This window comes from Nostoc sp. S13 (assembly GCF_029379315.1).
Lineage (GTDB): Bacteria > Cyanobacteriota > Cyanobacteriia > Cyanobacteriales > Nostocaceae > Nostoc.
In genome coordinates this window covers 1-57,671 of sequence record NZ_JAQYWQ010000029.1, presented here as the reverse complement: position 1 = coordinate 57,671, position 57,671 = coordinate 1, and the positions used below count along the sequence as shown (strand labels likewise).

The following is a 57,671-nucleotide window of genomic DNA, read 5'->3' as shown; positions in this document are numbered from 1 at the left end:
GCAATTTTTTACTCCCTACGGGTTAAATGACTTATTTGCTGGCATTATTCGACCTACGCCAGCACATACTTATAACCTAGATGCCGACAATAAGGCATCTGAGTTTTTACAAAAGTGTCCTTATCTGCGGTTGGCGTAAGTTAGCGTCTAAATATTTCTCGTTGGTTGGCGTCTTACAGCCTTTGATTTACGATAAAATTCTGTATTAAGCGTTAGGAAACCTGTAAAATCATCCTTGATTCTGTTTCATGTATGAGTAGAGAAGTTCGCGATCGCTCTGGGGATTTACAATTAAGCATGGACTATTACCGCCACTTCTATTACTTACAAGAACAACAGTAATGCCCATCCGTGGACAAACTCCTAAACAACTGGTGCTTACCACCCGAAATTCACCCCATAATCCCTCAAATTTCAGACGAGATTTCAACCAATTCTCTAAGTCTTGGGAAGCCGTTGAGCCTGATTGCTCGTTTCCACATTGGGAACACACAAGCAGCAAACCAGACTCCCATCGTAGAGAAACACTGGGAATAGATGTGTCTAATGGGCGAGAACTCAGGGGTGAACATTGGGGTGATGTTTGCTGAGAATTGGCTGAAAACCTCTTGAGGATACGTCGGAGCAATACTTTAATCCGCCGGATTAGTTTCTTCATGGACGCTCCTACCTATTTTTCTGACAGAATAATATAAGTTTCCCCTTTAGTCTGTTCTATTTGATCATCTAGTTCCAATAAGAATTAGCGCTGAAGGGAGCGGCTCGTCCCAGAATCCAGACGATGATTTCTACCTTTGATATTCACCGGAAATATCAATTGAAAAAGTCTCGTAGAGAAGTATTGGCGATCGCAGCAGGTACAACTACAATTAATAGACATCTCCAACAAAGAATGTAGAGACGCGAAATTTCGCGTCTCTACAAGGGTTCTAGATAACGCATATTTAATTTCACCAGATGTCTAATATGCCTGATATAGCGTTTACTAAGAAACTGAGGTATATGCAAATCTTGTTTACCAAAGTTAGTAGCTTTAAAAACGTACCTCACTAGGTCGTGAACCGCTATAAGTAAGTTGGCAATTTCAGTTAGACTCCTCAAGCGCTCATTCGCATTTCTAATTATCTTTGTCATTCCCTTGAAAATTTAACAACTGATCATCATTGACCCAAATTGCTTGTTGAGGCACAGAAATAGAAATTCCGGCTTTGTCTAGGGCAACTTTCAGGCGGCGGCGAAATTCCCGTGCTACATCCCATTGTTTCAGGGGCTGGGTTTTAATCCAGACCCGAATAATCAAACCGCGATCGCCAAATTGATCTATTCCCAAAACTTGCGGCGGTTCCAAAATTTGAGGCTGCCATTGCATTTCTTGGTTCATCTCCAAACCAACAGTTTCAATCAACTTCAAAGCCTGTTCTGTATCGGCTTGGTACGCGATCGGGATTGTTAAATCGGCTCGTGACCAACGACTAGAAAGATTGGCAACAACTTTAATTTCACTATTAGGAATCGTGATCAAGCGGCCTTCGGAATCTCGCAGTTGGGTCATCCGCAGATTCAGATTTTCTACTAAGCCTCCCACGTCTCCCACACTAATCACATCGCCTAAAGCGTACTGGTCTTCTAGAATGATTAAAAAACCGTTAATCGCATCTTTAATTAAGTTTTGCGAGGCTAGAGACACTGCAACACCAACTAGACTGACACCCGCTAGCAAGGGAACGATATCTATCCCCAATGACACCAGCGCGAGCAAGAAGCCTACTCCTATCCAGATACCAGTAGCAATGCTTTTAGTCACGCCAGAAAATGTGGAAACTCGCAGTTGCAGCCGTTCAGAACTTTCTGGAGTCAATAAAGCACCACTGCTGATCAGAGTACTGGTGAAGCGGTCAATCAGGGCGTAGGTAAAACGGATCGCTACATAGGTTCCCAAGAACACGACACCTAATCGCAAAGGAAATTGGGCAGCTGTGAGAATCCCTAACTGAAATAGTCGTGTATAGGGAAATAGACCCAAAATAAAGAAACTTCCACCTCCCCAAATTCCGGCTTGAGTTAGCTCAAACAATCGTCTTTTGACTTCTTGGAGATGCTGCTTTTGCCGTTGATTCAGTTGTGTTGTAATTGGTTGAGCTGCTGCTACTGCTGGTGAAATTGGGGAGTTTAGGGGCGCTCTGGAGGGTTGGGAGGCAATGGGGTGTAATAAATCCTTTTTGGAACGCCTTTGCCAGCTATATACCCCCCAACTCATCACAATCATTGCCAGTCCAATGCCGGCAGCAATTTTACCTTGATTGATTAAAAATTGAGTTTGTCTTTCTTGCTTTGCTTTTTCCAAGTCTTCTTGTAACGAATCCTTTATTTGCTCTGCCGATGTCCGTATATCTACTTCTCGCAATCCAGCATCCTCAGAAGTAATCGTCATCAGATATTGGTCGTTGACATAAATTACTGGTAAGTCGTTTACTGTGCGAATTTTTACGTTTAGTTCTGTTTTTGCTGGTGAATAAAAGTAATTTTGACCAATTTTATCCAACTTCTTTTGAATATCTTCTGAACGCTCAGGAAAGTTGGCTTTTGATGCCGCTATCTGAAATAACCGCCGACCATCTAAATAAATCCAGCCTGTAACAACTCTATTATTTGAATCATTAATCACACTGCTGGGAGCTTGCAGCTGCGGTAAAAAAGGAATCTGGGCTGTGGCTTTGGGCATAGATACAACGGCTATGGCCATTGAACTAGCGATCGCCAAAAATTGAAAGCGCACTCAAACACCTCCTTGAGTAAAATCTACTAGTGACTACTTCTATAACTATCCTCCGTAATTACTTTGGGTAGATGTACCTATCTAAAGTTGAGGTTTTCCCTTTAGATGATAAAATTTTGATGTTTTTTTGAGTTTATTCTATCTTTAGACAGATGACAAGCTACTTACAATCAGCAATTAAGTCAGAGAAGAGTCTTGTCAACAAAGATAAAACAAAAAGGAAGAAGCTGGAGATGAAGTTGACATTCTGCTGATCAAACGTCAAGCTAGTTTTGAGGACTATTGACCGTGCCAATTTTAGATTTTGGATTTTTGTATTTTGGATTAAAAATGGGTTCAAGCCCCACCCCTTGTAGGTGCAGTCAATCCAAAATTGTAAATCTAAAATCCAAAATTATTTGACTAGTAGTTTGCTAATTACCAGCAAAATTGCCAGTAGTAGAATAACCTAGTAGAGTGCGTAAATTTTACGTACCTTTTTTAATTTTTTGAGGAAACTTTTGATGACCGCAACTTCTCCCCGATTAAAGCACGAGGTTAAAGACCTCGGCCTAGCTGCCTTGGGAAGACAGCGTATTGAATGGGCAGGACGCGAAATGCCAGTTTTGCGGCAAATCCGCGATCGCTTTGCCCAAGAAAAGCCCTTTGCTGGTTTACGCCTTGTAGCTTGTGCCCACATTACAACAGAAACAGCACATTTAGCGATCGCTTTGAAAGCCGGTGGTGCAGACGCGCTTCTAATTGCTAGCAATCCCTTATCAACGCAAGATGACGTCGCCGCTAGCCTCGTCGTCGATCATGAAATTCCCGTCTTTGCTCAAAAAGGCGAAGATAACGCAACTTATAGCCGCCACGTCCAAATCGCCCTAGATCACCGCCCCAACGTCATTATTGATGACGGTAGCGATGTGGTTGCCACATTAATTCAAGAGCGCCAACACCAAATCGCTGATTTGATTGGCACCACTGAAGAAACCACAACCGGAATTGTGCGCCTCCGCGCCATGTTCAAAGATGGCGTTCTCACCTTCCCCGCAGTGAACGTCAACGATGCTGATACCAAGCACTTCTTTGATAACCGCTATGGTACTGGACAATCAACCCTAGACGGCATTATCCGCGCCACAAATATCCTGCTGGCTGGTAAAAACATTGTCGTTGTTGGTTATGGCTGGTGTGGCAAAGGTACAGCCCTCCGCGCCCGTGGTATGGGTGGTAATGTGATTGTTACCGAAATTGACCCCATCAAGGCAATTGAAGCCGTAATGGATGGTTTCCGCGTCTTACCAATGGCAGAAGCTGCTAAAGTTGGTGATTTGTTTGTCACAGTTACCGGTAACAAGCACGTAATTCGCGCTGAACATTTTGATGTGATGAAAGACGGTGCGATCGTTTGTAACTCAGGTCACTTTGATATTGAACTTGACTTGAAATACTTGGCTTCTCAAGCTAAGGAAATCAAGGAAGTGCGTCCTTTCACTGAAGAGTATAAGTTGACAACTGGTAAATCAGTTATCGTTCTTGGACAAGGACGTTTGATTAACCTGGCTGCGGCTGAAGGACATCCCAGCGCGGTTATGGATATGAGTTTTGCCAACCAAGCTTTAGCTGTTGAATACCTAGTGAAGAATAAAGGTAAGTTAGAACCTGGCTTGCACTCAATTCCCATTGATGTGGATAAAGAAATTGCTCGTTTGAAGTTAGAAGCTATTGGAATTAAGATTGATAGCCTAACACCAGATCAAATTGAGTACATCAATTCTTGGACTACTGGAACTTGATATTAGTTGATTAATTGATTTTTTTGGGGATAGGCTTTTAGGCTTATCCCTTTTTTTGTGTTTCGCGCAAAGATGCAAAGGGAGAAATACATTACTGAAAAAATTAGGTATGATAGGATATAAAATATTATTTTGTCCATGTCAGCGAAAGATATCTTTCACAATGTAGTTTGTTTAGCTTGAGAAAAAGATAGTTGGAATATCACTCATGATCCTTTGTCTATTACAATTGACGGTATCGAATTTTATATTGATTTGAGAGCATAAAGACTTTTAGCAGCAGAAAAAGAGGGGCAAAAGATAGCAGTCGAGGTCAAATTTTTTCTAGGTAAATCATAAATAAGTGAATTTCAAACAGCGTTAGGACAAACACTTAATTACCGTTCTGTTTTAAGAAAAAAAGAACCTGAGCGCATTTTATATTTAGCAATTGGTTCTGAAATATATAGGACTTACGCAAAATATCTCTCAAACTCTGATTTATCCGTGCCCTCTGCGCCTCTGCCGTTCGTTATTGAAAGCGGCGGGAAACTCCATCCCAAGAGTGGGTGGAGAGGGATAGTCGCCCCAACCCTTGGGGCATAGGGCATGGGCCAAACAGGTAACTTCTTCCCCATGCCCTATGCCCCATTCCCCATGCCCAAAAACTCTATCCCCTTGTGGGTGGAGTTTTTCATAGGTGCTTCTCCAGTCACCGACCTAGAAAATGCTTTAGGACAATATATCTTATATTACGATATTCTCGCTGGCTTAGAACCTGACCGCAGCTTGTATCTGGCTATTCGTAAAGAAACCTACTCAGAACTATTTCAAGAACCAATTGGTAAAATATTATTAGAAAATCAACGCCTTTGTTTACTTGTCTTCGACTCAAAACGAGAGGTGGTACTGCAATGGATACTTTAGATAATTATCGTCAAATCATTCAAAAAATATTAACCGAATACGCTCAACTCACTTATGCTTACGGAGAACTAGAGAGACAACTAATTATAGACCAAACCGCTAACCATTACCTACTACTAATATTAGGCTGGGAAAATAATCAACGGGTGCATGGTTGCTTAGTCCATATTGACATTATCAACGGCAAAATCTGGATTCAAAGAGACGGTACAGAATACGGTATGGCCAACGAATTTGTTAATGCGGGTATTCCTAGAAATCAAATTGTTCTCGCCTTCCAACCAGCCGATATCAGACAGTATACTGAATTTGCAGTTACTTAATTAAGAAGAGCCTTGACATTTTAAAAACGTATAAGCATAGGCTTTTTTAACATTAAATAATCAGCATTCACTCTCAGCGATCGCAACAATAATCTATCTGATTCACTTACTTGATGATTCTGATTTTTCTCTAAAAGGCGATCGCTCCGACTTAGTTTTCCAATTATGATGGACTCAAAGGCTCAAGTTTCAACCTCAGAAGCTCAAAAGCACCTTCCTAGCACTCTGGTAAAAAATACTGAAACTACTAAGATTAGAAGCATCTACCTACTGAATACCCACTAATCTTTCCCAACCATGCCTCTGTCACGCATAGTAACGCTGATTGTTGGTCTGATCGTCATTTTGGGGCTAGCCCTATGGCTAATTGATTCCCTATCGCGCCTCTATTGGCAATTATCCTATTCGCCGTTGCTAGGCAATTTGCTGCTGTTGCTGCTGATTATCCTCATCGGAGCGTTGGTTGCCGCTTTTGTCTATTATGTATTGGTGATTCAATCTGGGGAAAAGCGATCGCGCCGCAACCCGAAGCGAGTGACTGCGGCACAAATTCCTGCTGGCAAATCTGACGCTGCTTCTACAACTCTCCAGGCTGTGCGTCAACAGGTAGGGCAAATTCAAGATGAAGTAGCACGTCAGGCTTTATTAAGTAAATCACGGGAGATTGAAGCGAATCTAGCACGGCGTGAGATTCAAGTAGTGGTATTTGGTACAGGAAGTGCTGGTAAAACTTCCCTAGTTAATGCAATTATGGGACGCATGGTGGGTCAAGTGGATGCACCGATGGGTACAACCCAGGTTGGAGAAACTTATTGTCTGCGATTGAAAGGATTAGAACGCAAGATTTTAATAACAGATACGCCAGGGATTTTAGAAGCAGGGGTGGCGGGAACGGAACGGGAACAAATGGCGCGAGAACTGGCAACAGAAGCAGATTTACTGTTGTTTGTGGTAGATAATGACTTACGACGCTCAGAATATGAACCACTGCGGGGGTTGGCAGAAATTGGTAAGCGATCGCTTTTAGTGCTTAACAAAACTGATTTATATACAGATGAAGATAAAGAAGCCATCCTCGCTAGATTGCGCCAACGTGTACGGGGATTTATTGCTACTAATGATGTGGTGGCGATCGCTGCTAATCCCCAATCTGCACAACTAGAAACTGGCGAAATTTTCCAGCCGGAACCGGATATTATCCCTTTGCTGCGGCGCACGGCTACTGTTTTACGGGCTGAGGGCGAAGATTTGGTGGCGGATAACATTCTTTTGCAATCTCTGCGATTGGGAGACGAGGCGCGAAAACTCATCGATGGCCAGCGTCGCCGTCAAGCTGACAAAATCGTCGAACGGTTTCAGTGGATTGGTGCTGGTGTAGTATCAGTCACACCTATACCAGTGGTAGATTTATTGGCGACAGCTGCTGTTAATGCTCAAATGGTTGTGGAAATTGGCAGAGTCTACGGCTGTGAATTGAATATGGAACGGGGACGAGAGTTAGCCCTTTCTTTAGCGAAAACGATCGCCAGTTTAGGCATTGTCAAGGGAGCAATTCAATTATTATCTACAGCTTTGCAACTCAATGTTGCCACCTTTATTATTGGTAGAGCAATTCAAGGCGTGACAGCAGCTTATTTAACGCGAATTGCTGGTAAAAGTTTTATTGAATATTTTCGTCATGATCAAGATTGGGGTGATGGTGGGATGACGGAAGTTGTGCAGCGACAGTTTCAAATTAATCGCAGAGATGAGTTTATCAAGGCTTTTATTCAAGAAGCGATCGCGCGGGTAGTGAAGCCGTTGACAGATAAATCTGAAGTAGTTGAACACGATGAAGAAGTCAATCACGAGTAGTCAAGCTATTGAGAGATAAATCTGAGGTGGTTAAGGAAGATACGCAAGCTCGGGGTTAGGATATTCTGAGCATAGAAGGGCAATATTTATTTTTGGGAAATTACTAACGTATAATTACAGTTGATTTTAGGTAAAACCCTTGCTACAACCGTTATAAAGTTCGACTAAAGTAGCAACATTAATGAATATTGTAGAACAAACTTCAAATAAACTTACACTTCATAATTCTGCATTAGGAGCTTGGATTCTGGGAAGTGTGATTGCATCTGTAGGAATTTGTATACCTTTATTCTGCGCTGGCAAAACGATACATATTTTTAGTTGTGATAGAACAATTGCTAATGAAGGTAGTTGTAAAATACAAGAAATAAATAGATGGGGAAAACAAAAACCAACAATACTACTCCTTAATAAATTAAGAGGGGCTAGCGTAGAAACCCATGTAGCTTATGACAAAAAAGGTCGAGAAAGTATTACTTATAGGATGTATATTATTACTGCAAATGAAGAAATATACTTTATTGGTAATAGCGAAAGAGAGTATCTTGATAGTATAGTTAACCAAATTAATGAATTTGTGAATAACTCTACAGAACCTTCTATAATAATTAGGACTGTTGGCGATAATTCACTGGCCATGTACATAATTGGAGGAATACTAGGAATATTTAGCATCTGTTTTATATTTGCAGATGATATTACCTGTAGCTTTAATAAATCTAGTGGTGTTTTCTACATAAGAAAACAAGGTATAAGGGGTAAGAGGTTTAAATCCGAGCGAAATATCAATATTTCCGATATTCGTATAGACGAGAAAAATAGATTGCAAAATCAACAAACAGGCAAAACACACATAACATACCAACTTAGTCTTGTACTTAAATCAGGAGAAAACCTGTTATTAGATACTGGTTCTAGTGTAGAAAATTATCATAAAATTGATAAGGACATCCGTCAAATGATTAATATTAAATAATAGAAGAATTAAACTGCTGAGTTGGAATCTCGTTGATATAAAAGATACTTATCATTTATAGAATTAAATGATAAGTATCTTTACTTTCGATATTAATTTTACTAAAATGTTATAATTTTTTACGTAAAAATACTTAAAAAATTAAACTTGCATTCAAGGTATCAAAATTATTCTTCAATTATTTTTAAATCTTTCCGGAAACTTGAGCAAATGCCAGTAAATCTAGATAAAAGGACTTACTGAGTAACCAGGTCATGACCTACCACATAATCGGTAAATTACTACAAGGGCGTTACCAAATTGTCCAAAGCCTTGGTGCAGGGGTGTTTGGACAAACATACATTGCTGTAGACGTAAATTATCCAGATAATCCCAAATGCGTTGTTAAGCAGATTAAAGTTTGCAGTTCCGAATCCGGCTACTTGGAGATGCTGAGGTTACTGTTTCAAACTGAAACCCAAACCCTCAAGCTTCTGGGAAGCCATGACCAAATTCCTGAATTCATCGCCTGCTTTGAAGAAAACGAGCAATTTTATTTAGTCCAAGAGTGTATTGAAGGACATGCGCTGACTGCGGAATTGCCCATCAATCAACAGTGGGGGTGTCTGTGGAGTGAAAGCGAAGTTGTAGAATTTCTGATAGATGTCTTAGGTATTCTAGAATTTGTTCACTCTCAAGGCGTTATCCATTGCGATATCAAACCGGAAAACTTGATCAGACGTAATAGCGATCGCAAATTAACTCTGATTGACTTTGGCTCAATTCAGTCTATCAATTTTGGTATAGGTGCGGAATTACCCATTTACAGAATTCCCGTCACTTCATTGGGATATATACCGCCAGAGCAATTTATTGGACAAACACAGCCCAATAGTGATATTTATGCTTTGGGTATGATTGCCATTCAGGCTTTAACAGGGTTAGAACCATTACAATTAAAAGCTGATCCTTATGCTAATGATAATGAAATTTTTTGGCGTTCTCAAAACACGCCAGTTAACGATTATCTAGCTGCTGTTCTCAGCCAGATGATCCGCTACGATTACCAAAACCGCTTTCAGTCTGCGGCTGAGGTACTACGGGTACTCAAACAAATAACATGGGAAACTCAGCCACCAGAAATATTAGAAGCAGATTCTCAATTTACCCTCAAAGCGGCGATTGAAGATGACAATTCTCAGAATCCTACATCTGGGAAATTATCGCCATTATTAACAGGAATGAAAGTAGGGCTGGCAGCTAACTCTTTGGTGATGGGATTTGGTGTATATTCTTTAGTTAATAGTTCACCTGCATACTCAGAAACAGATACTTTATATAAAGCAACCCAAGAATATCAAGCAGGAGATTTGCAAGAGGCGATCGCACTTGCTAAATCAATTCCCTCGCACAGTAATGTTTATCCAGAAGCGCAAGCTACAATCGAAGAATGGCAACAGCAATGGCAAGTAGCTGCACAGCAATATCAAATAGCTGAAACAGCTTTTCATCAGAGTAGATGGTCAGATGTTCTTCATGCTGCTTCTGAAGTTCCAAATATTTTATATTGGCAATCTAAAACAGGTAAACTAGTTCAGCAAGCATCAGTCAATATTGAAACACAGACGCAAGATTTATTAGCCAAAGCTTACGAAAGAGCCAGGGAAAAAGACTTTTCTACTGCATTACAATATCTGCGTCAAATTCCTCAAGAAAGTCATGCTGGTACTTTAGTTCAAGAAAAGTTGGCTGAGTATAATCGAAAGCGGCAGATCAGAGCAGCCTACTTTTTACAGAAAGCCTATAAACAAGCATATATTGGTGATTTAGATCAGGCTGTAAAATTTCTCCAAAATATTCCCAATGATACTTTAGTTTATGCTCAAGCTCAAGTCAAATTGAATGAATATACTCAAAAACAACGCCTGCTGGCTGACAATCAAAAGATAGCTTCTGCAAAAAGAAAAAATTCATTCATCCCTCAAAACTCACTCACTAAGATTGAATATCTTCAGGGAGCAAATTACCTGCAAGAAGTGAATATCCGATAGTTAGAGCAATTTTTAAATATTGTCTGGTTCCCAGTCGGAGACTAGGAACGCATATTGAAGGCTCCGCCTCAAGACTTGAAAAAGAGCCGCAATGAGGAGCACTTCCAGCCAGAGGCTAGAAACGAGATTTTAAAAAAGTTTGAATATAGTTATTGTAGGGGCACAATATATTGTGCCCCTACGCGTGTTCTCGATTAACTAGACATACTTAAATCTGACTTTTCCCGTTATCTCCTTGATTGAGCGATGTCTACGACGGGCTACGCCTACACTTACTATACCCCTAGGCTAAAGTCTTATTCTCTCGTAATTCATTATCATTAATTTTAAATTATTGAGAATAAACTCTAGTCTGAAACCCTTGCTATTTCGTTATCTCACGGCTTAACTAAATTTCTTTCACCTTTTAAGTTAACAATAGCACCGGGGTCTGTTTGAGTTAAACCGAACTTACTACCGTTATCGAGGACAACACCGCTATAATTAGCACTCGTTCCATCGGCTCTAATGAAGGATGCTGTAAAGCTACAATCAGTTTTCACATGGTATGTGCCTTTAGTCGCAATATTAGTTGTGATGGTTCCTGCAACACTTTTAACCAGAACAGTTCCTGTGACCTTTCCAAAGCTATCAAAGGTGTCTAAAGCATTTAATGCATAAGGCTGAGTCTTATTCAAATATCCTCCACCTTGAATTTCAAAGGCTCCTTGTAAACTGCTATTTGTACATGTTGGACTTAGTCCTATTACTGGACCACCTGGTTGTATTAGAGCATGTGCTTTAGGTTGTTGGTTATTCAGAACAACTTCAGTGCCGAATGTTGATGAAATACAAAGCATTAATGTTGCTAAAAATCTAAATCTTTTCATTTGAAGTCTGCCTTATAGAAACAAAATTGCCTACCTAAGTTAGATAACTTGTGCAAGCGGTTAGAATTATGCCATAAAGCGCTACACACAATTAAACAATAAGGAAAAGTGAGGGAAGCGATCGCCATAGTACCAGTACCACAAGGATCAGATACAGTGCTATGCTGCGATGCTTATACATTCCTGATAAGCAAGTTTTATCAGCGCTATCAGCCTTTTAGTGTCAAGTCTTGTTGACTAATTGTAACATTTTTGTGATATTAGTTTACATAAGTTAATAAATAAGCAATAAAAAACTATGTACACCACTGTTAATGAAAACGGCGTTATCAACAACTACTCCACTGAACCCCAGGTATACTGCGCTGAGTACCCGGCAGTTTGGGAACAACGTAACTACGTTATAGAAGGTGCAATTGCAACTATGTTTATTACCGCTCTAGTTTGGGTTGCTTTTGCGGTTAGTTAAGATTTTTTGATTTCGGTATCGATATCTGCCATTGACATTTGGGCTTTTTCTCATCACCTCGGTACTTGACACCGAGGTTTTTTGTTGTGGAGTGCGTAAGCCTAGCCCTTCGTAGACCTGACTTTTCACAGGATTTAGAAAACCTCTCTCCTGCAAAGAAAAAGGCTTGAAATTCTCCCCCTTTCCTAGTAAGGAAGGGGGCTGGGGGGTTAGGTTTTTGATTACTGAATCGATGCTCTAGGATGTCGTCTGGCGTGGATTGGGGGAATTAGGGACTGGAATGATTGGCACGATTATAGGCTTTGGTTTTTCGCTTTGCAGTTGAATTTGGGCTTGGTTACGCGCGTCTATTGCTTGTTGATAATTAGGCTTGTATTTTATTGCTTGAGCGTAAGATGCGATCGCATCTTGATACCGCTTCAAATTTAATAGTGCATTGCCTCTGCTATACCAGCTTTCGGAATGGTCTGGTTTATAACGAACTGCCTTATTATAAGAGGCGATCGCATCTTCGTATTGCTGCAATATGTATTGTGAATTACCCATATTATACCATAGTTGATAGTTATTTGCCTTAATTTTTGCGGCTTTATTATAATATTTTATGGCTTCTACATAGCGTTGTGTTTGATGCAACGACCAGCCTAAATTATACCATGCTTGATAGTTGCCAGGATTGTATTTAATTACTTGATTAAAAGATTCAATTGCTTCTGGATAACGTTGTAAATTTAGCAGTACATTACCTCTTGACAACCAAGCTTGATAATAAGTTGGCTGGTATTGCACCGCTTTATCATAAGCCGTAAATGCATCTTTGTAGCGTTGCAAATTGACTAAAGCATTTCCAAAATTATACCAAGCTTGCTCGTAGTCTGGTTTTAAATCAACAACTTTTTGGTAGGCGACGATCGCTTCTTCATATCGCTTAGAATTCTGCAAAGCTAATCCTTTTTTGTACCAAGCTTCATAATTATCTGGTTTGAGTTCAATCGCTTTCTCATAAGATTTAATTGCTTGGTCATATTGATTTAAATTACTGAAAGCTTCACCCTTAGCGTTCCAGACTTCTGAGTTGCCATTATTTAATTGCAAGGCTTTATCAAAAGAAGCGATCGCTTCTTGATATCGCTGTAAACTTGCTAATATAAAGCCTCGTCCAATCCAAGCTTCTAAATAATCTGGCTTAATTTGAATTGCTCTATCATATGCCGCTAATGCTTCTTTGTATTTTTTTAATTTATCCAACGTTTTGCCTTGACCATTCCATCCTTGAGAATAATCTGGTCTAATATTAACTGCTTTTTCATATACTGCTAGCGCCTCTTGATAGCGTTGCAAATCAAAAAGTGTATTTCCTTCTTTAGATAATTCTATGGCGTTATTTGAATTAATGTTATTCCAAATAAATATTGATGCTACTCCACTGACCCCAATTAAAAATATTCCTAGTAAAATTTTACCCAATATACCTTTTTTTGGTTGAGGTTTGTTGATATTTTTTGGTGGAGAAATAGGAGTTAAGGCTATTGTTGCAACAGGTGGGAGTGTTAACTCTTTGAGCGCTTGTAATGCCAACGTTGCCGAAGGATAGCGTTGCCGAAAGTCGTAGCACACCATTTTATCTAAGAATTGAGCGAATTCTGGCGTTACCGTGGCTTGATTATGCCAGATAATTTCATTAGTATCAGCATCTTTTACTATTTCCTCTGGTGATAATCCAGTGAGGGCTTGAATAGCAATTATTCCCACAGCATAGATATCACTACTTAATTTTGGCGTACCATGAGCTTGTTCTCCAGGAATATATCCAGGCGTACCGATAGCAACAGTAGCTTGCGTTTGACCTTGGGGAGTAATCACTTGAGTAGCGATTTGTTTAACTGCACCAAAATCAATTAAGATTAATTTGCCATCTTGTTGGCGTCTGAGGATATTTCGAGGATTGACATCACGGTGAATTACATTCTGTTGATGGACAAATTCTAAGATTGTCAAAAGTTCTTGTAAAAGTGAAATTACTTGGTCTTGACTTAGGGTTTTACCTGGTGTTAATTCTTGACTCAGGTCGTGACCTTCAATCAATTCCTGTACAAGATAGAATTCGGCATTCTCCTCAAAATAAGCTAAAAGTTGGGGAATGCGATCGTGAGTTCCTAATTTATATAGAACTTGTGCTTCTGTATCAAATAAACGCCTAGCTGTCTCCAAAGTTACAGGATCACTTGCCTGGGGTTTGAGTTTCTTAACGACACATGGAGGTGAACCGGGTAATTGAGTATCACAAGCCACAAAGGTTTCACCAAAACCCCCACCTCCCAAGTTACTAATAATTTGGTATCTTCCTACAAGTGTGTTTCCCAGCATCTCGTTTGCCTACTTAAGTGCGATGCGATCTGATTTCAATCTTGCCACACGTTAAGGGAGAATGAGGGAGTGGGGAGTAGGGAGTACAGACGTGATTAATCGCGTCTGTACAGGAGTTACAAGAATTCTTTGCCCAATGCCCAATGCCGAATGCCCAATGCCCAATGAAAAATGACTAATGACAAATAATTAATGATTCCTATTAGTGATAATATTCGTTGTCGGAGTAAGCCAATTATTAATTATTGGCTGATTGGCATTAATGTTGCCGTATTTTTATGGGAACTTCAACTAGAATTTAGTAATGAATTGGGCTATTTTGTCAATAGTTGGGGTGTGATTCCAGCCCAGATTAGTGGGGCAATTACAAATGCTCTCTTCTTTAACAACTCTGCTGCTTGGATAATTGTAATTTGGCGAACATTTTCACTACTATTTGGAATATTTATACATGGCAGTTTTAGTCAAATATTGGGAAATCTGCTATTTTTGTGGGTTTTTGGTAAGACTGTAGAAAATATTCTGGGACATGCACGCTATCTCGGATTTTATCTGACTGCTGGCGCGATCGCTTCTTTAGTCCCAATTCTGGCTGAACCGAGTTTGACAGTCCCATTGATTGGAGGCAATGGTGCGATCGCAGCTATTTTAGGAGCATATGTTATGAAGTTTCCTAAAGCTAAAATTGACACAGTTTTGCCGCTAATAATCGTGTATATCCCAATCCAACTGCCAGCCTTTTTCTATATATTTTGGTGGTTTCTGCAACAATTATTTTATGGTATTGGCAGTTTAAATATTCCTCCCTTTGGTGTAAATCAATCGGGTGTTGTCTTCTGGGGGCAGGTTGTGGGATTATTGATAGGTGTAGCTTTCATGCGTCTAAAGAGATAAACTTTTTTCAGTTAAGTAAGTGGGCGTGAAGAATTAATTTTAGATTGCGTAACATTGTTTAATTTATTCTTGCCTGTATTTTCAAATTTTGAATTTTGAATTGTTTATGTGCCTTTGGATGGATTACATTTGTTAGCTGAAAAAATCATAGTTATAAAAATAGGGGATACCTACTCTTCAAATAGGTATTGTTGAGTTGTGAGCGGTATGCAAGATGCCAAATGTTGATAAAATTAACTATAAAGTCACTGATGAATTAGCAGTTATGCGGCAGCGTGTAGCTGAGTTAGAGCAATCAGAAATATCTTATCAACAAAGGCAAGCAGCGCTTGAGGAGCAATTAACAGAACTGAAAAGAAAGCTGCCAGTAGAAGAAGAAAATACCCATACTCAACAAGTTGTCGAGTATGATATTGAATTTCATCGTGAACAGGGAACATCGACAGCCTTCAATCTGCCAACAGATGCAGCAGTGACTTTACACCAACTCCAACAAGAAATTGCACAGCGACAGCAGGTAGAAATCTCTTTGAGGGAGAGTGAAGAAAGACTGAGGCTAGCTTTAGAGGTTTCCCAGATGGGCTTGTGGGATTGGAATATTCTCACCAATAAAGTCATCTGGTCTGAAAATTATGCAGTGCTTTTTGGCGTGCTTCCAGGTAGTTTTGACGGACCTTATGAGGCGTTTAACAAGTGCGTTCATCCTGAAGATAGGCAATCTGTAATGCAAGCGATCGGCCAGGCTTTAGGACAAAAGACTGACTACAACGATGAATTTCGCATAGTTCGATTAGACCAAAGTGTACATTGGATTTCTGCCAAGGGAAAATTTATCTATGACTATCAGGGGCAAGCGGTGCGAATGATCGGAGTTTGTATGGAAACTACTGTGTGCAAGCAGGCAGAAGAAAGTACTCGCAAACTAACGAGCCAAGTGCAAGAACAGGCAAATATTTTAAATGCTATTCTCACCGCATCAGTTGATCATATTTATATATTTAATCGCACAGGTTGCTATCAGTATGTCAGTCGTGATGGAGCTACTTTACTAGGCTTAAAGCCGCAGGATATTGTCGGCAAAACTTTGCAAGAAGTGGATTTCCCCGCAGACTTTGTAGAACAGGTAGAGAATCAACGACAAGCTGTGATGAAAACTGGACATCCAATCAAGGATGAGTGTAAATATATTACCGCCGATGGGTTGCATTATTATGAATACATCCTCACACCATTACGGAATTACAACCAAACTATTGACGGCGTAATTACTGTTTGTCGTGATATTACCGAACACAAACGGGCAGAAAAGATATTACGTGAAAGTGAAGCCCGATTTCGGCGTTTGTTTGAATCTAACATAATTGGTGTTGCTTTTTGGGATGTGGATGGTTTGATTATTGATGCCAATGATGCCTTTCTTCAAGTAGCTGGCTACACTCGTGATGAATTTGCTACTTTAGGTGGAATTAATTGGAGAGAGCTTACTCCTGTGGAGTATAAGCATTTAGACGATCGCGCCCTTTTGGAAATGGAAACCAGTGGAGTTTCTAGAATTTATGAGAAAGAGTACATTCACCGCAACGGCAAGCGAGTACCAATTGTTTTGGGGATGGCCTTGCTGAATGACTCCAAGGATAATGGTGTGGCTTTTGTACTAGATATTACCGATCGCAAATTGGTAGAGAAAGAATGCTCTTATTTACTCCAACGAGAACGGACAGCACGCCAACAAGCAGAAATTGCCAACAAAATCAAAGATGAATTTTTGGCGGTTCTCTCCCATGAATTGCGAACCCCACTCAACCCCATCCTGGGATGGTCGAAAATGCTGCGGACTCGCAAATTTGATCAAAAAACTACTAACCACGCCTTGGAAACCATTGAACGCAACGCCAAGTTACAAACTCAGCTAATTGAAGATTTGTTGGATGTGTCTCGCATTCTCCAAGGAAAATTAAACTTGAATATCTGTCCAGTGAACTTGGTAATGGTAGTTGAAGCAGCACTAGAGACAGTAAAACTAGCAGCACAAGCCAAGTCAATTCAAATTCAGACCATATTTGATCCTACTTTGGGACAAGTGATGGGCGACCCAAATCGGCTTCAACAAGTTGTGTGGAATCTAGTTGCCAATGCAGTAAAATTTACACCAACAGGAGGACGCGTAGAAATTCGACTCCTGGAGGCTGGTAAGCAGGCTCAAATTCAGGTCAGCGATACAGGTAAGGGAATTTCGCCAGACTTTTTGCCTTATGTGTTCGATTACTTTCGTCAAGCTGATGGTACAATGATACGGACATTTGGTGGATTAGGTTTAGGATTAGCGATCGTGCGTAAAGTTGTAGATATGCATGGGGGAAATGTTCAAGCCGAAAGTCCTGGAGAAGGATTGGGTGCAACATTTACTGTAGAGCTACCGCTTTTGGTCAGAAGTGAACAGGTTCGGCGTGAAGAGAATGAGTCTTCACATTGTGAGCCGGAATCCTCGGTGCTTTCAGAAACTCAAGTTTTGGTGGTGGATGATGAACCCGATATCCGCGACTTAATTACCTTTATTTTGCAAGACTATGGTGTGGAAGTAACCGCCGTAGCATCAGCACAGGAAGCATTACAAGCGCTGTCTGAGTCGATACCAGATGTTTTAGTTAGCGATATTGGAATGCCAAAGACAGATGGTTATATGCTGATGCGTGAAGTGCGATCGCGATCGCCTGAACAAGGAGGATTGATACCAGCGATCGCTCTAACGGCTTATGCAGGGGAAATGAATCAGCAGCAAGCATTAGCAGCAGGATTTCAAATGCATATTTCCAAACCAGTAGATCCAGATGTCTTGGTGAAGGCGATCGTTGATTTGATTAAAGCAACCTGATACTACATGAAAAACTCCACCCACTCTTGGGTTGGAGTTTTTGGGCATGGGGCATGGGGCATGGGGCATGGGGCATGGGGCATGGGGCATGGGGAAGAAGTTACCTGTTTGGCCAATGCCCAATGCCCCAAGCGACGGGGCGACTATCCCTCTCCACCCACTCTTGGGTTGGAGTTTCCCGTCGCTTTCAATGACACCAGCTTTAAAGACGCTGACTTACGTAGAGCAATATTTATCGATGCATTAGACATCTCCGAAAAAGAATGTAGAGACGCGAAATTTCGCGTCTCTACAAGGGTTCTAGATAACGCATATTTAATTTCACCAGATGTCTAATGAACTATTAAGAGAGTTGAATTTAACCGCAGAACAAATTTTTAGCGCTGGTGTGGTCAGCTAAATTTACGGTGTCTATTAAAATAACATTAGGAGTCAGAATACATTCGTTAGAATTCTTGAAGAAAAATACATTCGTCAGAATACATTCGTCAGAATTCTTGAAGAAGAATACATTCGTCAGAATATATTCGTCAGAATGCAATCAGTGGGGGATTCAGACCCGCCACTACGAAAGTTAACCACCAAATTTTCTTGTTTTGTGGGGGTCTTAAACGCCGTTTATTCATCCACCAGTCGCACAAAATACCCAAGTGAATTCTGGCGACTGGCACCTTTATTCTGTTTGATAAAAACAAAGCCTGCCGATGCACGCTTTGTTTACCCGTAATTATCTTTAGAACTTACGCCAAATTGAACGCAACTTGTTATTAATAGACTTATCCACAAATAAACCTCAAAATAGCTGAAACCCTTGCATAGCTGGCTTTTTAGCTTATATAAAACAGGAACCTCTAAAACCCTCTCCAGAGCTAGGTTTCAGCCAAATAAAGTTCTCATTTCCGGATAAGTCTAATGTTGATTCCACAAACCTGCTCAATAGTGTAGCGGCGTTGTTCTACCCATTCCCTAACATACACTTTACGGTGGTCGCCCTGTGAGATAATATACGATAGCCAAATGCACGCCACCCACCCCCAATCAAGTCCTTCCTGTTTCCAGTGACGAGGCAAATGTTGATTGAGGATTTCTGGCAGTCCCATTTTTTTCATTACTTCTAGCAACAGAACAACATCGTCGATTCGTTCTGAGATTATTTTTTCAGGTAAATGTGCCATTTCTCACACTTACCATACTCGCATTCCGTCAGAACATCTTTTTTGATGCGATTTGGTAAGTCGCAGCGATCGCCTGTTTTTCTTCCCCCCCTTGTTCACACATCCCTCATTTCACCAAATCCATCCTCGATTACGCGAACGGTGAGTAATTCAAGAATGAGTTGAAAAAACACAATTGGACAAAACTTGCACAAAAAATCTCTGAAAAAATGGTGCCTGTTCAGGCTTTTTGTACGCTTAAAAAATTTTAAGTGCCTGGAACGACGCTTTTTCTCTTTGTTTCAGAGGTGCTGAGTTTGGGACGCTATTAGCTCACGTAGCCAAATGTGTAGCGGATCGTGATCGCAACGTTCATGCCAAATCTGTAGAAAATTGTAGTTACCAAGTTCAATCGGTGGTTTAAGGATAGCAAGGTTTGTATATTCAGCAAAGAGCATTGCAATTCGACTAGGCAACGTAACAATGAGATCAGTCTGAGCGACTATTAGAGGAGCCGAGAGAAAATGTGGTAACTTCAACATCACTCGACGCTTCACGCCTAAGCCTTCTAACACAGTATCCACAAGGGTTTTAGTCGAACCCGGTATTGCGTTTATAGGCGTAATGAAGGCATGTGGCCAAGCAACATAAGATTCAATTGTAAGATCCATTTGAGTAATGGGATGGTCAGCCCGAACTACAGATACATAATCTTCTACAAATAACTTTTGGAACCTAAACTCCGAAGTTTTTGGTAGATTAGGAACTCCTAAGCCTAGATCAATAACTCCATTTCTCAGTAAATCTAATGTGTCAGAACGCCAATGATGGCATTCCAAATTCAGTTGAGGAGCCTGTTGAGAAATTTGCTTCAAAACCTTTGGAAGAATCAAAACGGTTGCGTAATCTGATGCAGCTAGCTGGATTGTACCTTGTGCTGTTTTAGGTTCAAAACTGCTTGGTTGAATTAACTGCTCAATATTTAACAAAATTTTCTGTAGTGGTTCGAGTAGCTCTTGAGCACGTGGTGTAAGAACCATGCCTTTCTTAGACCGCACAAGTAATGGATCGTTGAACACTTGGCGTAATCGCCCAAGTGCGTTACTGGTAGCTGATTGACTCAAACCAATTTTTTCTCCAGCATTCGTGACGTTACGCTCTTGCAGCAAGGCATATAACACCAGTAAAAGATTAAGATCCAATTGCTGCAAATTTATTTCATGCATAGACATTATTTATTCTATGAATTTGACAAATAATCATGAATTACTTACTATCAGTATGTTTATTAAAAGCAAGGTATAGGATAAAAGTTTGGCAATAATTTGGATCTAAATCAGTAAGCAACCCTTGACTGAAAATCACGGGCTGTGAAGAGGATAAAACTTTTCATGCTTCTCCTATTTTTTTTAGTTAGAGATAATTTATAAAGTAAACCTTAAATTGTCGGGTGCGTTATAGCAACGCTTAACGCACCGAGAAACATGGTGCGTTACGGCTACTTCTCACTCTCTCGAACTCCCAAATCCTTGCATAGCAGTAACACACCCTACTTAATATTTACTTTATAAATAGCCTCTAAGGGTACAATTTTGAGTTTTGAATTTTGAATTGTTCGTTGTTAGACAGATTTATTTTTACATATCTTATTGTAGTTTTTTTGAAAAATCAAATCTGATTCCTATTTGAAGAAGAATTCAGAAGTCAGAATTCAGGAGTCAGAATCAAGACGCTCCCGGACACGAGAAAGCGTGACGCTATCAGTCGGGGATTCAGACTCGCGACTACGAAAGTTGACCACAAAACAAGAAAATTTGGTGGGGGTGGAAAAACGCCGATTATTCATCCACCAGTCGTAGAGAATTCATTCTGAATTCTGACGACTGGCACCTTTATTCTGTTCGATAAATATATTGTTTATTTTGCTATGGATAACAATCAAGGCTGCGATTATCAATAATTTTTTGGGCAATCTAAATATAGCCCTTTTTTCAGCTTAGGGAACCCATTCTTTAAGGAAAAAATCTTTGATAAGAGCCAGATCCAGCCCATCTGACACCAAAATGCATTCCTCGCACAATTTGCTGATCCGATTTCTTCTCGGCGGCACTACTCTTATTGTGAGTATTTCTGCTTATTTTAGCTATCAAGCTGCTCGGAAAATAACGCTAGAAGAGTTGAGAGGAAGAGCTTTTTTAGAAGTACGAAGAGGGGTTGATGAAATTGAGGAATGGTTGCATGTTCGCAAAGTGGAGGTGCAAACCCTTGCTCATACTTCAACTGTACGCTCCTTAGACTGGTCTGTGGCAAAACCCTATTTAAAGTCAGAAGTTGACCGGATCAATGAATTTTTCGTTTTTCAAATAGCTACCCCGGATGGTTCGTATTTTAATACTATGGTTGGTCAGTCAAATAAGAATATTAAGGATCGAGACTACTTTCAAAAAGCACTAGCCGGAAAAAGCAACATTTCTGATCCCTTCATCAGCCGTTCCACAGGCATTCATTTAATTGCGATCGCCACCCCCATTTGGTCAGATTCTTCTCAGAGTCCTTCACCAATTGGTGTCTTCAACGGTAACGTTAAGGTCGATCACATTGTTGAAGTTGTCAACTCGCTGCGCTATGGCAAAAACAGCTATGCATTTGCTCTGAATTCCCAAGGAGAAGCGATCGTCCATCCCAACTCAACTTTAATGTCAACGGTGGAAAAACCTGCACCTAGCCTGCTGAAAATTGCCGATCGCAATTTAAATGCGATCGCGCAACGAATGGTAAATAAACAACAGGGAATTCAGTTAATGGAAATTGACGGCACTAAAAAGTATGTTGCCTATGTGCCGTTGCAAGAAGCTAATTGGTCTGTAGCTCTGGTGATTCCGCGCCAAAATATTGAATCTCGACTGCAATTCCTCGATTTTATCGCTTTAATTCTGGGCGGACTAACAGTGACGATGATCACTGTCTTGTTAAAGGTGCAAGGGTTTGAACAGGCTCAACTGAAAAATTCCAAAGCAGCTGCTGATACCGCAAACCATGCTAAAAGCGAATTTTTAGCCAACATGAGCCATGAACTGCGAACGCCCTTGAATGGTATTTTAGGTTGCGCTCAAATTTTGCAGCGTTCCCAAGGTTTGCCAGAGCCACAGCAATATCATGTAAACATCATTGAACAGTGTGGCTCTCATCTACTGACTTTAATCAATGACATTTTGGATCTTTCTAAAATTGAATCGCAAAAACTGGAACTGCATCCTCATGATCTGCATTTCCCATCTTTTTTACAGGGGATCGGGGAAATTTGCCAGATTCGGGCAGAACAAAAGGGCATTTGGTTTGTGTATGAATCTGCGATCAACTTGCCGACTGGGGTTAATCTCGATGTCAAAAGATTACGTCAAGTTCTCTTGAATCTGCTGGGGAACGCGATCAAATTTACGGATCGGGGTAAAGTTACTTTCAAGGTTGAGGTAATCGATCAACTTCCTGCTGATGGGCAAACTGTGAAATATCGGATTCGCTTTAGTGTAGAAGATACGGGAATTGGGATAAATCCAAGCGAATTGGACAAGATTTTTTTGGCATTTGAACAAGTAGGTGAGAAAAAGCGTCAGACCGAAGGGACGGGACTGGGTTTAGCTATTACTCGGCAGTTGGTGCAGATCATGGGTAGCGATATCTATGTTAAGAGTCAGATCGGTCAGGGTAGCACTTTCTGGTTTGAAATGGCGATCGCCGAAGCGAGTGAATGGGTGCAGTCTGTTATGGCTGTATCAAAGAGACAAATCATTGGCTTTGAAGGTAGCCCGCGCACGATCCTAATAGTGGACGATCGCTGGGAGAATCGCACAGTAATTACAAACTTACTGCAACCACTGGGTTTTAATATGGTTGAAGCCACCAACGGTCAAGAAGGTTTAGAAAAAGCGATCGCCCTGAAACCAGACCTGATAATTACAGATTTGTTTATGCCAGAAATGGATGGGTTTGAATTGATTCAACACCTGCGTCATACCCCAGATATCGCAGATGTCAAGATTATCGTCTCTTCCGCTAGTGTCTTTGAAACTGACCAAAATCGCAGTCTGGAAGCAGGAGGTGACACCTTTTTAAACAAACCTGTACAAGCAGATGAATTACTGCATCAATTAGAGTTCCATTTAGGTTTGGCATGGATTTACCAGCAGTCTCAGTCTGAGGAACAAACAATCAATTCGGCTACAACAGGTGATAGCCCATCAGATAAATTGACTCCTCCTTCCCCCGATGTATTGCGGGAGCTGCTGACCTTAGCCAGTAAAGGTAACTTCAATGCCATCCTCAAATTAGCCGATCAACTAGAGGAAACAGACATAAACCTCGCTCCTTTTGCTAACCAATTGCGGCAACTAGCGAGGCAGTTTGACGAAGATTTAATCCTCAACTTCTTGACTCAATATGAGTTAAAAACAGCATGACAGAGACAATAGGCAACCAAAAAAATTCCCGGAATCGCGATCCTGCCAGAGGAATTGTTTTAGTCGTTGACGATAACCCTGCCAACTTAGAAGTTTTATCGAGCTTCTTGGATCAGTCTAGCTTTGAAGTTTGGGCGACTCGTAGTGGTGAAAAAGCCATTCAAAAATTAGACAACGATCATTTACCTGATTTAATTTTGCTTGATGTGATGATGCCAGTCATGGATGGGTTTGAAACTTGTAAACACCTAAAAAGCGATCCTCGTACCCAAGATATTCCAATCATTTTTATGACTGCTCTTTCAGATACTGCTGATAAAATTAAAGGATTACAATTGGGAGCCGTAGACTACATTACCAAACCTTTCCACTATGAAGAGGTCTTGGTGCGAATAGAGCAGCAACTGAAGCTGAAAAATTTGACGAAAACCTTGATTGCCAAAAACACCGAATTACAAGAGGCTCAAACTCAACTGATCCAAGCAGAAAAGGTAGCAGCATTGGGCCGTCTGACAGCAGGAATTGCCCATGAGGTAAATAATCCGATCAATTTTATAGCTGGCAACTTAAATTTTGTAGAACAGTATGTTCAGGAGGTTCTTGATTTACTCAAGCTATATCAAAAGTATCTACCTGACCCACCTATTGAAATTCAAAATGCTATTAAAACAAAAGATATCGGCTTTTTGTTACATGATTTATCTAAAATTATTCAATCCATGCAAATTGGTACAGATCGCGTTATAGAAATTGTGTCATCGTTGAATAACTTTTCTCGCCACAGAGAAGCAGGGAAGAAATTGGCTAACCTACATGAAGGTCTAGAAAGCACGCTACTCATTCTCGGTCATCGACTCAAAGCAAATGCTCATCGTCCGACAATCCAACAAATCAAAGAATATGGAGAATTGCCACCTATTGAATGCTATCCAAGCGAAATAAATCAGGTCTTTATGAATTTGATTTGCAATGCGCTCGATGCAATTGAAGAAATCCAAAAAAATCAAAACTTTGAGGAAAATTCCCAATATACTGGTGTGATTCGGATTCAAACTGAGTCAATTAAAGAAGGAGTTATTCTCCGAATTGCAGACAATGGCTCAGGAATCAACGAAGCAGACCAGACAAAAATATTCGATGCTTTCTACACCACAAAAACTATCGGCAAAGGAACAGGGCTAGGTTTATCTATTGCTTATCAAATTATAGTTAACAATCATCGCGGCAAGCTAAGTTGCCATTCAACACAAGGTAAAGGCACAGAGTTTGTGATTGAATTACCTATCCGATAAATTAGAAATTTAATTTGATTTAGAATCAACTTTGACTTGTCCTAACACTATGTCCTAAATTAAAGACAGCTATCTACCGTTTGGATGGAAATGACTGAGCAACGTGATGCTGACTCACCGTCAACTGATTCTCCCCAATTGAGTGAACCGACTGATGGAGCAACTAGCAAGTCGGTGGATAATTCCTGGACAAACCGCATTGGTGGTCTCTGGAACAATGCAACAACACGTTTAACGCAACTCCTACCCGTAGAACAACTGGCACAGACAGTTGTTGAATGGTTTAGTGTGAGCGAAACTCAGGTTACAGAGATTTTAGAGAAAATCCGAGCCGAACTGCCAACCACAGAAGCGGTACTGATTGGTAAACCTCAAGCCGGAAAAAGTTCTATTGTCCGGGGATTGACGGGAGTTTCTGCCGAGATTGTCGGCCAGGGATTTCGTCCCCACACGCAACACACCCAACGCTACGCCTATCCTTCCAATGACCTGCCGTTACTGATTTTTACTGATACAGTCGGGCTAGGGGATGTTAAAAAAGACACACAATTCATCATTCAGGAGTTAGTTGGAGATTTACAACAGGAAACTCGTTCCGCCAGAATCCTGCTTCTGACAGTTAAAATCAATGATTTTGCAACTGATACGCTACGACAAATTGCTCAACAATTGCGCCAGCAGTATCCAAATGTTCCCTGTCTGCTGGTAGTTACCTGCTTACATGAGGTTTATCCTGCCGATACCGGCGATCATCCCGCCTATCCGCCAGATTATCAGGAAGTCAACCGCGCATTTGCCGCAATGCAACAAGCCTTCACAGGAATAACTAACCACTCTGTACTAATTGACTTTACCTTAGAAGAAGATGGCTACACTCCGGTATTTTACGGCTTAGAAGCACTACGAGATTCTTTAGCAGAACTACTCCCACAAGCAGAAGCCCAGGCGATTTATCAGCTATTGGATCAAGAAGAAGCTGCCAAGGAAATTGGCAACCTTTACCGGGATGCTGCACGCCGTTATATTTTGCCATTTGCGATTATGTCTGCCACCCTCGCGGCTGTACCTCTGCCATTTACTACAATGCCCGTACTTACTGCCTTGCAAGTATCAATGGTGGGTCTGTTGGGTAAATTATATGGGCAGACACTTACTCCATCTCAGGCGGGAGGCATTGTGAGTACGATCGCCGGTGGTTTTTTAGCACAGGCGATCGCACGAGAGTTAATTAAATTTATACCAGGTTTTGGCAGTGCGATCGCCGCCTCTTGGGCAGCCGCCTATACCTGGGCACTAGGAGAAGCAGCCTGCGTTTACTTTGGTGATTTAATGGGAGGTAAGAAACCCGATCCCCAGAAAATTCAATTGGTGATGCAAGAAGCATTTCAAGTGGCGCAAAAACGGTTTAAGGGAATCAAACGTTAAGATTCAAGAATCTCGTACAGAATTCATACTGACTCCTGACTCCTGAACGCCAGTTGCTGCACTTGGGGAAATCCCAAGACCGCACTGGCTCCTCCTGAATTCTTCTGATAAAAAAGCATGAGTGGCAAATTAATTGTATTTGAAGGGGTAGAAGGCTGTGGTAAAACCAGCCAAATGCAGCTTTGTTTTAAGTGGTTGGAAAGTCTGGGTGTTTCTGTGGTTGTAACTCGTGAACCAGGAGGAACAGAGTTAGGCTTACATCTTCGCCGCTTGCTACTAGAAAAGGCAGAGGATAAACCAGTTGCAGAAGTGACAGAACTTTTGTTGTATGCTGCTGACCGATCGCAACACGTTGAACAAGAACTCAAACCAAATCTCGCAACAGGGAAATATATTTTATGCGATCGCTACACCGACTCTACCATTGCCTACCAAGGATATGGTCGGGGTCTTAACATGAGTTTAATCAATCAGCTTAACTATATTGCTACTGGTGGCTTAGAGAGTGACCTAACTATTTGGCTAGATGTCGATGTCGAGGTGGGACTCTCCCGCAAACTCTTAGGCAAAGTAGGACTAGACCGGATTGAACAGGAGACAATCGCTTTTCATCGGCGCGTTCAACAAGGATATGCACATTTAGCAACATCCTATCCTTCACGAATTGTTCGGGTAGATGGCAGCTTAAGTAAAGAAGCTGTACAAGAGGCAATTCAAGGAATTTTGTGCCTACAACTGCATTTGGGGAACGAACCGCGAAGGCGCGAAGTGCGCGAAGGAAGAGTTAAGAAGAAGAAGAGAGAATAATGCGTTTGATGCCTTGTTTAAGGATAGGGACGTTAAAGTTGATGAGAAGGGCAAGGGGGTGTTTGGTCATTTTGAGGTAGGAGATTACTTGAGCTTCGTGGATAGGAGCTAGGTTTTGAACGGCTTTTAATTCAACAACTACAACATCGCCAACGAGAAAATCTAATTGTCCTTCGCCAACGGGATGTCCTTTATATTCCACTACCACTGGATGCTTAGACTTATGAGGTATCCCACGCATTAGAAATTCTAGTTTCAGTGCCTTGTGATACACCTCCTCCAAAAACCCTGGTCCCAACACCCTATGTACCTCAATCGCTGCGCCAATCACAGCATACGCTAGCTGCTCCAGTTCATCACCGAGCTGCCTCATCCTTCTTTCGTCTTCCTTCTCTTCGAGACGCTCCGCGAACGTGTACTTCGCGCCTTCGCGGTTCGTTTCCATCAATCCCTCTCCAACCCTGTGGCAAAATTTATTAAAGTCCTTCCTTAGTTTGCCCCGCATGACCGCAACCATTCCCAATCTCCCCAGTCTCTACGACCCCTTTTCCACTGAAGCCAAGTGGCAAAAATTCTGGGAAGACAACCAAGTTTACAAAGCTGACCCCAACAAAGGCGGCGAACCCTACTGCATCGTCATTCCGCCGCCGAATGTCACCGGCAGCTTACACATGGGTCACGCTTTTGAAAGTGCGTTGATTGATACCCTCGTGCGCTACCACCGGATGCAGGGGCGCAATACCCTGTGGCTACCCGGAACTGACCACGCCAGCATCGCTGTGCATACTATGCTGGAAAGGCAACTCAAGACAGAGGGTAAGACTCGCTACGAGTTGGGGCGCGAAAAATTTTTAGAACGTGCTTGGCAATGGAAGGCGGAGTCTGAGGGAACAATTCTGAATCAGCTACGACGCTTGGGTGTCTCGGTGGACTGGTCACGGGAAAGGTTTACCCTGGATGAGGGTTTATCTAAAGCTGTTGTCGAGGCGTTTACTCAGCTTTACGAGGAAGGCTTAATTTATCGTGGTGAATATTTAGTTAACTGGTGTCCAGCTTCTCAGTCGGCTGTGTCTGATGTGGAAGTGGAAAATCAAGAGGTTAATGGGAATCTCTGGCACTTCCGCTATCCCCTCACCGATGGTTCCGGTTATGTAGAGGTGGCGACAACTAGACCAGAAACGATGCTGGGCGATACGGCAGTGGCAGTCAATCCCAATGACGATCGCTACAAACATCTCATTGGTAAAACTTTAACTCTGCCCATTCTACAACGAGAAATTCCAATTATTGGCGATGAATTTGTTGATCCCACCTTCGGTACGGGTTGCGTGAAAGTAACTCCCGCCCATGACCCGAATGATTTTGAGATGGGTAAGCGTCACAATCTGCCGTTCATCAACATTATGAATAAAGACGGCACTCTCAACGCCAATGCCGGGGAGTTTCAAGGACAAGACCGCTTTGTTGCGAGAAAGAATGTGGTTTCTCGCCTAGAGGCAGATGGCTTTCTGGTGAAGATAGAAGATTATAAACATACGGTTCCCTACAGCGATCGCGGTAAAGTACCTATTGAACCTCTCCTCTCAACTCAATGGTTTGTCAAAATTCGCCCCCTAGCTGACAAAAGTCTCGAATTCCTCGACCAGCAAACTTCTCCAGAGTTTGTCCCCCAACGCTGGACAAAGGTCTATCGTGATTGGCTAGTAAAACTCAAAGATTGGTGTATCTCTCGCCAATTATGGTGGGGACACCAAATTCCGGCTTGGTACGCTGTGAGTGAAACGGCTGGGCAAATTACCGACTACACGCCGTTTGTGGTGGCGAAATCGGAAACTGAAGCTTGGGAGAAAGCTAAAGCGCTATTTGGTGAAAATGTCAACTTAGAACAAGACCCAGATGTATTAGATACTTGGTTTTCTTCTGGACTTTGGCCATTTTCGACTTTGGGCTGGCCAGAACAAACTCAGGATTTAGCAACTTATTACCCGACTACCACTTTGGTGACAGGCTTTGATATCATCTTTTTCTGGGTAGCCAGAATGACAATGATGGCTGGGCATTTGACGGGACAAATGCCTTTTCAAACAGTTTACATCCACGGCTTGGTGCTGGATGAAAAAGGTCAGAAGATGTCTAAGACCAAAGGTAATGGCATTGACCCGTTGTTATTAATTGACAAATATGGTACTGATGCTCTACGGTATACCCTAATTAGGGAAGTGGCTGGTGCGGGTCAAGATATCAGGTTGGAGTACGATCGCAAAAAGGATGAATCGGCATCGGTAGAGGCGTCTCGCAATTTTACTAACAAGTTGTGGAATGCTGCCCGGTTTGTGATGATGAATTTGGATGGACAGACACCGCAACAATTGGGAAACCCAGTAGCTATAGAATTGAGCGATCGCTGGATTCTCTCGCGCTATCATCAAGTTGTCAAACAAACCACCAATTACATCGATAATTACGGTTTAGGGGAAGCAGCTAAGGGACTGTACGAGTTTATTTGGGGCGATTTCTGCGATCAGTATATTGAACTGGTGAAATCTCGCCTTCAGCAAGATGCAGATCCCACGTCGCGACGGATAGCAGAGCAAACCCTCGCCTATGTGCTGGAAGGGATTTTGAAACTGCTTCATCCCTTTATGCCTCATATTACCGAGGAAATTTGGCAGACTCTCACCCAACAACCAGCAGATTCTCGGCAAACTTTACCATTACAAATCTATCCCCAGGTAGATGCAAACTTGATTGATTTAGTATTAGAAGAACAGTTTGAATTGTTGATTGCGACTATCCGCACAATTCGGAATTTACGTGCGGAAGCCGATATTAAACCAGGGGTAAAAGTAACAGCGAATTTGCAAACTGAAAGTGAGAAGGAGCGGGAAATCCTCACTGCTGGACAGTCTTATATTAAAGATTTGGCTAAGGTTGAGACTTTAAGCATTACTGACAAGCAAGAAAACCAAACTGTTCCTGCTAAAAAATCTCAGAGTGGTTTAAAGACAATTGGCTTAATTATTGTGGCGATTATCTTTGGTAGGTTGGGTTTAGCTGTGGGGTATGCCATTGATGACACTCCCATCGTCGGAACTTTTTTTGAACTAGTTGGTTTTAGTTACACAGCTTGGTTTGTTAGCCAAAATTTACTAACTGCTGAAGCGAGACTTAGGTTATGGAGACAGTTTTTCACGCAGAGAGAATTAGAACAATCAAAAGAAACAGAAAATGCGATGCCTGACGGCAAGCCGCAAAACGTCTACGCTGGTGTGATTGGTACAATACAAGTGCTAATTCCTCTGAGCGGCGTAGTAGATATTGAAATTGTGCGTGCCAAACTAGAGAAAAGCTTGAGCAAAGCTGAAGCGGAAGTTCAATCCCTGAGTACCAGATTAAACAATCCTAGTTTTGTCGATAGAGCTAGAGCCGACGTGGTACAGGGAGCGCGGGACGCTTTAGCAGAAGCAGAGAAACAAGCAGAAATTTTGCGCGCACGCCTTCAGGCGTTGCTGTAGGCATCGCCTGCGTGGCTTAGGATAACTGTAATGGGGAATGGGAGTGTCAATAATTCCCAATTACCCATTACCAATTAACAAGATCCAAGTATCAATTGTGGCACTTATTTTTTTATTAAATGTTTTTGAATTTTGAATTTTGAATTTTGAATTGGAGCGAAGCGACCCTCATGCGATATCTAGCCCAGGTGCGTAAAAACGATTTTTTAGACCAGCACCAGTTACGCTTGTTGGCGCGTCAAGAAGCTGATAACTTGTGGGCGATAATTCCTGAAGAAGCTTTCATTCTGCTAGGAAAGGGAAAAATAATGAGTGAGAACTTGCTTGTTTTAGTGGAACTTTCCCCTACAGGCGACATTGAAATAATAGAAGATGCCACCAACTGGGTACTCCATCTGGTACAAAGTTACCTCACTATTGGCATTACGCCGGAATTTTTGCAGCAGGAAGCTGAACGAGCTGAACATTGGCGACAATCCCTGACGTTGCAAAACCAAGACTTAGCACGACGTTCCTTGGAATTGGAAGCTCGTCGTGAACAAATTCAAGCCTTAGAAGAAAGCCTCAAACGTGAAAAAAATGGTTATCCCGAAGAGGAAAGTTAAAAGTTTGCAATTGTCTTGTCTATAAGGCAATACAGTTGAGTTAAGCATTTCTTCCTTCTCTTCCAACTCTTGGAGACGCCACGCATAGCTTGCTTTTCCGTAGGAGTATGCGGTAGCCTGCGGCAAGCCCCTTTGCGTCTACGTTAAAAAAATTGACTTTTAACGACATCCCCGCCAAGACTGAATATAAAAGGACTTGAGGGTTTTAGCGACTGCCAGAGGAAGTAGCAGCCGGTTAACAACCATTCCTACACGCTTTACAGATTAGACATCTGGTGAAATTAAATATGCGTTATCTAGAACCCTTGTAGAGACGCAAAATATCGCGTCTCTACATTCTTTTTCGGAGATGTCTAATATAGAGCCTAACCAGTACTACGATGCCAATAATTGCCGAATTAACCTGGCTACAGCTTTTTGCGTGAAGCGGTTGGCAATTTGTTGACCCAAACGTTGTACATCTGAATTCACCAATAACTGGGCAATTTGGGGCGCAAGTTGCACTGGGTCAAAGCCTTGTGTTTCTCTGAGAATACCTAATATATGTTTGATATGCTCCAAGGTTTGTTGTTGCTCAACTGTCGCCGCCGGAGTTTTGTTAACAGCTGTCAATCCTACCCGTTCCCGCAATAGGGAGGTGAAGTTATGCAAAACATTTTTACCTAAAGCATCGAGTCCGTTAACAGATTCATCTACTAACTTGTCACGAATGAAAGCGCCGCGTTCAGATGACAGAAATTCTATCCCCTGATTCAGCACTAAATTAAAGTCGTAGTCTTGACTATTACGCGCATTACGTAATAAATTTTCTAAACGGTTCCAGCGAAACCTGCCATCTTTAAATAGCAAATCTTGCAATGATGCTCTTAATTGCGGTGCTGGGTCTGTTAACAGGCGTTTAGAAACGTAGGGATAAGCTTCACTAAGAACTTTAAAGTTGGGATCTATAAAGATTGCAATACCTTCGAGCGTCACGAGGGAGCGAATAATTAAGGCGTAGTAGGGCGGTACGCGGAAAGGATATTCATACATCAAAGCCGATAGTTCATCAGTGATGCTTTTAATATTAAGATCGGCAACACTGGCTCCTTCGGCATCAGCAAACACTCTCGCAAAAGCTGGGATAATTGGTGTTAAATCGGTTTCTGGTGATAAGAAATCTAACTTAACGTAGTCTTTTGCTAATCCTTCAAAGTCACGGTTAACGACGTGGACGATCGCTTCAATTAAACCATAACGCTGTGGTGGCTGAATCTCACTCATCATCCCAAAGTCGAGATAAGCCAATTTGCCGTCTGGTGTTGCTAGCAAATTACCAGGATGCGGATCAGCGTGGAAAAATCCGTGTTCTAGCAATTGGCGCAGGGAACACTGTACACCCACTTCAATTAAGTAACGAGCATTTATGCCTTGGGCTTTAATTTCTTCTGTCTGGGTTAATTTGATGCCGTTAATCCACTCCATCGTCAACACACGACGATTGGTGTATTCCCAGTAAATTTTCGGTACATATATGTCTTTTATGTGACCGTAGAGTTGGAAAAATCGCTCGGCATTTTCGCCCTCGTGGATGTAGTCCATCTCTTCAAAGATGCGATCGCCTAATTCATCAAGAATCCCAACTAAGTCACTTCTTACCCGTTTGACCTTTTTCTGCACCCAAGCGGCGAGGTTACGCAAGATATACAAGTCAATGGTGATCCCCTCTCTTAAGTCGGGGCGTTGAACTTTAACAGCGACTTCTTCACCAGTTTTTAGCTTACCTTTATACACTTGCCCCAATGAAGCCGCAGCAATTGGGTGGGCTGAGAGTTCGGCGTAAACCTCTTCTGGAGGAGCGCCTAATTCTTCTTTGATAAACTGATAAGCAATTTCGTTGGCAAAAGGTGGTAATTGGTCTTGTAGCCTAGTTAATTCTTCCAGGTATACGGGAGGAACCAGATCCGGTCTGGTGGACAAAGCTTGTCCAATTTTGATGTAAGCTGGGCCTAATTGGGTTAGCAATACTCGTAGCTGAGTGGCTCGTCGGCGATCATTTTTGACGACAATTCCCCGTTTACTATCCGACCACAACCCAAAAGCAAAGGATAGAGTCGGCCCCAACACGGCGAAAATCCGGCGTATAACTTGCAATTTTCTGTTTTGGTAATGCGCCGCTATCCCCACGGGATCGTAAAGCGTCTCCGGTTGGGCAGTTGTCCTCACTTTTTGGGCGGCTAAGAGGCTTGGCGATTGCACAACCAATCCTGGTGTACCATTTTCAGGCACTATATCAATAACGTCCAGTTCGCCTCGGCGATTTGTGCCGTTGCGGCTGTCCTCCTGAATCGGTCGGGAACTAGGGGGAAGTATCTTAACAATCATGAAGAAGACCACCAGTCAGAACGATCACATTAAGTATTGTAACAATATGTTGGGACATTGGGGATTGGTTATTTTCCCCTTGCTCCCCTACCTCTTAAAAGTCTTCAGTACCAATAGGTCTGCTAAACTAAAATTGGCATACTAGTTCAATAGTAGTTAAGTATTGCTAGTTGCTGAAAGATGATATTTATTGTCTTGTAAATTGGAAGTATTTGGCATCTGCCCTCATGGAGAATTTGGCTTGATGTTGCTTTGCCTGCGAATTGAAAACTTTGCCCTAATTGACCAACTGGAATTGGAATTTGGCGCGGGACTAAATGTGTTGACAGGTGAAACCGGCGCTGGAAAATCGATTATCTTGGATGCCATTGATGCCGCTTTGGGCGGTAAAGTCTCTAGTCGAGTCATTCGTACGGGGACAAGTCGGGCAATGGTAGAAGCGACTTTCACCTCAAACGCCCCCCTGGCGGCTTGGTTAACCGAACAAGAAATAGATTTACTTGATGAAAATTCCGTAGTCATTAGCCGAGAAATCACAGCCACTACTAGTAATATCCGCAGTCGATCGCGGGTGAATGGCGTGTTGGTAAATCGGCAAATTATGGGAGGAATGCGCGATCGCTTGGTGGAAATCACAGCCCAAGGTCAAACGGTGCAAGTGGGACAATCTGCCCAAGTCCGCGACTGGTTAGATTTATATGGTGGCGACTCCTTGATGCAGCAGCGTCATAAAGTCGCTACGAGTTTTAGTACTTACCAACAGGCGCATCTAGCACTAGAAAAACGCCGGACATCAGAACGGGAACGGTTGCAACAACTCGACTTGCTCACCTATCAAGTGCAAGAATTGGCAGCAGCCAATCTCAGCGAACCTAATGAATTGGAACAGTTGGGACAAGAACGGGAACGCCTGAATCATGTCGTCGATTTGCAACAGATGAGTTACAAAGTTTATCAGGCTTTGTATCAAAACGATAATGAAATCCCAGCCGCCGCAGATTTATTGGGAGACAGTGAGGTGACATTAAATGACATGGTAGAATATGACACCCAACTGCAACCCCTGTTGGAATTGGTGCGGGACGCGCAAGCTGCGGTAATGGAAGTGGGAAGGCAGATTAACGCTTATGGGGATAGTTTGGAAGCTGATCCCCAGAGGTTAGAAGAGGTGGAAGAAAGGATTCAGGAATTAAAGCAAATTTGTCGTAAGTATGGCCCGACACTTAGTGAAGCGATCGCTTATTACCAACGTATTCAAGAGGAATTAGCCCAACTTAACGACAGCGAACAATCTATCGAAAACTTAGAACAGCAAGAAAAAGCGTGTTTTGAGAAACTCACCCAAGCAAGTAATCACTTAACTCAGCTGCGTAGTAAGGCGGCTGCTAATTTAGAATCACGTTTGATATTTCAACTCAAGCCCCTAGCGATGGAAAAGGTGAAGTTTCAGGTTGAGATCGTGCCTGCTTCCCCAACTGCCACCGGAGCAGATAAAATTACCTTTATGTTTAGTCCCAACCCCGGAGAACCACTGCAACCTTTAACAGAAATTGCCTCTGGTGGGGAAATGAGCCGCTTTTTACTGGCGCTGAAAGCTTGTTTTTCTCAGGTTGATGTGGCTGGGACAATGGTATTTGACGAAATTGATGTCGGGGTTTCGGGAAGAGTAGCCCAAGCGATCGCGGAAAAATTACACCAGCTAAGTCAACGCAACCAAGTATTATGTGTCACTCACCAGCCTTTAGTTGCGGCCATGGCCGATCGGCATTTTCGCGTAGATAAACAAACTATCAATCAAGGCAAAGGTAAAAAAGCCAATAATGATAACGCCGATCAGCGTACCGTTATTAGAGTTACTACCTTGGATAATTTAAACACTCGCCGGGAAGAATTAGCGCAGTTAGCTGGTGGTAAATCTGCAAGTGACGCCATCGCTTTTGCAGAATCTTTGTTATTGCAAGCTGCTAACCACCGTCGCGGGGAGCATACTTGAGCGAATTTTAAATTGTGGATTTTGGATTGATATGAAATCTTGATCGATGCTTTTATTATTTTTTTTCCGCCGCCTCATGGCGGCGGAAGTAGAATGAGGTAAGTTATTTACTAATTTATCGGCGTAAAGTTATTAGTACTCGCGGCCAACGGAGTATGCTAACCCATTCAGCGTCCAACTTGATTAGAAATACCTTTGCCTGTCTGCGCTGCACTCTCGCCTACATCACTAGCAGTTTTCTGAGCACCCTCTACGTACCCAGCGCCAAATTGTTTAAAGGCTTCTGCTGACTCTTTACCAATCTTTTGAAGTCGTTCACCAGGAGAACCTTTCGTTTCACGAGCTTCTTTATCCCACTCCCCTATTGTTTTCGGTCTTTGAGAATCATCTTGCTGTACCTGTTCACGAACTCTTTCACCTAAAGCTTTGTCATTCTGCCCATAACTAACATTCGTTGTCAGCATTAGAAAACCAACTAGGACAACAGTCAAAAAGCTTTTTACTTGAAGTCCTTTAAGCAGAGAACTGATGTGACTAATCGTCTTTGAAATCAAATTTTTCATGTCAATTAGCTTGTTTTTTGGAGTACAAATAAAGATTAACTATAAAAAACTAATTATCCTTCTAACAAAAGGCATATCTCTGTTATGAAAAATATTGGATGAGACTATGCCAATCATCTGGGAGCAAATCAACTAAATCATTAAAGATATGAGTGAAAAAGAATGTAGAGACGTAGCAGTCCTACGTCTCTACAAGGGTTCTCGATAACGCATATTTAATTTCACCAGATGTGGATTAACTGCAATATTTATTCACCCAGGATATTTTTCATATATTGCTTGATTTTGACATCACCTAAGGAAACACGCGCCGGGAAGAATTAGCGCAGTTAGCTGGTGGTAAATCTGCAAGTAACGCGATCGCCTTTGCGGAATCTCTGTTATTACAAGCTGCTAACCACCGTCGCGGGGAGCATACTTGACAAGTTTAGGTTGCCAATTCTGAAAGGTGGCTCTAGGGCATGGTCGTCATGAAATCCGTAACTACGTGATGTTATCTGGAATTGCGCCTCGACTTGACCCAGATTCAGTTTGGTCACACCCACTCTTTGAACCGATCTTTCACAGCTTTTTTGATAGCGTTGAACGTTGGGTCATCAAATGCTGCATCTTCTTTTGCGTCACCTCCATCGACATTATATTTGCCATACATTACGCCAGTTGGGAAATACAATCCTTCACCCGTATCGATCCCTTTACGAAGGAACAATACGTATTTTTTGCCAGGTTCTAATGGGGTATATTCATCAAACACTCGAATGTAGGATTTCCCGTTTTCTTGAACTACAGCCGCTTGTTGTCCAAGACGAATTTCTTTGAGGGTTGGATCTCTCTTAAAAACTTTGCTCACCTTAAAAGGGACTTCTGAAACAGCCGTAGCAATTCCCGGATTTAGTAATGATAATCATTATTTTACTAAACTCGTTATAGCTACAAGGGGTGAAAACAGATATCTGTGCTAGGGGCAATTCATGGATTGCCCGTACAATCAATGTTCTGGACTTCACTAATTGAAAACTCTTTTCAGCCTACAACAAAGGCGATCGCTACTATTTACAGTAGACCTCTTGCATAAATGCTTAAATTGTCATATTGAGCGAAGCGAAACAGAGTAGTGAGATTCTTCTCTCCACTGCGTTCTGCTCAGAATAACATTCCTGATTTTGGGACTTTTGCAAGAGGTCTAGTGACTAATCATCGCTAAAAAATTAAAGATAAATCTACACCGCTGATGCTTCTAGTAATGACTGAGCCAGATAACCTCCTTCAGCTTTTACACCAGGTAAAGCGAAGAAATATCCACCACCAATAGGGCGAATATACTCCTCTAAAGGTTCCCCAATCAAGCGATTTTGCACTGTCACAAACCCCTTCTCTAAATCAGCTTGAAAACAAACAAACAACAAACCCATATCTAAATGTCCAGATTTGTCAAACCCGCGTGAATAATTGAAGCCACGCCGCAGAATCAAACTCGACTCTGATTTGCGTGGATTAGCAAGGCGAATATGAGCATTGAGAGGAATTTGTTTACCTTTAGGGTCTTGATCATAATTGGGATTATCTTTCTCGTACTTCATCGCTAAAGGTGCGCCAGAGTCCTTAATGCGTCCAATAATTGTCTCTTGTTCCTGTAGTGGTGTGCGATCCCAGCGTTCGACTAAGTTGCGGATCACTCGCACCACTTGATAGCTTCCTCCTACTGTCCAAGCTGGTTCGCCATTGTTTGGCTGTACCCAGACAATCCGGTTCATCAACTTTTCGTCACTAGCATTTAGATTTGCCGTCCCATCTTTAAAACCAAGCAGGTTACGCACCGTAGATTTGCCTTGTTTTTTGTGGGTATTGGGCGGCAGAAACCCTGCTATTTGCCAACGCAAAGTTATCAAGTCAGGTAAGTTCTTAATGATGTCGCGTAAAGCGTGGAGATTCGATTCCTCAGTATTCGCACAGAATTGCAACAGTATATCCCCATGACATAAATCTGGGTCAAGCTGGTCATTGGGAAAATTGGCCATAGTATCTAACCGCTTGGGTTTCAAGTTGCTGAGTCCAAAGCGGTTATCGAACAGTGAGTTACCCACAGCTAGGGTGATTGTCAGGTTATTAGGAGCGATATCCGGGCCCATAATCCCCGAATCACTAGGTGGAAATTTGGGGTCGCGCGGCTTGGGTGTTCCCCCTGCCATGAGAAACTGGATGCGCTCAGTTAAAGTTTTGAATAACCGCACTAAATCTGCTTGATTTGCAGCACTTGTATCAAATACTACAAATAAACCCGAAGCCGGAGTAGGAGTAAGAATACCTGCTTGGTGAAGTCCAAAGAACGGCACGACCTCTTCAGACGGGTCAAGAGGCGATCCCAGAAGAGTACGATAACCCAAAGTCGTCAAAGCTGCGATTCCACCTGCTGCTGCCATGCCGATTAACAAGTCGCGACGCCCTAGCTTGGGAGTAATGCGTAAACTTGGTTGCTTTGTAATAGACATAATTTACTCCTCTAGGAATTCTTGATCAATTAGTTAACGCCCAGAGTGCCGCGCAACTGAGACAAATCTTCCGAAAGAGCAGCGATCGCTGTTTTCATGTCTTTTTTATCTGTTTCACTCACCTTGTCGTAGGTAGCAAAACCACCATCAGGGGTTTTGTATTTAGCAAGTTTTTGGTCAACTTTTGTGAAATTTGCATCCACACGCCCTAATAAATCTGGGTTGGCTTTTTGGATGACGGGGCGCAATAACTCCACAATCTTTTGCGAACCATCTACATTAGCGCTGAAGTCCCAGAGGTCAGTATGGCTGTAGCGGTCTTCTTCCCCAGAAATTTTGGTAGCAGCTACTTCTTCAATCAAGTCAGCAGCACCGCCAACCATATTTTTCGGTTCAATGGTCAAAGTGGCAATGCGCTTTTGGAGATCGAGTCCATCTTTCTGTAGCTTTTCGGCAAAAGGTTTCATGCCTTTTGTAGTTTTGTCTTGAAATAAAGCTTTCTCTATGCGATGGTATCCAGTGAATGCTGGGTCAGCCTCTTTTTTAGCAAAGTCATCAGCACGGGAATCCATAGTTTTATCGAGATCGGAGAAAAGTTCCGCTATCGGTTCTGCGCGTTCCCAGTGAACATGAGTAGAGGGATAGAGTTTCTGAGCTTTAGCAAGGTCTCCAGCAATCACGGCATCTGTAAAACTCTTGTTGTCTGCCACTAGTTGGTCAGTTTCTTTAGTGACGTAGACTTTGTATTCTGCGATCGCCCCGACTAATTGACCTTGATCTACAGTCCCTTTGGCTTGAGAATTTCCAACTCCTGCTTTTACAGTGAGTTTCCCTTTGGGATTGCTGCGTAAACCGCAAGCCATGTCATATTCACCCGGCTCTAGATTGGTTTTGAGTTTTTGAACGAAGCCAGGAGCAATATTTTCCTTTTCCTCAACGACTTTCACCCCAGACAAAATCTCCCACTCCAAAGGTTGGCTGCTTTTGTTGGTCAGCACAAAGTTGTTTTCCCCAGATGCTAGTGTCAGCTGATTGGGTTCGCAACCTTTATCTGTCACAGTCAAAGCAGTTTCCGTAGAAGTTTTAGTAAAGGTATCACTGGCTACTTTAGCTTCTTGAGAATTACTCATGGAAGTATCGCTTGGTTTTTTGGATTCACAGGCAGCTACTGTCAAGACAATTAGACAGATAATTGTTGAATACTTTAAAACATTTTTCATTGTGATATGTTCCTAAAAATTATTGAAGTAGCTAGGAATGCCTTGCTGTAGTTTTCTGTCCAGCGTTATCCCCTAAGAAGAACAGCGACATGGTAGGAATTAGATAGCCAAAATAGGCGATCGCCTCGCTGACAGTCGGGGTATCGTTATATCCAAAAAATCCCGTCAAAAGTGAACCGAGAAACCCGTTCTTAGGAAGTACCCCGCTAGCATCGAATACCACTGATTGTAGTGAATTCCACACTCCAGCTTCATGGAAAGCTCTCACCCCACTTGCTAAGAGTCCAGCAGCGACCACGATAATGAAGGCTCCTGTCCATTTAAAAAATCGCTTCAAGTTGATGCGGATACCACCCTGATAGATGCCTACACCGACGGCTATTGCGGCTGCATATCCAAACAATGCCCCCACGGGAGCTTGAATTCCCAAATTTTGCTGAAACGTGGCTAGCAAAAACACTACTGTTTCCAGACCTTCGCGCAGTACTGCAAAGAATGCCATCCCCACTAGTGCAGTACCCCATTTATCCCCCGACTGAATGGCAGTTTCAATTTGAGACTGTAACTCGCCTTTAATCGAACGAGCAGCACGGCGCATCCAGAAAACCATCCAGGTGAGAACCCCAACTGCGACGATGGAAATTACCGCTTCAAATAGTTCCTGTTCTTTCTGCGGAAACTCCTGACTGGTTATTTGCAAAATAATTCCAGCGCCTAGACAAAGAAAAGTCGCTAAAGCGATACCAATCCAAACTGACTTCATCAAATGGGTACGTCCAGTTTGCTTGAGATAACTGGCAATGATCCCCACGACAAGTGCAGCTTCAACGCCCTCTCGGAACATGATCAAGAAGGGAAAAAGCATGGATAACCTTATTAATTATAATTACTATCAAATCATCATGAGAATAATAACTTACTTGAGAAACTTTGTATATAACTACGAGTGAAAAAATATCTAAAATTCTGGAAGAATAAATTTTCTGTCATAAAAGCAAGCTACGCCTTGGTCTCTCTTAGGAGAAGCGACTGCGAACCCAGAGGGTGAAAGCCTTGATATTTACACCCTAGCCCACTTAGAAGCTTCTGGCGATGCATCACGAAAGCATTAAACGCACAGTTATTCTCTAAGTAGAGATGGGCATTGGTTATTCTCCTGGTTAATCCAAAATCCAAAATCCAAAATTGAGTCACCCAAGATACCGTTGTAATAGCCCAATAAAAACTTCTGGTATTTCCAAATGAGGTAATATTCCAGCATCTGCGATCGCACAAAAATCTCGAATTGCTCTTGTATTTAAATTTACCAATCGTCGTCCTAATTTGATGTTGGTAAATTGTGCCTTTTCTCCCCAAAAAATCACCGTGGGAATTGTCAGTTGTTGAATATATAAACTCAGGTCAAAGTAAAGATCGCCCCGTAAAAATGCCAAAGCGGCAAATTTGGCATTAGGTTGTTGTGCAGAGGTTAAATAAGCTTCCACCATCTCTTGGGATACTCGTTGTGACTTAGCAAAGAGAAAACTTTGTAAAAAATTTCGGACTGCAATTTCATTTTCAGCACCAAGGATGTAAATAAAATTGTCTAACAAAGGCGTATTGACCACCGAAAGCGGAAGTCTGCGTCCAGCACCCTCCCCAAAATCATCAAATCCAGAGGGACACACCAAAAACAGTGCTTTGAATAAATTGGGTTGAACAATAGCTAGGCGGATAGCAAAAGCGGCTGTTAGAGACGAGGCTACTACCGTCACAGGCTGGCGACAAGTTTGAATGATAAACTCTGCGATCGTGCTGAGATAATCCCTAATTTTATAATCCCGGACTGGATGAGCCGATTCTCCCCAGCCGATTAAATCGGGGGCTAAAATATGGTAATTAGAAGCAAAAGCCGGGTAAACTTTAGACCATTCATATGCAGATGCCCCACCACCAAAGTTATGGAGAAACAGTAGTGGGCGTAAATCTTCAGTATCAGCGCTTGGCTCAGTGACCACCGCAGGCAACGCCCAAGGTGCATTCGTTTGGGTATAGTAAACCATTGCCCCCAAGGATGTATGGATAATTTTATGTCCAAAGCCAGGAGGTTGAAACTGAAGCATAAAATTCAAAAGTTTAGTTTAATGGCATTTTACCCGAAGGCAAACTTACGAAGTATAAAGTAAAGCTTACCGATAAATCTGGGAGTAAGTAAAGTTTATCTCCCCCAAGCTGTTTGATATTTAATTTACATATAGTTAAACTAATTCATAATTTATCCTTGTTTTTGCTCACTGTCTCCTGTGATCTGAACAAGTTGATGGAGGTTGTCACTACTGATGTGATAGGCTGCCCCAAAACCAACTACAAAACGACCTTCACTCGGAGTTAGCTGGAAAATCCGAAAGTCAGACAAGCCGCGCAAAACCTCGATAATTTGACCAAAGCGCCCTTGAAATTGCTCAACAATTTGATTCCACTCGTCAGTTTCACGCTCGATCAAAGTTGGCGTACAATCAAAACTCAAACGACGACGGGCAAAAATTAGATTACTCTTGGCTTCATCCTCGATAAACAAGACACTAACATGAGGATTGGCATAGAGATTTTTGGTATGAGTCGAAAGACCACTGACGTAAATGTAGATATTCTTGGAATCATCGATTACAAATGGAGCATAACTAGCATTGGGTATTGCTTGGGCGCTCACGGTGCTAATGATTACACTCTCAAATTCTTCAGGAAACTTTTCGTACTCAGCTTGAATGTTTTCAAGTTGACTCATAAGTAAATTACCATTTGATTTGGAATACCTAATTAAGTATCCTAACGTGATTGAGCGATATCGACGACGAGCGTAGCTGCCGGATGAAATGCCAAAGATTTGGTTTAATTGTAGCTAGTCCCCCTCATTGAAGGGAATAGGTAACAGGTGATCGGTTACAGGTATCTCTTTTGCCCTAATTAAAGCAACTCAGGATTATCGAAGTTATGAGTACCGGAGGATTTGGAGAAACAGACATTGGGCTAAACTGAAGAAAGTTGTGAGGACGCAAATATGACTGACAAAAATCGTTCTCAATGGGATTTAGGCAGGTTTATCGAAACCCTGACTTACTTTGAGGTAATTCCTTTCCTTAACTGGGTACAGCAGTTAATCCAAGGTCGTCCGAAGGATAATCAAGATAGACCCAATGGAGGAAGAAAAGTGGGTGTAATATTAGTAGCAGGTGCAACAGGTGGTGTAGGTAAACGAGTGGTAAGGCGATCGCTCGAAGCGGGTTATAAAGTTCGCGCACTAGTTCGAGACATTGACAAAGCGCGGTCAATTCTTGGTAATGATATAGACTTTGTAGTTGCGGATATCACTCAACCGGAAACTTTAACTCCTTTAGTTATGGCTGATATCCAAGGTGTAGTTTGTTGCACAGCCGTACGTGTGCAACCAGTTGAGGGAGACACAGCAGATAGAGCCAAATATTATCAAGGTGTGAAATTTTACCAACCAGAAATTGTTGGCGATACTCCAGAAAATGTCGAATATCAAGGTGTCAAAAACTTAGTCCAAGCCGCCGCAAAATATTTACCCCAAGCAAACGAAAAACCGATATTTGATTTCACAAAGCCATCAGCAGAATTAAAGGATAACTGGAGGGCGCTGGATGATGTCGTCATGGGTGGCGTGAGTGCCAGTAATATCCAATTAGGGGAAAATACAGCTTTATTTGCTGGTAATGTCTCCACCGATAACTCTGGCGGATTTGCCTCGATCAGAACCAAAAATTTTGATCCACCTTTCAACTTATCTGGTGATGAAGGTGTGAAATTGCGCGTCAAAGGTGACGGTCAGCGTTATAAAATCTTCCTACGGACAGATACAAAATGGGATGGCATTGGCTATAGCTATTCTTTCGATACCGTAGCTAATACCTGGATAGATGTTCATATTCCCTTTGCAGATTTGATTCCCGTCTTTCGAGCAAAAACTGTTAAAGATGCGCCACTACTTGAGCAGAATAGAGTTTGTTCATTTCAACTGATGTTAAGCAAATTTGAACATGATGGTGCTTTGAATCCCAAATTTTCTGCCGGTGGTTTTGCTTTGGAGTTGGAATCAATTAAAGCTTACGGCGGGACAACTTTACCACAATTTATCCTCGTCAGTTCAGCAGGTGTGACTCGTCCCGGACGCCCCGGCATTAATTTAGATGAAGAACCCCCAGCAGTGAAATTAAATGACCAATTGGGAGGAATTTTAACTTGGAAGTTGAAGGGGGAAGATAGTTTAAGAGAAAGCGGAATTCCTTATACAATTATTAGACCTTGTGCTTTAACTGAGGAACCAGGGGGTAAGGAATTAATATTTGAGCAAGGCGATAATATTAAGGGCAAAATCAGCCGTGAGGATGTGGCAGAACTTTGTGTGCAAGCGCTAAAACTAGCGATCGCTTCTAATGTCACCTTTGAGGTAAAACAAGGAGATAATACTCTTAACTCTATCGATTGGCAGAAGCTATTTTCTAACTTAGAACAAGATAAATAAGTCAAGTATCTACTACTTATACTTGGGAGCATCTCAATGAGTGTAAAAAGCCTTGTAAAACCTCACCTCAAGCCTCTTCGTGGGTTCGGAGAGGGAGCAAGAATCTTGTTTATCACCGAATATATTTGCTTTCACTGAGATGCTCCCCTTATACTCTGTAGCCATACCAACATATCTTGTCTAAATAGACTGTTGTAAGACTTTAGTTATTGACATGAAAAAAATCCAAGTGCTAGTACTTGCTGGGATTTTAGCAACAATTATCTGGGGTGGGTTATTTGCAAACACTGCTTCATCGCAGCAAGTGGAGTCCCGCATCAACAACCTGGAAGCGGACTTTAATCGTATCGAGTCGCGATTAAACCAGATAGAGTCTCAACTCGGTCAAAGCCATCAGTCTCCATCCCGAAGAACAACACTTACCCCACGACAGTCAAGTGGTTCCAGAGGGAATTTATCACAGCAAGATCGGATGTTTGATCGGCTAGCAACTTTGGTGATTGAATTGAAGCAACAAGTTAACAAATTAGAGGAGCGAGTTTCTAAATTAGAAACTCGCTGAATATTTAAATTACCCTTTCTACTTTTTAGCCTCTTAATTTAGCATCTACTTATACCTATTTTTCGCTGTAAACAAATAATTCATATTACATAATTTTGGATTTTGAATCTTCAATCCAAAATTTAAAATCTAAAATTCGATGAACGGTTAGATGCAAGACGTTGCAAAATTAAATGATTACGTTGAGTTAATCTTGCTTCCCAGTTAGGTTCAACGACGATTGTGCTAATTTTTTCGACAACAATCGCTGGTCCATTAATACTATCTTCTGGTTGTAAATTTTCCCGCCGATAAACAGGAGTATCATACCATCTATTAGTACTAAACATTCTTACTGTCTCAACAGATGTAGGAGCTTCATCTAAAGGGCGAGTACGAATAATTAAAGGTTCTTCAGGAGTCTCCATCTTCTGAATAACTTCCACTGAGGCTGATTCAACAATTAAGGTTTTCTCTAATTGAATAAAACCATAACGGGATTTATGTTCAGCCTCAAATTCTTGCCGCATCATTGCTACTTCATCAGTAAAATTAACGCCTAATGTAGAGTTAGTCCCCTCATATTTTAAGTTAACTTTTTGGACTATTTCTACTTGGCTACGCACTTGAGCTATTTCACTTCTAGCTTGAGTTTCTAGATATTCACTTAACTGGTGTAATTTAGGAATTAATACTTGAGTGAGAGGCTGTTCTACTCCCGCTTCTCTAATCGCTCTGACATCAGCTAATCCCATTCCATAAGCAGAAAGAACACCAGCATAAGGATGTAAAAATATCTTTTTCATTCCCAAAGTATCGGCAATTAAACAAGCAACTTGCCCGCCTGCGCCGCCAAAACAACAAAGCACATATTGGCTGACATCATAACCCCGTTGCAGGCTGATTTTTTTAATTGCATTCGCCATATTTTCCACTGCGATCGCCATAAATCCAGCCGCGACTTGTTCGGGAGTAGAATGATTTAATGTAGCGGCTTGAATCTCTTCGGTTAATTGTGTAAATTGCTGAATAACAGTATCTTTATCTAAAGGTAAATTGCCATCAATTCCAAAAACCGAGGGAAAATATTGCGGGTAGATTTTGCCTAACATCACATTGGCATCAGTAACCGCTAATGGCCCCCCGCGTCGGTAACAAGCAGGCCCAGGATTTGATCCAGCAGATTTAGGGCCGACACGATAACTAGAACCATCAAAAAAGAGAATTGAACCGCCTCCAGCAGCAATGGTATTAATTGCTAATACCGGAACTCGCATCCGCGCCCCAGCAATTTCCGAATCTAGTTCTCGTTCATACTCTCCTTTAAAGTGGGCAACATCTGTACTTGTTCCTCCCATATCAAAGGTAATAACTAACTTAAAACCTGCCCTTTTACTAGTTTGAACTGCGCCGACAATACCACCAGCCGGTCCGCTCAAAATACTATCTTTGCCTTGAAATTGTTGGGCTGCGACTAAACCCCCGTCAGATTTCATGAACATTAATTTGACTTCGGGTAACTGACTCGCTACTTGGTTGACATAGCGATGTAAAATCGGAGTTAAATAAGCATCGACTACTGTTGTATCTCCTCGGCTAACCAACTTCATTAACGGACTAACTTCATGGGATACGGATATTTGAGTAAAACCGATTGTTAAAGCAAGTTTGGCTATTTGTTGTTCGTGGTTATGATAGCGATCGCTGTGCATAAAAACAATAGCACAACTCCGAATTCCTGTGTTGAAAACTGCTTGTAAGTCACTTTTAACTTGTTCAATATTTATCGGTATTAATTCATTTCCGTTAGCATCATAACGTTCCTCAATCTCTATCACCTGCTCATAAAGCATGGTTGGCAAAACGATATGACGAGCAAAGATATTAGGACGGTTTTGGTAGCCAATTCGCAGCGCATCTTTAAAGCCTTTAGTAATCAGAAGAACAACGCGATCGCCTTTCCGTTCTAACAGCGCATTTGTTGCTACTGTTGTCCCCATTTTTACTACTTCTATCCCTTCAGTAGGAATGGGTTCGTTGCTGGAAAAACCCATGATATCCCGTATACCTTGGATGGCTGCATCTTGATATTGTTCGGGATTTTCTGAAAGTAATTTGTAGACTATAATCCATTGCTGATTAGGCAGAATCACAATTAAAAAACGTTCAGGATGTCTTGAGAGTCTATCTATAATTGCCTGATTATTAGTAACGGCAACAATATCTGTGAATGTACCACCACGGTCAGCAAAAACCTTCAACATTGCTCTGTGTCCTGTATTGCGATCATAGCCTATCATGTAAAGGTAAAGCTCAACGGCGGCAGATCCCCTTTACATCACTACCGAGATTTCAGTTCCGTCTGTTGCAGCACAAAGCTAGGCATTTGCCATTCACTAACATCATTTCAAATTAAACAGAAACGGTTTGACAGAGAAAATCATCCGAGTTAACTCAGTTTGATTGTGTTTGAGAAGATCGTGTCCCCATAAGTTATTCGTGTTATCGGAGCAATCTTTTGCAAGAGCTTCTCCGATCTTTTCAAAATTCCTCTTAATATCTTTTCTTAACCTCTCTGGTTCAGATAATACTCCAAGAACAAATACTCTATTTTCTAATTCATCTGGAATCTTATTTTTTACATAACTCAATCTATCTTCATTCTCATCAAAATCAATCAGCAAAGCAATCATTCTATGTGGATATTGTCGCATTGTAGAGGCATAAAAATTCGTGAATTTCTCCACAACATCTTCCCAACCACGAGCCTCTGATAGGACTTGAATAGCGTGGCTATCGAGGTTTATATCCAGAATAAATCCGTTCGCAATCTGGCGATTAGCATCATCTTCGGGCAACACAAGAATGTGCGGTTTATGCTTATTGCTGCTCATATTTCTATATCGCCACGAATCAAGGCATCTACAAGATCACCTTGAACAGACATATCACTGAGCAATCTCACTAAAGTTGGCTCCAAGTGGCTTTTTCGATCAAGTACAAAGGTATTTTCATTTGAAAATTTTCGGATTCCTTCTTCATTATGCGAAGTCATGAAAATTTGACCACTATTTTTAAATGAGCGTCGCAGTGATGTGATAAAATCTCCAGCTTCTGACAAGGAGAGATAGTTGTCAGGCTCATCCCAGAAGCAAAAAAGTGGTCCATAGAACTTGTTGGCAGCTAAAACGACAGCACAAAGAAAAAAGCATTTCTCACCGTCAGATAAGCTTTCAAAGTCAACACTCAGAGTTGCATTATTTGCTTCAAACCGAACGATCATGCTTTTGGAGTCTTTGCCGATTGGTTCATTAAAAAAATCCTGAATGTCAGGTATAACTTCTCGGAGATATTTATCAACCTCTGTGTAGGCGGCAGGATAGCGACTGAGTAACCCAGAAATCCACTCCCCAAAGTTTGAACCGTCTGGCTTTGGCTCCAAAGTTTCGCCGTTGGAGTCTCCAGTCATCAAGCTTGGGATCGGGGCTAAAATGATCATGCGAGCAAGCCAAGTCTTGAAAATACGAAGCGGATCTGTTTCTGATTGCTCCTGAATGACTGGAAGGGCAACAAGATGCCAATCTACCAGAAACTGAGCTTCACGATTTTGTGAGCTAGTGTGAAGAGTGACTTGAGCTTCTTTTCGAGAGTAAATTGGTTTTCCTGAAACTAACAGTTGCTCTTCAAAAACTCGCAGCTCTTTAAATTTTTCTGGCAAGTCAAACGCCAGGACATATTTATATAATTTTTCGTTAAGTAATACTTCTATTTCAATGCGGATTGGTACATCAGATCTTCTCAGAGTAAAATCTTTCGGACCAATAAGCTTAAGAGAGTCAAGTTCGCGCATTCTATTGATGCCTCGACTAATATTTTGAAGTACCTTTAATCCAGAGGCAATAGTTGATTTACCTACACTGTTTTTTCCAATCAAGAGAGCAGATGGCATCCCCTTTATGGTCAGTTCAAAGTTTTCTAGGCATCTGAAGTTGTTTATATACAGTCTTTGGAGCATAGGAAAACGATTCCGAGGAGTGGAAAGTGAAAGAACCTTTTGATCTCCCTAAGTAGTGAATAAGCATTGCCACGAACGTCTGTGAATTCGGGTGCTTTGCTGATCGAGAGAGGGATTAGCTACATATTAGATTACATTTACTTTCATAACAAACGCTATCCTCAATAAAGGGGAGTTGTATTGCTCCCTTTTGCTTTCATCGGCGTGATGCGAAGTCGCGCCAAGATTGCTACCATCTTCGAGCAATTGCGACAAGCAGGCAAAAGTGAAAGCTGGCTATCTTGCCTTTATGTATCTGTAGGACTTCCCATCGCTAGCCAAATACCAGAAGTGCGATCGCCGCAATTGTTTATGGTAATGAGTTGCGTAGTGATGATGGCATTGGGCAACGAGTAGCTAAAGCGTTGCATCTATCAAATGTGAAATCTATTGCTGTCCATCAACTCACCCCAGAGTTGGTTAAAAATTTAACTACGTTAGATGATGTTGACAATTAAATAGTTTGCTGGTTTAGGGGAATTACAATTACAAATTCTGTACCTTGTCCAACAGCAGAAATACATTGTAATTTTCCCTGATGTTTTTGGGTGATAATCTGGTAACTAATAGATAAACCTAATCCTGTACCTTTCCCAATAGGTTTAGTGGTAAAAAATGGTTCAAACAATTGTTTTTGTACGTTTTCTGGAATGCCTAAACCATTATCAGCAATGCGAATAACTACTTGCTTTTCGCTGGTAAGTTTAGTATGAATCCGAATTTGTCCTCTGTCTTGTACAAGTGACGGATGACTAATGACTAATGACTCTTCAATTGCATCGATCGCATTTGCTAGAAGATTCATAAATACCTGATTCAGTTGTCCGGCATAACATTCTACTAATGGTAGGTCGCCGTACTCTTTGATCACCTCAATTGTTAGAGAGTCACATTTAGGTTTGAGGCGATGTTCCAGAATCATCAACGTACTATCGATACCCTCATGGATATTCACAGCTTTCATCTCTGCTTCATCTAAGCGGGAAAAGTTTCGTAGAGATAGGACGATTTCTGTGATTCTTTCAGCACCAACTGTCATAGAAGTTAGCAAGTTTGGCAAGTCTGTGATCACGAAATTTAAGTCGATGGCTTCTGTTTCTTTTTGAATTTCGGTGACTGGATTAGGATAGTTTTGCTGGTATAATTGCAACAATCTAAGTATATCTTGGATATATTGATTGGCAAAAGTGATATTGCCATAGATAAAGTTAACTGGGTTATTGATTTCGTGCGCTACACCTGCTACCAACTGCCCTAAGCTGGACATTTTTTCACTATGCACCAGTTGAGATGCTAGGTGCTTTGCCTCTTGGCGCAATTGTGCTTCTGAGTGTCGCAATATTTCTTCTGCTTGTTTGCGCTGGGTAATGTCGTGGAGAATGACGACATACTCCTGAAAATTCTGATGGGGTCGGTCTGAGATCGAAACTTCCAGGATTTGGTTTTTCCGATTGCGGAGTAAGGCTTGTTCGCTGCGTTTTGTCCACTGGTCTGGATAGTAGACTAATGCAGGTAGCCATTTGTTGAGGTGATTTCCCAGCAACTCAGAGGGGTTGACACCAAAGAAAGATTCAGTTGCTGGATTAGCCTGCTGGATAATGCCTCGAGCATCCACGACTAAAATACCATCCTGAGCGACAGTAAACAGGTGTTCGGCGGCTTCTCGTGCTTCTGCGATCGCCACCACTTGCGGTAAACTTGTCCAACAAGCGATCGCTACTCCCACAAATGCCACACTCATCAGCAGCACCACAAATAGATTTTCGCCTGCCGCAGTTTCAACTTTATAAAGTTTGACACCAAATAACCAGCCAACTCCCACTGCGCTGCACAGTAAAAAAATTAGGATGCTCACCTGAAGAATTACTGAGTCCTTAATAATTACCACAGGGCGCGTGCGATATCGCCGCATCCACCAACTGCGATGGAATGGAGCGAAGGGCACGCGGCGAATTACTGCATCTATTCCCATGACACCAATGGGAAATAATAGCCCAATTAGCAAGTTGAGCCAACCCCAGGCAAGTCCGCCCACCACCAGCACCACAACTTCTAATAGCAGAATGCCTAGAGATATGCGAGGAAACAAAACTTCCGGGCGAGCGCGCCGGAGCCAAAGCCCTAAATGGAATAACATAAAGCAGACAAACCACCCAATGTTACCAACAGCCACGATTCGCGCTACATCTCCCCAAATCAGATAGACCAAGCACAACATCAGTGTCAAGGTCAAAGCTGGGACAAATACACCCCGACGTGATACAACGGAAAATACTGGTGAAATATGCTTATCTAAGGCTAGCTGATACAAAATCCTTGGGCAATTAGAAACGACCGTTGCCGAACCTAGCAGACAAGAAGCTACTAGCAAAAAGGAAACACTTACAGCAGCTGATTTTCCCCAAAAGGGCTGTGAAGCCGCCACAAGATTCATAAAAGCATTATCTTGGAGGTTTGGATCTGTTGCTAACCGCATCACTACCCAAGACCCCCCCAAAAAGATGGGTGGCATCATCCAAGCCGCAACATCTAAAAAGCGCAGCGTCTGGGTGGGGTGGCGGCTATCAGCGACAAAGGAAGAAGCCGTTTCACAGCTGTAGGTTGCATAAGTGACGAAAAAGAACCACTTTGCCCAATCCACGAAGCCCAAAGATGACCAATTGCTAGGAAAAAACCCCGGACTAACCGGAGAAAACGCTAACCAGCCCAGACCCTGCACACAAAAGGTGATTAGTAGTCCAAAGGCTGGAATTACAAAAAACAAATGTAAAATACTCAGGGCGCGAGTACCACTAAACGCCACGATAAACGGCAATAGTGTAAAGCCAATATCCAGAAATATGTCTGGACAGGCAATACCCAACGCCTCCAAATTCACCTTAATTAAATCTCTGAGTACGATTGTATTAACTGCTAAGTAGGAAACCCAGTTGAGGAGGTATCCAATTGCTGCATAGCGAGCTAGTTCGGGGTAGTTTTGCAGCAGCTTGGTAGCATAGTTAGGTGTTCCTCCAGCCACGTTTAGAAAATGCATGCCCAAGCGTTTCACCTGATAGTTAAGCAGCATTCCAAAAATTACCGCAGGTATCCAGACAAAAATGGCTTGGGAACCGAGAGCAGCATGAATTGCTGGAACCAATGCTGTCCAGGAAATATGAGCTGTCAAACCAAAGCCCCAACTTTCAACAGCACTTAGGCTTCTAGTCAAGCGAGGGTAAGAAGATTGACCCAAAGTGGCATCAGCAGGATGGGACATGATTGGCAGTGCTGGGTGGGATACTGTAATTAAGCTTATTAATTAGAGTTCCCATCTCCTTAATGTTCTGAACAAAGACTTTATTGCAGTGAAAGTTGGATAGGCAATCCTCTCTGGTCTATGTGGTAATTTTAAATGTTAGTAGAGATTGCCTGTACGGGACAGCTGGGGATACACTGTTCACAGACGATACAGCGCGATCGCGTGAATGTTAACTTGGATGTCTCTGGGTGAAGGGTAAGAGCTTCCGTAGGACAAACCCCAGTACACAAGCCACAGTGGACACACACATCTGGGTCGATCGCAATTTCGCCCAATGTATGAGAAACGTTAACATGGCGCGATCGCATCCACTCAATCGCCGCATCTAATTGATCGATATCTCCCGATAGTTCTACTACCAGTTTGCCAATTTGATTTGGGGCAACTTGGGCGCGGATAATATTGGCGGCGACGTTGAACTCTTTGGCCAGTACGTAAGTTACTGGCATTTGCACGGCGCGTTTCGGGAAGGTGAGTGTTACTCGTTTTTTCACAGGTTTCGCAGAGGGTTTTTTCTGTTGTAGCGCGATCTAAAACACATATAATACTCGTATTTGATTTTTGAAAAAAATTAGTACACCGCGAAAAGGCTTCTTCTCCACCCCCTACTCCCTGTCTACGCAAATAATTATGGCTACGCCAGGCTGCGCTAACAAAAATCAAAGCAGACTGCTATATAAATATTAGATTAACGCAAACCTAAAATTTCGGAAATCGCTGCGACAATATCCAGATAGAAATTGCCTTTCACCGCCCGAAACAATTCAAATTTAGAGTCAGGTGCACCAAAAAACGGTCTGAGAAACCATCCTAACTGCATACCTACAAAAGCATAAAGCAATAACCAGGATCGTAAAATAGTAGTGCGGGTTTTTTTGCCAACTTCATCTTGTTGAGAAAGTAATTGCATTCCTTCATAGAGGAATTTAACGCCAAAGATGCCTGTAATGCCAAAAATTAACACATTCAACAGTTTAAAAAATTGATAAGAATCGGGTGTAGTGATCAGAAAAAATAGCGTAACTGGTGCCAAGCTGAATAAAAGCACGCTAATCACTGATACAGATGTGAGTAACACAACGAAATGCTGTTGAATACTGCTCCGTGAACCAAACAAAACATTAAAAAAGAACAAAGTTGGAAAACAGATAATCAGTGTTAATAAATAAAATGCTGGAAGTTTAATAGCACCAGATAGTGCCTGTGCCCAACTGTGAGATGCACCGATAATTGCGCCATAAATGGCAAAGAAAATGGAACTAGTTACGAACAGAGAACTGATTTTATTTTGTAATCTGATTCCGTGACGAATTTCTTCTAAGAAAGCCTGGCGATCGCGGAGTAAATTAACTAAAACGCTAAGTTGTTTAATTCCGTGATTTTGTTTTTTCAGCATATTTTTATATATTGTATATTTTGTGAAATTACTAATGACTAATTACGGATTCCCAAAAGATAGCTAATAGCTTGAATAACGCTCAGATAAAAGTTACCTTCTCTTTCACGGAACAGTTCAAAGGCAGAACCAGGTGTGCCAAAAAACGGTCTGAGAGTCCATCCTAACTGACTGCCTACGAAAGCGTAAAGAAATAGCCAAAATTGCAAAATCTTTTGGCGTGTCTTACTACCTTCATTATCTTGTTCTAAAACTAAACTCGTGGCGTGATATAAAGACGAGACACCAATAAATCCAGTTAATGCAAAGATCAAGACATTTAACAGAATTAAAAATTGGTAATTCTTGGTGGTAATTAAGAAAAATAGTGTGATTGGTGCAAAGCTGAATAAAAGTACGCTCGTGACTGAAACCGCAGTCAATACTAATGCTAAATGCTGTGCAAAAGTCCGCTTGGAACCGAAAATAATGTTAGCAAAGAACAACGTCGGGATACAAATCAGCAGCGTGATTAAATAAAGGGCTGGGAGTTTAATGGCGGAAGCTAAAGCTTGCATCCAACTATGATATGCACCAATAATTCCACCATAAGCGGCGAGAAATAAAGAACTACAAACCAGCAAAGAAATAATTTTAGTTGGTAATCTTGTACCTTGACGAACTTCCTCTAGAAAACTTGGGCGATCGCGCAGGAATCCAATCAGGACTGCAAAGTATTTTATTCCTAAAGATTTCCGTTCAATCATGTTATCCTCATCCAGATATTATTCAAGTTTCATCTGAGTAATCACCGCCAGAACCATACTTCCAGGCATCAATAAAACGATGCCAATAATATTGTTGTTCGTTTGGTTGATTCTTAATCCATATTTCTAACATTGGACTCAATGAAAACAAGGCAGTATATACACCTAAGTTCCCGTAATGCACCATCCAATCTAACAAACTTCCTAAACCTACTTGCGGAATTATCTTGGCAACTAATCCCGGATGAAATAAACCAGTTTTTAACAGTGTTTGCGTTAGTGCCGAAAACTGCACTATATCCTGTAAAAATGGTTTTAGTACTGGTGTACCCAACTGTTGCATTTCCTGAAATACTACTGAGAGTAGTTGGTTAATTTGATCTGGAGCAATTTTCTGATTTACACCAACACTCATCGCCCTTTGAAACAACCAGGTAACAGTCAAACTGGGCTGATAGGGTTGTAGCAGTGCGATCGCTTTTGTAGATAATTGTTTCGTTTCCAGCGCTTCGGAAATGCCAAATGTTAAACGCTTCAGGTGACGCACCATTGCCCCAAAACCACCAAAACTCAAGGGAGATTGACTACCACTGCTATCTCCCACTGTGAGAATGCGATTCCAAGGGGTTTTTATCGGACTTTGGCGATAGGTGGGAAAGAAACCAAATAGCGCCCGTTGAAACTTCAGCTGACTCAATTCCACTCCCTGATATTCTGGTAAGAGACGCAGATATTCTTCAAACAGAGCTTCTAAACTCAAACGTTGGGGATGTGCATCCATGTAGGTAAACAAGTAAGTGGTTCTGCCATCCCTGGCTGGGAAGGCTTCCCAGAAGTATTGACATTGATTCTGCAAAGATGTGAATGATAATATTAAGTCGCCTGAGTTATTTTCGGGAAAACCTTGGGCGCAACTTCCGACAACTAAGCACAAAGCGTCTGGTTTTTTGCCTTGGCGTGCTTGTTTAGTGATGGGCGAAAGATGTCCCATCGCGTCGATTAATAACCGAGTTTTGAATTGATTATTTACCATCACCCCATCTGGATGAACTACCGCTTCGGTAAAAGGTGTGTTTTCTAACAACTTTCCACCAGTGGCGAGAAATCGGGTTTTCAAAGTAGCCAGTAGATAAACTGGATCTACGCCGATATTCAAAACATCCTCTACCCAAACTTCTGTACCGCCATCAAAACTAACTCGTGCTGGGTTATATTGAGTAGCGATCGCACTTGCTAATTCCTCCTCTGTTAACAAGTTCAATTCCACAAACACATCTAATTCTTTGCGAGAAATATTCCACTCTTGTTCCCTCCCCCGCAAAATTCCCCGTTCCATCAACGCCACCCGCAGTCCCTTCACCGCCAAAGCGCAACCAATTAAAATACCCAAAGTGCCACCGCAGATAATTACATCGAAGTCTACAACGCCTAAAGGCTGTTGACTTTCTTTAACTAACGTTGGCACAGGTGCGGAGTTTTCACGCAGAGATGTTAAGATGCGATCGCCTTGGCGCAACCCTCCTAAAACATCGCCCGGTAATTGGGAAAGAATTTCTTCAGTTAAAGACATTTTGGAAAAATTCAACTCTACATTCTAAAACTACCTGAGAATGAAGAAAGTAGATATGAGCATGACCAATGTTTAGCAATCGAATGCGAGGCGCTATTTGAAGCACCTCACAACTGATATCGTTTAGTAATGGTAAAATGCTAATGACGATTAAACAACTACAAAATTGTTTTGGGTTAGTGACAATCCAGCTGATAATTGTGCAAATTTTACCTGAGTAAACCCAGATGCACTACCGTCAAGGTCAAAGAACAATGCACCTGTAATGTCATTGTAGATAAATCGCTCTTCACTAGTGGTTGCAGATGTTGCGATGGTAAACTGGCTCGCTTTGAGTGAAGGTGTTGACAACCCGCCACCAAAATTATCAGCCGATACCTGAATCACGTCAGTAGTAGGGTTGAAGTCATAAAGACTATCAACACCTTCGTGGCAACTATTGAAAGCAAAGGTATCAGTACCACCCCCCCTATAGAGACTGTCATTGCCATCGCCCCCAGGAGGAGGTTATTGCCATATGAACCGTTAGCACTCAAGGTATCGTCACCAGCACCACCGTTGAGGGTGTTTTTGCCAGAGGAGCCAGAGAGGTCAAAAGAATCATTGCCATCGCCCCCAGAGAGCAGGTTATTGGTATATAGACTGCTAGCAGTCAAGGTATCGTTACCTGCACCACCGTTGAGGGTATTATTGCCATCGCCCCCAGAGATCAGGTTATTGGTATATAGACCGCTAGCAGTCAAGGTATCGTTACCTGCACCACCATTGAGGGTATTATTACCCACGGCATCAGAGGCAAATAGAGAATCATTGCCATCGCCCCCAGAGAGCAGGTTATCGCCTGTTGAATTGTCAGCACCCAAGGTATCGTCACCAGCGCCATCGTTGACGGTGTTTTTGCCAGATGAGTTGATGAGTTATATAAGTCAAAAGAATCATTGCCATCGCCCCCAGAGAGCAGGTTATCGCCTGATGAATAGTCAGCATTCAAGGTATCGTCACCAGCGCCACCTATGAGGATATTGCTATAACCACTTATGAGGATATCGTCACCAGCACCACCGTTGAGAGTAGATGAGCCAGAGCCAGAGTTCTCAAGAGAATCATTGCCATCGCCCCCAAAAAATAGGTTATCGCCTGATGAATCGTAACCATTAGCACTCAAGGTATCGTCACCAGCGCCACCGATGAGAGTGTTATTCCCTGCACCAGCCCGCAGTAAGTCGTTCCCACTTTTGCCGTCAATGATGTCATCACCCCCCTGACCATTAATTACATCATCTGAGTTGTCAAAGCCGTTAACATTATTGTTGAGGTCGTTAAGGAAAGTAACTGTGTTCTTGTTGAAGATAGTGCTTTGGGTGGAGTTGGCATTGAAGACATCAAAGCTATCCGTGATGCTAGTTTGCCCATTAAACAAGATATTACCCAAATCTACACTCGCTCCAGTAGATAAGCTTAGGGCGTGTCATCAATTAGGTAAACTGCAATCAGAACTGCTAAAAAAGAATCAATACTCTTGACAACGATGACGCGTCGATAT

Annotated in this window: 44 protein-coding genes and 3 pseudogenes (1 of these 47 running past the window's edge); 23 read left to right on the top strand and 24 right to left on the bottom strand. The window is 42.0% G+C overall.

Annotation, left to right across the window (positions count from 1 at the left end; all coding sequences use genetic code 11):
* Nucleotides 1-139, top strand: the 3' portion of a protein-coding gene (locus PUQ00_RS12055) for a nucleotidyltransferase family protein (RefSeq protein ID WP_300416402.1). It extends 398 nt beyond the left edge of the window; only the last 139 of its 537 coding nucleotides appear in the window; its start codon lies beyond the left edge, outside the window; it ends in the stop codon at nucleotides 137-139.
* A gap of 90 nt (nucleotides 140-229) precedes the next feature.
* Here the strand turns inward: PUQ00_RS12055 and PUQ00_RS12050 are convergent, their stop codons facing one another.
* Both PUQ00_RS12050 and PUQ00_RS12045 read right to left on the bottom strand, forming a co-directional pair.
* Nucleotides 230-658 (bottom strand): (2Fe-2S) ferredoxin domain-containing protein, encoded by a 429-nt coding sequence (locus PUQ00_RS12050; protein ID WP_300416400.1) that lies wholly within the window; start codon nucleotides 656-658, stop codon nucleotides 230-232.
* 459 nt (nucleotides 659-1,117) lie between these two features.
* A complete protein-coding gene (locus PUQ00_RS12045; RefSeq protein ID WP_300416398.1) occupies nucleotides 1,118-2,776 on the bottom strand; it encodes a mechanosensitive ion channel domain-containing protein in 1,659 nt (552 codons plus the stop codon).
* A 503-nt stretch (nucleotides 2,777-3,279) separates the two neighbouring features.
* Between PUQ00_RS12045 and ahcY the strand changes: the two genes are divergently transcribed.
* The 7 genes and pseudogenes from ahcY (at nucleotide 3,280) to PUQ00_RS12010 (ending at nucleotide 10,646) form a co-directional block, all read left to right on the top strand.
* Nucleotides 3,280-4,557, top strand: coding sequence for an adenosylhomocysteinase (ahcY, locus tag PUQ00_RS12040; RefSeq protein WP_300416396.1), 1,278 nt, complete (start codon nucleotides 3,280-3,282; stop codon nucleotides 4,555-4,557).
* 138 nt (nucleotides 4,558-4,695) lie between these two features.
* Nucleotides 4,696-5,013 (top strand): annotated as a pseudogene (locus tag PUQ00_RS12035) (element excision factor XisH family protein); the annotation flags it as partial.
* Nucleotides 5,014-5,145: 132 nt separating this feature from the next.
* On the top strand, nucleotides 5,146-5,463 hold the full coding sequence (locus PUQ00_RS12030) for an element excision factor XisH family protein (protein ID WP_300416394.1): 318 nt from the start codon (nucleotides 5,146-5,148) through the stop codon (nucleotides 5,461-5,463).
* A complete protein-coding gene (locus PUQ00_RS12025) occupies nucleotides 5,451-5,786 on the top strand; it encodes a XisI protein (RefSeq protein WP_300416392.1) in 336 nt (111 codons plus the stop codon). The genes PUQ00_RS12030 and PUQ00_RS12025 overlap by 13 nt, the downstream gene beginning before the upstream one ends.
* A gap of 297 nt (nucleotides 5,787-6,083) precedes the next feature.
* Complete coding sequence (locus PUQ00_RS12020) at nucleotides 6,084-7,640, top strand: GTP-binding protein (protein ID WP_300416390.1); 1,557 nt, start codon at nucleotides 6,084-6,086, stop codon at nucleotides 7,638-7,640.
* A 181-nt stretch (nucleotides 7,641-7,821) separates the two neighbouring features.
* Complete coding sequence (locus PUQ00_RS12015; protein ID WP_300416389.1) at nucleotides 7,822-8,616, top strand: hypothetical protein; 795 nt, start codon at nucleotides 7,822-7,824, stop codon at nucleotides 8,614-8,616.
* Between the two features lie 254 nt (nucleotides 8,617-8,870).
* A complete protein-coding gene (locus PUQ00_RS12010) occupies nucleotides 8,871-10,646 on the top strand; it encodes a serine/threonine-protein kinase (RefSeq protein WP_300416387.1) in 1,776 nt (591 codons plus the stop codon).
* A 377-nt stretch (nucleotides 10,647-11,023) separates the two neighbouring features.
* On the opposite strand, the gene PUQ00_RS12005 is transcribed toward PUQ00_RS12010, so the two are convergent.
* On the bottom strand, nucleotides 11,024-11,515 hold the full coding sequence (locus PUQ00_RS12005; protein ID WP_300416385.1) for a hypothetical protein: 492 nt from the start codon (nucleotides 11,513-11,515) through the stop codon (nucleotides 11,024-11,026).
* A 298-nt stretch (nucleotides 11,516-11,813) separates the two neighbouring features.
* Here PUQ00_RS12005 and PUQ00_RS12000 point away from each other — a divergent pair, with 298 nt between their 5' ends.
* A complete protein-coding gene (locus PUQ00_RS12000; RefSeq protein ID WP_300416383.1) occupies nucleotides 11,814-11,984 on the top strand; it encodes a ssl1498 family light-harvesting-like protein in 171 nt (56 codons plus the stop codon).
* A gap of 237 nt (nucleotides 11,985-12,221) precedes the next feature.
* On the opposite strand, the gene PUQ00_RS11995 is transcribed toward PUQ00_RS12000, so the two are convergent.
* Nucleotides 12,222-14,351: a serine/threonine-protein kinase gene (locus tag PUQ00_RS11995; protein ID WP_300416381.1), complete on the bottom strand. Its 2,130-nt coding sequence runs from the start codon at nucleotides 14,349-14,351 to the stop codon at nucleotides 12,222-12,224.
* Between the two features lie 192 nt (nucleotides 14,352-14,543).
* On the opposite strand from PUQ00_RS11995, the gene PUQ00_RS11990 reads away from it, so the two are divergent.
* From PUQ00_RS11990 to PUQ00_RS11980, 3 genes are all read left to right on the top strand, one after another.
* Nucleotides 14,544-15,245, top strand: coding sequence for a rhomboid family intramembrane serine protease (locus tag PUQ00_RS11990; protein ID WP_300416379.1), 702 nt, complete (start codon nucleotides 14,544-14,546; stop codon nucleotides 15,243-15,245).
* Nucleotides 15,246-15,459: 214 nt separating this feature from the next.
* The gene (locus PUQ00_RS11985) at nucleotides 15,460-18,117 is read left to right on the top strand and encodes a PAS domain S-box protein (RefSeq protein WP_300416377.1); all 2,658 of its coding nucleotides are present in this window, start codon (nucleotides 15,460-15,462) and stop codon (nucleotides 18,115-18,117) included.
* Nucleotides 18,118-18,225: 108 nt separating this feature from the next.
* Nucleotides 18,226-18,453 (top strand): hypothetical protein, encoded by a 228-nt coding sequence (locus PUQ00_RS11980; protein WP_300416375.1) that lies wholly within the window; start codon nucleotides 18,226-18,228, stop codon nucleotides 18,451-18,453.
* A gap of 557 nt (nucleotides 18,454-19,010) precedes the next feature.
* Here PUQ00_RS11980 and PUQ00_RS11975 read toward each other — a convergent pair.
* Together PUQ00_RS11975 and PUQ00_RS11970 are read right to left on the bottom strand one after the other, a co-directional pair.
* The gene (locus tag PUQ00_RS11975; protein ID WP_300416373.1) at nucleotides 19,011-19,292 is read right to left on the bottom strand and encodes a hypothetical protein; all 282 of its coding nucleotides are present in this window, start codon (nucleotides 19,290-19,292) and stop codon (nucleotides 19,011-19,013) included.
* A 281-nt stretch (nucleotides 19,293-19,573) separates the two neighbouring features.
* Nucleotides 19,574-20,497, bottom strand: coding sequence for a LysR family transcriptional regulator (locus PUQ00_RS11970; protein ID WP_300412574.1), 924 nt, complete (start codon nucleotides 20,495-20,497; stop codon nucleotides 19,574-19,576).
* A gap of 837 nt (nucleotides 20,498-21,334) precedes the next feature.
* On the opposite strand from PUQ00_RS11970, the gene PUQ00_RS11965 reads away from it, so the two are divergent.
* The 4 genes from PUQ00_RS11965 to tmk all read left to right on the top strand — a co-directional run bounded on the left by PUQ00_RS11965 (nucleotide 21,335) and on the right by tmk (nucleotide 27,252).
* Entirely contained in the window at nucleotides 21,335-23,728 is a 2,394-nt protein-coding gene (locus PUQ00_RS11965; RefSeq protein ID WP_300416371.1) for a hybrid sensor histidine kinase/response regulator, read from the top strand.
* A complete protein-coding gene (locus PUQ00_RS11960; RefSeq protein WP_300416369.1) occupies nucleotides 23,725-25,020 on the top strand; it encodes a response regulator in 1,296 nt (431 codons plus the stop codon). Before PUQ00_RS11965 ends, PUQ00_RS11960 begins: the two co-directional genes overlap by 4 nt.
* Nucleotides 25,021-25,110: 90 nt before the next feature.
* On the top strand, nucleotides 25,111-26,445 hold the full coding sequence (locus PUQ00_RS11955; protein WP_300416367.1) for a 50S ribosome-binding GTPase: 1,335 nt from the start codon (nucleotides 25,111-25,113) through the stop codon (nucleotides 26,443-26,445).
* 117 nt (nucleotides 26,446-26,562) lie between these two features.
* Nucleotides 26,563-27,252: a dTMP kinase gene (gene tmk, locus PUQ00_RS11950; RefSeq protein ID WP_300416365.1), complete on the top strand. Its 690-nt coding sequence runs from the start codon at nucleotides 26,563-26,565 to the stop codon at nucleotides 27,250-27,252.
* On the opposite strand, the gene PUQ00_RS11945 is transcribed toward tmk, so the two are convergent.
* Nucleotides 27,230-27,625, bottom strand: coding sequence for a GxxExxY protein (locus PUQ00_RS11945; protein WP_300416406.1), 396 nt, complete (start codon nucleotides 27,623-27,625; stop codon nucleotides 27,230-27,232). The two genes, tmk and PUQ00_RS11945, sit on opposite strands and share 23 nt — an antisense overlap.
* A 130-nt stretch (nucleotides 27,626-27,755) precedes the next feature.
* On the opposite strand from PUQ00_RS11945, the gene PUQ00_RS11940 reads away from it, so the two are divergent.
* The gene (locus PUQ00_RS11940; RefSeq protein WP_300416363.1) at nucleotides 27,756-30,767 is read left to right on the top strand and encodes a valine--tRNA ligase; all 3,012 of its coding nucleotides are present in this window, start codon (nucleotides 27,756-27,758) and stop codon (nucleotides 30,765-30,767) included.
* A 170-nt stretch (nucleotides 30,768-30,937) separates the two neighbouring features.
* Complete coding sequence (locus PUQ00_RS11935) at nucleotides 30,938-31,372, top strand: hypothetical protein (RefSeq protein ID WP_300416361.1); 435 nt, start codon at nucleotides 30,938-30,940, stop codon at nucleotides 31,370-31,372.
* A 375-nt stretch (nucleotides 31,373-31,747) separates the two neighbouring features.
* On the opposite strand, the gene PUQ00_RS11930 is transcribed toward PUQ00_RS11935, so the two are convergent.
* The gene (locus tag PUQ00_RS11930; protein ID WP_300416359.1) at nucleotides 31,748-33,736 is read right to left on the bottom strand and encodes an AarF/ABC1/UbiB kinase family protein; all 1,989 of its coding nucleotides are present in this window, start codon (nucleotides 33,734-33,736) and stop codon (nucleotides 31,748-31,750) included.
* A 244-nt stretch (nucleotides 33,737-33,980) separates the two neighbouring features.
* On the opposite strand from PUQ00_RS11930, the gene recN reads away from it, so the two are divergent.
* Nucleotides 33,981-35,729: a DNA repair protein RecN gene (recN, locus tag PUQ00_RS11925; protein ID WP_300416357.1), complete on the top strand. Its 1,749-nt coding sequence runs from the start codon at nucleotides 33,981-33,983 to the stop codon at nucleotides 35,727-35,729.
* Between the two features lie 167 nt (nucleotides 35,730-35,896).
* Here the strand turns inward: recN and PUQ00_RS11920 are convergent, their stop codons facing one another.
* The 7 genes from PUQ00_RS11920 to PUQ00_RS11890 all read right to left on the bottom strand — a co-directional run bounded on the left by PUQ00_RS11920 (nucleotide 35,897) and on the right by PUQ00_RS11890 (nucleotide 42,765).
* On the bottom strand, nucleotides 35,897-36,292 hold the full coding sequence (locus tag PUQ00_RS11920; RefSeq protein ID WP_300416355.1) for a hypothetical protein: 396 nt from the start codon (nucleotides 36,290-36,292) through the stop codon (nucleotides 35,897-35,899).
* Between the two features lie 535 nt (nucleotides 36,293-36,827).
* Nucleotides 36,828-37,142 carry a hypothetical protein gene (locus PUQ00_RS11915; RefSeq protein ID WP_300416353.1) on the bottom strand — a complete coding sequence of 105 codons (315 nt, stop codon included), beginning with the start codon at nucleotides 37,140-37,142 and terminating at the stop codon, nucleotides 36,828-36,830.
* 370 nt (nucleotides 37,143-37,512) lie between these two features.
* Nucleotides 37,513-38,781 (bottom strand): iron uptake transporter deferrochelatase/peroxidase subunit, encoded by a 1,269-nt coding sequence (gene efeB / locus PUQ00_RS11910; protein ID WP_300416351.1) that lies wholly within the window; start codon nucleotides 38,779-38,781, stop codon nucleotides 37,513-37,515.
* A 29-nt stretch (nucleotides 38,782-38,810) separates the two neighbouring features.
* The gene (gene efeO / locus PUQ00_RS11905) at nucleotides 38,811-40,001 is read right to left on the bottom strand and encodes an iron uptake system protein EfeO (RefSeq protein ID WP_300416349.1); all 1,191 of its coding nucleotides are present in this window, start codon (nucleotides 39,999-40,001) and stop codon (nucleotides 38,811-38,813) included.
* A gap of 31 nt (nucleotides 40,002-40,032) precedes the next feature.
* The gene (gene efeU / locus PUQ00_RS11900; protein ID WP_300416347.1) at nucleotides 40,033-40,866 is read right to left on the bottom strand and encodes an iron uptake transporter permease EfeU; all 834 of its coding nucleotides are present in this window, start codon (nucleotides 40,864-40,866) and stop codon (nucleotides 40,033-40,035) included.
* Nucleotides 40,867-41,191: 325 nt separating this feature from the next.
* On the bottom strand, nucleotides 41,192-42,103 hold the full coding sequence (locus tag PUQ00_RS11895; RefSeq protein WP_300416345.1) for an alpha/beta hydrolase: 912 nt from the start codon (nucleotides 42,101-42,103) through the stop codon (nucleotides 41,192-41,194).
* A gap of 152 nt (nucleotides 42,104-42,255) precedes the next feature.
* A complete protein-coding gene (locus PUQ00_RS11890; RefSeq protein ID WP_300416343.1) occupies nucleotides 42,256-42,765 on the bottom strand; it encodes a pyridoxamine 5'-phosphate oxidase family protein in 510 nt (169 codons plus the stop codon).
* 273 nt (nucleotides 42,766-43,038) lie between these two features.
* On the opposite strand from PUQ00_RS11890, the gene PUQ00_RS11885 reads away from it, so the two are divergent.
* A complete protein-coding gene (locus PUQ00_RS11885; protein WP_300416341.1) occupies nucleotides 43,039-44,523 on the top strand; it encodes a CIA30 family protein in 1,485 nt (494 codons plus the stop codon).
* Between the two features lie 214 nt (nucleotides 44,524-44,737).
* Nucleotides 44,738-45,085 carry a hypothetical protein gene (locus PUQ00_RS11880; protein ID WP_300416339.1) on the top strand — a complete coding sequence of 116 codons (348 nt, stop codon included), beginning with the start codon at nucleotides 44,738-44,740 and terminating at the stop codon, nucleotides 45,083-45,085.
* Nucleotides 45,086-45,207: 122 nt separating this feature from the next.
* Here the strand turns inward: PUQ00_RS11880 and PUQ00_RS11875 are convergent, their stop codons facing one another.
* The 3 genes from PUQ00_RS11875 to PUQ00_RS11865 all read right to left on the bottom strand — a co-directional run bounded on the left by PUQ00_RS11875 (nucleotide 45,208) and on the right by PUQ00_RS11865 (nucleotide 49,079).
* Nucleotides 45,208-47,328 (bottom strand): hydantoinase/oxoprolinase family protein, encoded by a 2,121-nt coding sequence (locus PUQ00_RS11875; protein WP_300416338.1) that lies wholly within the window; start codon nucleotides 47,326-47,328, stop codon nucleotides 45,208-45,210.
* Between the two features lie 138 nt (nucleotides 47,329-47,466).
* On the bottom strand, nucleotides 47,467-47,958 hold the full coding sequence (locus PUQ00_RS11870) for a hypothetical protein (protein ID WP_300416337.1): 492 nt from the start codon (nucleotides 47,956-47,958) through the stop codon (nucleotides 47,467-47,469).
* Entirely contained in the window at nucleotides 47,955-49,079 is a 1,125-nt protein-coding gene (locus tag PUQ00_RS11865) for an AAA family ATPase (RefSeq protein ID WP_300416336.1), read from the bottom strand. The genes PUQ00_RS11870 and PUQ00_RS11865 overlap by 4 nt, the downstream gene beginning before the upstream one ends.
* A 180-nt stretch (nucleotides 49,080-49,259) precedes the next feature.
* Between PUQ00_RS11865 and PUQ00_RS11860 the strand changes: the two genes are divergently transcribed.
* Together PUQ00_RS11860 and PUQ00_RS11855 are read left to right on the top strand one after the other, a co-directional pair.
* Nucleotides 49,260-49,475, top strand: coding sequence for a hypothetical protein (locus PUQ00_RS11860; protein WP_300416334.1), 216 nt, complete (start codon nucleotides 49,260-49,262; stop codon nucleotides 49,473-49,475).
* Nucleotides 49,415-49,549 (top strand): annotated as a pseudogene (locus tag PUQ00_RS11855) (hydrogenase maturation protease); the annotation flags it as partial. The gene PUQ00_RS11860 and the pseudogene PUQ00_RS11855, both read left to right, overlap by 61 nt.
* Before the next feature lie 23 nt (nucleotides 49,550-49,572).
* Here the strand turns inward: PUQ00_RS11855 and PUQ00_RS11850 are convergent.
* The 6 genes and pseudogenes from PUQ00_RS11850 to PUQ00_RS11820 form a co-directional block, all read right to left on the bottom strand.
* On the bottom strand, nucleotides 49,573-52,374 hold the full coding sequence (locus PUQ00_RS11850) for an ATP-binding protein (protein ID WP_300416332.1): 2,802 nt from the start codon (nucleotides 52,372-52,374) through the stop codon (nucleotides 49,573-49,575).
* A gap of 131 nt (nucleotides 52,375-52,505) precedes the next feature.
* On the bottom strand, nucleotides 52,506-52,910 hold the full coding sequence (locus PUQ00_RS11845) for an NIL domain-containing protein (protein ID WP_300416330.1): 405 nt from the start codon (nucleotides 52,908-52,910) through the stop codon (nucleotides 52,506-52,508).
* Between the two features lie 194 nt (nucleotides 52,911-53,104).
* Entirely contained in the window at nucleotides 53,105-53,812 is a 708-nt protein-coding gene (locus PUQ00_RS11840) for an actin-binding WH2 domain-containing protein (RefSeq protein ID WP_300416328.1), read from the bottom strand.
* Between the two features lie 38 nt (nucleotides 53,813-53,850).
* Nucleotides 53,851-54,558 (bottom strand): actin-binding WH2 domain-containing protein, encoded by a 708-nt coding sequence (locus tag PUQ00_RS11835; protein ID WP_300416326.1) that lies wholly within the window; start codon nucleotides 54,556-54,558, stop codon nucleotides 53,851-53,853.
* 22 nt (nucleotides 54,559-54,580) lie between these two features.
* The gene (locus tag PUQ00_RS11830; RefSeq protein ID WP_300416325.1) at nucleotides 54,581-56,128 is read right to left on the bottom strand and encodes an FAD-binding oxidoreductase; all 1,548 of its coding nucleotides are present in this window, start codon (nucleotides 56,126-56,128) and stop codon (nucleotides 54,581-54,583) included.
* Nucleotides 56,129-56,278: 150 nt separating this feature from the next.
* Nucleotides 56,279-57,560, bottom strand: a pseudogene (locus tag PUQ00_RS11820) (calcium-binding protein); the annotation flags it as partial.
* Nucleotides 57,561-57,671 lie beyond the last annotated feature (111 nt).

Bases quoted from the DNA above. Each gene is read 5' to 3' on its own strand.
- PUQ00_RS12050 (WP_300416400.1), bottom strand. From the start codon at position 658: ATGAAGAAACTAATCCGGCGGATTAAAGTATTGCTCCGACGTATCCTC.
- ahcY (WP_300416396.1), top strand. From the start codon at position 3,280: ATGACCGCAACTTCTCCCCGATTAAAGCACGAGGTTAAAGACCTCGGC.
- PUQ00_RS12030 (WP_300416394.1), top strand. From the start codon at position 5,146: ATGGGCCAAACAGGTAACTTCTTCCCCATGCCCTATGCCCCATTCCCC.
- PUQ00_RS12025 (WP_300416392.1), top strand. From the start codon at position 5,451: ATGGATACTTTAGATAATTATCGTCAAATCATTCAAAAAATATTAACC.
- PUQ00_RS12020 (WP_300416390.1), top strand. From the start codon at position 6,084: ATGCCTCTGTCACGCATAGTAACGCTGATTGTTGGTCTGATCGTCATT.
- PUQ00_RS12015 (WP_300416389.1), top strand. From the start codon at position 7,822: ATGAATATTGTAGAACAAACTTCAAATAAACTTACACTTCATAATTCT.
- PUQ00_RS12010 (WP_300416387.1), top strand. From the start codon at position 8,871: ATGACCTACCACATAATCGGTAAATTACTACAAGGGCGTTACCAAATT.
- PUQ00_RS12005 (WP_300416385.1), bottom strand. From the start codon at position 11,515: ATGAAAAGATTTAGATTTTTAGCAACATTAATGCTTTGTATTTCATCA.
- PUQ00_RS12000 (WP_300416383.1), top strand. From the start codon at position 11,814: ATGTACACCACTGTTAATGAAAACGGCGTTATCAACAACTACTCCACT.
- PUQ00_RS11995 (WP_300416381.1), bottom strand. From the start codon at position 14,351: ATGCTGGGAAACACACTTGTAGGAAGATACCAAATTATTAGTAACTTG.
- PUQ00_RS11990 (WP_300416379.1), top strand. From the start codon at position 14,544: ATGATTCCTATTAGTGATAATATTCGTTGTCGGAGTAAGCCAATTATT.
- PUQ00_RS11985 (WP_300416377.1), top strand. From the start codon at position 15,460: ATGCCAAATGTTGATAAAATTAACTATAAAGTCACTGATGAATTAGCA.
- PUQ00_RS11975 (WP_300416373.1), bottom strand. From the start codon at position 19,292: ATGGCACATTTACCTGAAAAAATAATCTCAGAACGAATCGACGATGTT.
- PUQ00_RS11970 (WP_300412574.1), bottom strand. From the start codon at position 20,497: ATGCATGAAATAAATTTGCAGCAATTGGATCTTAATCTTTTACTGGTG.
- PUQ00_RS11965 (WP_300416371.1), top strand. From the start codon at position 21,335: ATGCATTCCTCGCACAATTTGCTGATCCGATTTCTTCTCGGCGGCACT.
- PUQ00_RS11960 (WP_300416369.1), top strand. From the start codon at position 23,725: ATGACAGAGACAATAGGCAACCAAAAAAATTCCCGGAATCGCGATCCT.
- PUQ00_RS11955 (WP_300416367.1), top strand. From the start codon at position 25,111: ATGACTGAGCAACGTGATGCTGACTCACCGTCAACTGATTCTCCCCAA.
- tmk (WP_300416365.1), top strand. From the start codon at position 26,563: ATGAGTGGCAAATTAATTGTATTTGAAGGGGTAGAAGGCTGTGGTAAA.
- PUQ00_RS11945 (WP_300416406.1), bottom strand. From the start codon at position 27,625: ATGAGGCAGCTCGGTGATGAACTGGAGCAGCTAGCGTATGCTGTGATT.
- PUQ00_RS11940 (WP_300416363.1), top strand. From the start codon at position 27,756: ATGACCGCAACCATTCCCAATCTCCCCAGTCTCTACGACCCCTTTTCC.
- PUQ00_RS11935 (WP_300416361.1), top strand. From the start codon at position 30,938: ATGCGATATCTAGCCCAGGTGCGTAAAAACGATTTTTTAGACCAGCAC.
- PUQ00_RS11930 (WP_300416359.1), bottom strand. From the start codon at position 33,736: ATGATTGTTAAGATACTTCCCCCTAGTTCCCGACCGATTCAGGAGGAC.
- recN (WP_300416357.1), top strand. From the start codon at position 33,981: ATGTTGCTTTGCCTGCGAATTGAAAACTTTGCCCTAATTGACCAACTG.
- PUQ00_RS11920 (WP_300416355.1), bottom strand. From the start codon at position 36,292: ATGAAAAATTTGATTTCAAAGACGATTAGTCACATCAGTTCTCTGCTT.
- efeB (WP_300416351.1), bottom strand. From the start codon at position 38,781: ATGTCTATTACAAAGCAACCAAGTTTACGCATTACTCCCAAGCTAGGG.
- efeO (WP_300416349.1), bottom strand. From the start codon at position 40,001: ATGAAAAATGTTTTAAAGTATTCAACAATTATCTGTCTAATTGTCTTG.
- efeU (WP_300416347.1), bottom strand. From the start codon at position 40,866: ATGCTTTTTCCCTTCTTGATCATGTTCCGAGAGGGCGTTGAAGCTGCA.
- PUQ00_RS11895 (WP_300416345.1), bottom strand. From the start codon at position 42,103: ATGCTTCAGTTTCAACCTCCTGGCTTTGGACATAAAATTATCCATACA.
- PUQ00_RS11890 (WP_300416343.1), bottom strand. From the start codon at position 42,765: ATGAGTCAACTTGAAAACATTCAAGCTGAGTACGAAAAGTTTCCTGAA.
- PUQ00_RS11885 (WP_300416341.1), top strand. From the start codon at position 43,039: ATGACTGACAAAAATCGTTCTCAATGGGATTTAGGCAGGTTTATCGAA.
- PUQ00_RS11880 (WP_300416339.1), top strand. From the start codon at position 44,738: ATGAAAAAAATCCAAGTGCTAGTACTTGCTGGGATTTTAGCAACAATT.
- PUQ00_RS11875 (WP_300416338.1), bottom strand. From the start codon at position 47,328: ATGTTGAAGGTTTTTGCTGACCGTGGTGGTACATTCACAGATATTGTT.
- PUQ00_RS11870 (WP_300416337.1), bottom strand. From the start codon at position 47,958: ATGAGCAGCAATAAGCATAAACCGCACATTCTTGTGTTGCCCGAAGAT.
- PUQ00_RS11865 (WP_300416336.1), bottom strand. From the start codon at position 49,079: ATGCTCCAAAGACTGTATATAAACAACTTCAGATGCCTAGAAAACTTT.
- PUQ00_RS11850 (WP_300416332.1), bottom strand. From the start codon at position 52,374: ATGTCCCATCCTGCTGATGCCACTTTGGGTCAATCTTCTTACCCTCGC.
- PUQ00_RS11840 (WP_300416328.1), bottom strand. From the start codon at position 53,812: ATGCTGAAAAAACAAAATCACGGAATTAAACAACTTAGCGTTTTAGTT.
- PUQ00_RS11835 (WP_300416326.1), bottom strand. From the start codon at position 54,558: ATGATTGAACGGAAATCTTTAGGAATAAAATACTTTGCAGTCCTGATT.
- PUQ00_RS11830 (WP_300416325.1), bottom strand. From the start codon at position 56,128: ATGTCTTTAACTGAAGAAATTCTTTCCCAATTACCGGGCGATGTTTTA.